Below are 57,671 nucleotides of genomic sequence, written 5' to 3' on the forward strand. Positions count from 1 at the left end.
TTCCCCGAGAGGGGACTGTAATCGGGATACATGGTACATTGTACTTTGTACCTGGTACAGCAAGATTAGGCGGCCTAGCGCAGGGGTCCCACCTCTTCCCATCCCGAACAGAGAAGTTAAGCCCTGCCGCGCCGATGGTACTGGGGTTACACCCGGGAGAGTAGGTCGCCGCCACATTATTAAGAAGCCTTTCAGGAAACTGAGAGGCTTTTGGCGTTTATGGGGAACAAGCGGGAGATTAGTGATGAGAAGCGAGGGACGAGAAGCGAGAAGCAGAAGAGATGAGTGTATTAAGTACAATGTACAAAGTACCAAATATGTATAATCTACGATCTCTCGTAGAGACAAGAGACAAGAGACAAGAAACAAGAGACAAGAGACAAGAGACAAGAGACAAGAAACAAGAGACAAGAAACAAGAGACAAGAAACAAGAGACAAGAGACAAGAGACAAGAGACAAGAACCATGTGATAAAGAATCAATTGTACTTCCCTAAATAACGTTGACCGCTTTGGTTCAACATTCATTAAGTATTTCAAGTAAACTTCATGAGCCTCATTTGATCTTTTTATATGGGCAATGTTTGCATTCATTTGCACAACAGTATCCCCTTCGTTTATGATATTGAGTTGTGAAAACCATTAACCCATCTTCATTTATATAATAGTCTCCTGATATCAATTCTAAGGGAGCAATTTGCTTCTTTTTTGATTTCATGCTTAATCCTCTGAGGCTTTTACTATATTTGTTATATACTGAAAAAGATCTTGAGACATTTTCAGTCATTCAAAATTACAATTATTATGATGGAAACAATCAATTCGAGTAAGCAGGCAATTGAATTAGAGGAAAAGTATGGTGCTCATAATTATCACCCTTTGCCTGTAGTGTTAAGTAAGGGGGAAGGAGTTTACCTATGGGATGTTGAAGGTAAAAGATATTTTGATTTTTTGTCTGCCTATTCAGCTGTGAATCAAGGGCATTGTCATCCGCGTATTAAGCAAGCGCTAATAGATCAGGCAAGTACTTTGACCTTGACTTCAAGGGCATTCTATAATGATGTTTTGGGGCCATTTGAGAAGTACATTACTGAGTACTTTGGTTTTGATATGGTATTGCCAATGAATACAGGTGCAGAAGGAGTGGAGACAGCATTGAAGATTGCGAGAAAGTGGGGATATGAGAAGAAAGGTGTGAGAGAAAATGAGGCAGTGATCATAGTGGCTGAGAATAATTTCCACGGTAGAACCACTACAGTTATTTCATTTTCTAACGATGAAAATGCCAGGAAAAACTTTGGACCATATACGCCAGGTTTTGAAAAAATCCCATACGATGATATTCCTGCATTGCAATCAGCCTTAGAAAATAAGCATGTGGTAGCATTTCTAGTAGAGCCTATTCAAGGAGAGGCAGGTGTATACACTCCAGATGATGACTATATCCGAAAAGCTGCTGAGGTATGTAAGAAAGAAAATGTACTCTTTATAGCAGATGAGATTCAAACTGGAATTGCAAGAACAGGGTCTCTTTTGGCTGTATGTGGACACTGTAGTTGTGAAGGTCATTGTGAGAAGCAGTCGTCATATACAAAACCCGATATGTTAATTTTAGGTAAGGCAATTTCAGGCGGATTTTATCCTGTTTCAGCTGTTTTAGCTGATAAGGAAGTTATGGGAGTAATAAAACCTGGTCAGCATGGGTCTACTTTTGGAGGAAATCCGCTTGGGGTAAAGGTAGCGATGACTGCACTGGAAGTAGTCAGGGATGAGAAATTAGCTTTGAATGCACGGAAGTTAGGTCATATTTTCAGAGAGAGAATGCAGAAGCTAGTGGATGAGTATAGTATTCTCAAACTGGTAAGAGGTAAGGGCTTATTGAATGCTGTTGTTGTAAATGATACCCAAGAAAGTTCCACTGCGTGGGATATGTGTGTGGCGTTGAAAGAAAACGGCTTACTTGCAAAACCTACTCATGGAAATATCATCAGGTTTGCTCCACCTCTTGTAATGACCGAAGATCAACTACATGAGTGCTGCGATATAATAGAAAAAGTAGTAAGGAGCTTTTCAAAATGATTCAATTGAGAAATTAAAATCCTGACAAGAGGGTATGTTGCTTTATTGTCTATTTCATGATCATGATTATTCTAAAAATCCAAAGGTTATCCTTTGGATTTTTTATCTTTGTACGTTCTCGAAACCAAACCTATTAATAGATGCAAAAAGCTGTAATTTTCGATATGGACGGAGTGATCTGCCATACGAATCCTTTTCATTCGATGGCATTCAAATCATTTTTTGCTAAGCGAGATATGTTCCCTACGGAGGAAGAGTTTTCTCAACACATGTATGGCAAAAGCAATTCTTATATCATGAGTCATTTTTTCGGAAGAAAGATCGATGGAGAGGAATTGCTTCAGCTAGAAGATGAGAAGGAAAGCTTGTTTAGAGAGATCTATGAAACATCAATCGATCCAATCGCTGGGTACTTAGATTTCTTAAATGGATTAAAGGCGAGAAATGTCACGACTGGAGTAGCGACCTCTGCTCCTATGGCTAATCTAAAATTGATTGGTGACAAATTAAATCTATTTAATAAAATGGAATCGGTTTTGGCCAGTGAACATGTGAAGAAACATAAGCCAGATCCCGAAGTATATTTGAAATCTGCACATAACTTGAAAGTAAAACCAAGTCAATGTGTGGTTTTTGAAGACTCATTTTCGGGTGTGACTGCAGCTATTAATGCAGGTATGAAAGTTGTAGGCGTCTTATCTTCTCATTCAAAAGAAGAGTTGCCAATATGTGATCTTTATATTGAAAATTATAAATCATTACATATAGATTCTGTTTTAAATCTGATCTAAGAATAAATTATAAAAAAAACATGGATATACGGAACTATGCCAATAACATTACAAAATTCCGATTTATCTAACTTCCGATATAAATTGATATTGGATACTTATGGATATTGACCATTAACAACCTGTTGAGCCAATGAATTGAAGTTGCTGGCAAAAAAGCGTATATTCAGATAAAAAAATCTTTTTTATTAATTAGCATTCACATTTTTGAGCGTGTCATGACAAATCATTAATCCAGAATGGAGATTCATTATGTATTAATGATTTGTCAACAAACGACAGGAAGAGTGAGATTGTATCGATAAGGCCTCTATGATTAATTGCCTGAATCTTTAAATTTCCACATGTAACACGTTTTAATCTATTCGCAAAAAGGCTAGTATCAGATATGTTTTATTTATCATGTTTTTCATAGATCTCTTGTGATTATTCTGAATCATGGGTAGATTGACTTAATAATTTTTTGCCTATTTATTAACATATGTCATTTACATAACATTTACGTAATATCAGTTTCGGGTATTATTGTTGTTTTTTAGTTTGTTTTCAAAGATTTACTAGACCGTAATATTAAATTGCTGTTTTTAAATATATAGGTATGTAACAATATTTTAATTTTATGGTCATTATAAAGAAATATTAGAGTATCACTTTTGTGTCGCTGTACAATTATTCCATTTATCAATTTTTCATTTGATGAACAAATTCGTAATTATGACCATCATCTTGATGGTCTTTTCAATGCATGGATTTTCCAACATTGACCATTATGACTCTATCTCTTCGGAAGAGCTTAAACCTATTATTAGAAAACCTTGGTACGAGTCAATTCAGCTGAGAGGCTATGCTCAAATGCGTTATAATGGTTTTTTAGAAACAAATCCCAATTTGCAATGTGCACAATGCGATAGGTCTTGGGGTGGTGATGCAGGGGGGTTCTTCTTCCGGAGGATCAGGATGATATTTTCTGGTCAGATTCATGAACGAGTGTTCATGTATATACAGCCAGATTTGGCATCAGGGGGAAACAACACCGCCCAAATCAGAGATGCATACTTTGATTTAGGCCTTGATGCAAAACAAGAGTTTAGAATTAGAATCGGTCAATCCAAAGTTCCATTTGGGTTTGAAAACCTACAATCTAGTCAAAATAGGCTTCCTTTGGATAGAAATGATGGATTGAATTCAGCAGTGCTCAATGAACGTGATTTAGGTGTTTTTTTTTATTACGCACCCTCTGAGGTAAGAAAACGTTTTAATTATTTGGTCAATTCTGGACTTAAAGGATCTGGAGATTATGGAATGTTTGGCTTTGGTCTTTACAACGGACAGACGGCTAATTTACCTGAACAAAACAGAAATTTTCATGTGGTAAGTAGGATGACATACCCTATCGAATTGGCCTCAGGTCAGATTATTGAAGCGTCGTTTCAGGGATATACGGGTAAATTTGTCATCAACAGGGAGATGAAGACAGATGCTGATCAGACAGAATTTGAAGAGTACCGCTTTGGTCCTACGATTGTCATTTACCCTCAGCCTTTTGGCTTGCAGGCAGAGTTTAACTGGGGAAGAGGTCCTGAGTATGATCCTAATTTAGATGATGTAGTAGATGCGCCTTTGAAAGGTGGATATGTGCTCGCTAATTATTTTCATCAATCGGGTAAACATTTATTTATCCCATTTACTCGCTATCATTATTATAATGGGGGAAAAAAGTTTGAATTTGATGCCACTAGGCATAGGGTACGAGAGTTGGAGATTGGTGTAGAATGGCAGCCACATAGAAACTTTGAGTTGGTCGCAATGTATACGATTTCGGATAGGACGTTTGAAAACTCCTTAAATCCAGTTAATAGGCAAAAGGGAAGTCTGCTCAGGCTTCAAGCTCAAGTTAATTTTTAAATTCCGCATAAAGAATATATCTTTAGTCTTAACTAAGCAAATATTCACATGAAAACACTCGTTAGCGTCCTATTATCTTTGGTCTTTATCCTTAATGCTACAGAAAATGTAAAGAAAAGTTTCAAGGAAGATTTCAATAAAGTGCTATCTAATTCAGCGGAGATTCCAGCCTTAGCTCCAGGAGAGGTTGCCGTGATCAATTTATGGGCTACTTGGTGCGGACCTTGTATCAAGGAAATCCCAGAGATGAATGAAATTGTGGAAGAGTATAATGGGAAGAACGTGAGGTTTTTAGCTTTTTCTGAGGAAAATAGAAGCGTTTACGAAACATTTCTTTCGAAAAGACCCGATTTTAAATTTAGCTATGAAATGAGTTTTGGGAATAAGGAAGCTGCAAGCATAATCAAAGCGCTAGATCAAAGTGAATATAAAGGTCGAGCGATACCAATACACGTTTTGGTTGATAAAGATGGGCAGGTTGTAGATACATTTATAGGAGCATCCCCAATGAATATTCAAAAAATTAAGAACTTCTTGAGTGAACATGCTTCTGCTGAATAGTGTTAACTTTGCATTGAAATAAGAAAAAAACATGCAAAGAAGACCAAGAAGGAATAGAAAGACGCAGGCTATCCGCAACATGGTAGAAGAGACACGTCTTTCTGTTAAAGACTTTATATTTCCCATGTTTCTCATTGATGGAGTCAATCAGAAAATACCCGTCGCTTCCATGCCTGGAATATACAGGTATTCATTAGACTTGATGCTTTATGAGATTGAAGAGTGTGTGAACTTAGGTATTATGGCCTTTGATATTTTTCCGGCTTACCCGGAAAATAAAAAGGATAAATATGCCAAAGAAAGCTACAATCCCGATACTTTTTACCTCAAGGCAATTTTTACCATCAAGCAAAAGTTTCCTGAAATCGCTCTTATGACTGATGTAGCGATGGATCCATACAGTTCAGATGGGCACGATGGATTGGTTGAGGAAGGTAAAATATTGAATGATGAAACTCTGGATATTTTAGGTAAAATGTCATTGGCTCAGGCTCAAGCTGGTGCAGACATATTAGGCCCTTCTGATATGATGGATGGTAGAGTTGGTTATATTCGGGAGGTATTGGATAGTAATGGGTATACAGATGTTTCCATTATGTCTTACACGGCGAAGTATGCGTCAGCTTTTTATGGACCGTTTAGAGATGCTTTGGACTCTGCCCCTAAGCATGGAGATAAGAAAACCTACCAGATGGATCCTGCCAATTATAATGAAGCCTTAATAGAAGCTGACTTGGACACTGAGGAAGGAGCTGATTTCTTGATGGTAAAACCTGCTTTGGCATATTTAGACGTGATCAGACTTCTCAGAGATAATTCGAATCTTCCCATAGCTGCTTATAATGTCAGCGGTGAATATGCTATGGTCAAAGCTTCAGCTGAAAGAGGCTGGATAGATGGAGAACGTGCCATGCTGGAGTCTTTACTCAGCATCAAAAGAGCAGGAGCCAATATTATCTTAAGTTATTTCGCCAAAGAATTCGCAATGCTAAATAGATAGGAGGGGAAAGCCCTCCATTTTTTGAAAACGTTAACACAAATAATTTACTAGTACCGTGGGTTTTTGACTAATTTTGATTTAATATGTTTTTGTGATATATTAATGTTTTAATAGTTTAGTCACAAAGAAGAGTCCTTCTTTCTCTTAAAATCTACAATATGAAAGTTGATAACGTTTTAGTTTTGCTTCTATTTTTACTTATTTCATGTTCAGAAACGAGGACCAGTTCGAAGCGTTTGTTTGGAACCAATGAGATACTCACTTTGGACATTGATGACTATACTCCGAATGCAAGTCTAGGTTTTATTGCCCATGAGGACTTATTGTTTAATCTGGTATGGGAAAGAAATGAACTCCAAATTTATGATGTAGAGCAGAAAAAGTTAGTCAAACGATTGAAATATGATATTGAGGGAGATAAGGGGGTAGGTCAGATATTTGGTTATCATGTTCATAATCTTGATAGCATTTTTTTGTTTGGTCAAGTTTCGCCAATTGTCTATTTGACCGATACAAGCGGTATCTTTAAGGACAGTTTTCAATATGAGATTCCAGAGGGATATACTTCAGCATTTATACATCCTCATTATTTTGTGTCTCCGCCAGTGATAGAAGGTGATGAAATGATAGTCAAGACACATATAAATGGTAGCTATCGAGAATTTACTAATGATGTTTTAAGTTCAAAGCATCTAGTCTATGCAATTAATTTGAACACTAGAAAGGTGAGGTTGATGGAGCACATGTATCCAGCTGATTATCTGATTGGAGGTTTAAAGCAATTTGAATCAAGTATGGCTTTCGGGAAGGATAAAGTTGTTTATTCTTTTTTTGGTGATCATAGATTGTTTTTTGCATCAACATTCGATGATAAGCTAATTGCAATAGAAGCTGCAAGTCAATATTTAGATCGGAGATTGAAGCTATTTCCTTTAAGTGGTAATCGACTTGAAACAATGCAATATATCAATGCTAGTTCTAGATATGACAATCTGATCCATGATTCTTTTAGAAACTTGTATTATCGGTTTGCGTACCCATCAATAGACTTGACTGATATAGATGATATTCTAAGGTTAAGAGTAGCGCCAGGACCATTCATTATTATGGTACTTGACGAAGAATTGAATGTATTGGGTGAGACCTATTTTGAAGCAGGGAAGTATTTGCCTAGCAATTTTTTTGTCCATAAGGATGGGTTGTATATATCCACCAATCATCCTGATAATCCAGAAAATGAAGAAGATAAATTCAAGTTTGAGTTACTGGAAATCAGAAATGAATTACCCAACTAGAAAGGTTTTGGCTAACAATCAGTTTAAACATATGGTGCTATGAAAATATATAGTATTCTAAGCATTCAATTGATCTTTACGTTATTTTTCTTAAACATGGATAGCAGTGATGACTTTAAAGACCTGCTGAATCAAAGTGTGAAAGACAATAAATATATTCTTCAGGTGAAGCCTCAAGAAGCAGTCGTTATAAATCTTTGGGCGACATGGTGCGGACCTTGTATTAGAGAAGTGAAAGATTTGAATGAGCTTGTAGAAGCTTATGAAGGTAGAAATGTGAGGTTTTTAGCCTTTTCAAAGGAGTCAGTTGATGATTACAAGACTTTTAGGAAAGGCAGACCTAATTTTAAATTTAAATATGAGCTGAGTTTTGGTGATGTGAATACAGTAAAACTGTTGCAACAGTTGGACAAAAATGATGGAGTTAGAGTCATTCCTATGCATATTTTGATAGATAAAGAAGGTCAGGTCATAGAGGTTTTGAGAGGTGCGTCTTGGACAAATCTCCAAAAGATCAAAAGCTTTCTGGAAACCCAAAGTGGGCAAATTAAAAAGTAAGGCTTATTGAATAGGAGTGTTCGGGAAGTTTAACTCCAAATCTCTCACATTTTTAAAACTTTACGGAATATTTTTGCGTGTGGCTTTTGGTTATTCGTGAAAAACTCCGATATTTGCAGACTCAATTAGAAAAACGCATTAAATATTACGATCATATATCATGGCAAAAGTTTGTGACATCACTGGTAAAAGACCTCAAGTAGGTAATAATGTATCGCATGCGAACAACAAGACCAAGCGTAGATTCTACCCTAACTTGCACAAAAAGTCTTTTTATGTGCCTGAGGAAGATGCTTGGATCACCTTGAAAGTTTGTTCGAAAGCTTTGAGAACCATCAATAAGAATGGTATCAGCGCAGTTTTGAAAAAAGCTCAAAACGAAGGTTACATTATCATTAAATAATTATTGACTCTCTATAAATAGTTCAAGAAGATGGCTAAGAAAGGTAACAGAGTACAAGTGATTTTGGAATGCACGGAGCATAAAACTTCGGGTATGCCAGGTACTTCAAGATATATCACTACCAAAAACCGTAAGAATACTACAGAGAGATTGGAATTGAAGAAGTTCAACCCTATCTTGAAGAAAGTAACGGTTCATAAAGAAATTAAATAATCAAAGGACTGATTGTCGCAAGGCAATATTAAACCCTCAAAGATATGGCTAAGAAAGTAGTAGCAACGCTAAAAAAAGAAGGTGGTGTAACTTACGCTAAGGTTATCAAGGCTGTAAAGTCTGAGAAAACTGGTGCTTACACCTTCAGAGAAGAGATGGTCCCTACCACTGCGGTACAGGATACATTGAAGAAATAATTGCCATTTGCATCGTAATGCAAATATAAAGTCCCTCTGAGTACGACTCAAGAGGGACTTTTTCATTATATTCGGGCTCAAATTGTAAATACTATGGGAATTTTCGGGTTCTTTTCAAAAGAAAAAAAAGAAAGCCTTGATCAAGGCCTACAAAAATCCAGTGAAAACATTTTTTCAAAACTAAGCAAAGCAGTCGTAGGGAAGTCTAAAGTTGATGAAGAAATTCTTGATGAACTTGAGGAGATTTTGATTACCTCTGATGTCGGTGTAGATACTACGATTAAGATTATTCGTAGAATAGAAGACCGAGTAGCTAAAGATAAGTATATCGGTGCAGATGAATTGGATACAATTTTGAGAGATGAAGTCATGGCTTTGCTCGAAGAAAACAAAAGTGCCGATCTGGGTGATTTTGACCTTCCCAAAGATAAAAAACCTTACGTTATCATGGTGGTAGGTGTAAATGGAGTAGGTAAAACCACTACCATCGGCAAGCTAGCGTATCAATTCAAACAAGCAGGAAAATCAGTGGTACTAGGTGCAGCGGATACTTTCAGAGCGGCTGCAGTTGATCAATTGATCTTATGGGGTGAGCGTGTGGATGTTCCAGTAATTAGCCACGGTATGAATACAGACCCAGCCTCAGTTGCTTTTGATACAGTAAAAAAAGCTGTAGAAATGAATGCTGATGTAGTGATCGTAGATACGGCAGGTCGACTACATACCAAAGTTAACCTTATGAACGAATTGACCAAAATCAAAAGAGTGATGCAGAAATTTATTGATGATGCTCCTCATGAAATTCTTTTGGTGCTAGATGGATCTACTGGTCAGAATGCTTTTATCCAAGCTAAGGAGTTTACCAAAGCTACTGATATATCAGCATTGGCCATTACTAAACTTGATGGCACAGCCAAGGGTGGTGTGGTCATCGGTATATCTGATCAATTTAAGATTCCTGTAAAGTATATTGGTGTTGGTGAAAAAATGATTGATCTGCAAGTCTTCAATAGAAAGGAATTTGTCAATTCTTTATTTAAAAAGAAATAATTTCAACATTTGTATTCGATAGATCCATTATAGATAGAATTCTTTAGGTTCTAACTCTTTGGAATTCGAAAAAAATTAGTTGTAAATAATGATTGTCTGCACGGTGATTTGTTTATTTTTATGCAGATAATCATTTCTTTTCTTAATTTTTTTCTAATCTTTCTAATCTTTGCATCAATGGAGGATGTGAATAATTCACAAAGACATACCATGGATGGGGATTGATTTTACTTAGACTATTTACTGATAATGTTTTCAAAGCTTCGGCAAGTGGTCTGCCATCATATGTTTCTTTGGCATAAGCGTCAGCCTCAAATTCATTTTTACGACTTATCATATTCATGAAAATTCCGATGATCATGGAAATAGGAGAGAAAAGCATGGTGAATCCTATGATGTTTAGATGTATAGAAATACCCTCACCTCCAAGGGCATTGCTAATGATGGAGCTGTTAATAAACTGAGCCAAAATGAAAAGAAGTAGACCAATCTGAAGTATACTTGAAATCATACTTTTAATAATATGTTTTTTCTTATAATGACCGATTTCATGAGCAAGTACTGCTACAAGTTCATCGGGAGTATGTTGATCAATAAGTGTGTCATAAAGTACTACTTTTTTTCGTTTACCTATGCCTGAAAAAAATGCATTTGCTTTTGAACTTCGTTTGCTGCCATCTATGACAAATAGGTTGTCTAGTGGGAAATCTACTTTTCTTGCGTATGCCATGATCTTTTCTCGCAATTCACTTTGAGGCAAAGGAGTCAATTTATTAAATAATGGAAGTATAAGCGAGGTGTAGAAAAGATTAATCAGTATCATAAATATGCCTGCGATCAACCAGAATTGCCACCAAAAATTCATCCCCATTTGATGTATTAACCATAATAATACTGCTAAAAGACCTCCACCTACCATGATAGAGAGTAAATAGCCTTTTATTTTATCTATAAAAAATGTGCTAGCTGAAGTTTTGTTGAAGCCAAACTTCTCTTCAATATGGAAAATCTGATAATAATCGAATGGAATGGATAAGATGTCAGATCCTATAAAAATGATTCCGAAGAAAATGATTGATTGAAGTATAGGTTGATTAATTATGCCTGAAAGCCAATTATCTAATGCACCAAAAATACCGAAGTAAATCAGCACTATTGTGATGCTTGTACTAACTAGACTTGTGAGAAGTCCAAATTTGAAATAGGATTTCTGGTAATAGTCACTTTCTTCTAATTTTTTTTTATCAATGTATTGTTCTAAAGTATCAGGGATTTTGGTTGTTTTTCTGTAAGTATTTAGGAAGCTTAATGTTTTATCAAATAAAAATCCGAAAATGACAATCCCTATCAAGAGATATTTCACTTGTATAGCATCCATTATGTTTAATGAGTATAATAATTAGAATTTAGGACAAGGTAAGATGGTGTCTCTGCTTCTTGGCTTACCTTGATTTCTGCTTGGTAATGTGTATGAAACACTCACCTCATGAGCACCACCTGACTGTATGCCCAAGTTTGAAACCGTGTAGTCAAAGCTATATCCCATGTTAATACCAGAAAGCAAGTTGACTCCTACCATAAGTACAACCGCATCACGGTTGCTTTGTTGTTCGACTGGCTTGTAAGGTAAACCTCTGTACCAAAGTCCAAAGATAATAGGTTCCATGTATATATAAGCTCCTGCATCCAATTGTTCAAACGGCCCCTGTCTTTTGTAATTGATAGTAGGGACAAAATATCTTTGCTTATACATATGGGTAAAATCGTTCCTATACCCTCCTGAACCTAGAGAGATTTTATAGCCTGTATGAAAAGAAATTTTCATAGGTAAATTACTAATTCCATTATCAATAAAGGATTGATTTGGCTGATTTACATGATGAACAGAGGCCCCCAGCCAGAATTTTTCTGTAAAGAATAGCCCTCCAAGGGATAGGGATAGTAAATTTACGGGCTCACCAAAGCCCGGTATATCATCGCCTGGCAAGGTTGGACCAAAAGGGTCTGAAGGGTTGATTTGATTGGCAAATATTAAGTTGTCATAAAATCCAATATCTCTTCTGATATAGCTAGCTTGAAATCCAGGTCTAAAGTATGCCCCTTGCCCAACTCTTAGCTCATAAGAATATAGCCCAGAAAGGGTGGTTGATCTCAACTGTGCAGCTCCTTCTACATCATTCATGACCAAAAAGCCTATTCCACTATTGTAATCATCAAGATAAGTATCAATGTATGCTGAGAATGTGGTGAATTGTGCATTCATGCCAGGCCACTGATTTCTATAGTTGGCACCGATACGTGTTGTCTGCTCTGCTCCAGTAAATGCCGGGTTTAAGTATAAGGGAGCTGCATAATATTGACTATATTGCGGGTCTTGAGCATGTAGCTTGCCCGAGACACAAAGTCCCAAAATTGTGAAAAAAAGAAAGCTTAGATAAGACCGTTTCAATTGTTTATTCGTTAATTAAGGGATTCATCACCACCTCTGAACGCATGACCTCATTCGTTGTTGTAGATAGCAGCTGTAAATTATGAAAAGCCTTTTAAATAATATTAAGTTTTTAAAGTTTTTTAGGGAAATAGGTCTGATTTTCTGTTTACTTCTTCCTTTTGCGTCTTTTTCTCAAGGCGTCAATAATAATGAATGGATATTTGGGTATTGTGGTGCTTCTGAATCGAACAATTACCTCTCCTTTGGAAGAGGAGGTGAGCCTATCGTCAGGACGCTTTCAGGAGCTATACTTGTTGGGGAAAATAATAACGCTGTTGCAGTGGATCCACTTTCTGGCAATATTATTTTTTATTCCAATGGTGAATTAATATATAACTATGATAATGCACCCATTCAAGGTGCACCAAATGGGATAAATGGTAACAGTAATAGCCGTCAGCAAGTAGCTATTGGTCTGCTCGATTATGAGCCTGATGGAGATAGATTGTTTTATACGTTTTATATTTCGTCAGCAGGTCAACTTCAATACGCTGTCATCGATATGAATGCGTCTGGTCAAGCAATCGCAAATCAACCACCTTTGGGAGAAGTGACTGTCTTCGATCAAGTAATTGGCCCAGCTTCTGGCGCTATTGCTGTAGTGAAATCTGCCCAATCCCCTTCTTATCTGATTAGTTTTTCTGGAGGTAGTTTGATTTCAAGAAGAATTGAGGATACTCAAGGGGATTTTACAAATACTGATGATATCAATATCTCTTTCACACCTAAGGCCATTATTTTCAATGAAGAGACTGGTCAGATGATCCTTATTCCAGAGGAAAATGAGGAAAATTTGATTGTTATTGATTTTGATACAAGTGGTGGGACATTTGGAGCAGTTAGTGCTATTTCTCAGTCGGCTGGAGTTGATCCAATCGAAGGGGTTTCATATAGCCCAGATGGAGCATTTATTTATTTTTCTAGAGGAGATCAATTATTTAGAATTCCTACTAGTGATTTGGATGCTGCGCCTACATTGATTCCAATAGAAAATGATGTTTTTAGGATTTATGATGTTAAGCTAGGCCCAGATGGCAGGCTTTATTATATTTACGAAGAGGTAGAGGGTGGGCCTCAGTTACTTGGGAGGGTAGATAATCCCAATGAAGAGGAATTGGAAGAGTTGGAAATAAATGAAGATCCTTTTAATGGAGTTGATTTTTGTGGAAGGGTATTCCCTCAGTTTGCCCCAAATGCTGATATAGATGCGCAAGTGAATTTTACTTGGCAGCCAGAGGAACCTTGCAGCAACAATCCTGTACAGCTTACAAGTAACATAACTCCTCAAAATTATAGGCCTATAAGTTTTGAATGGTCTTTTGATCCAGAATTAACTGATGAAGACGGTGAGCCTATTGATGTGGATTTCAATCAAGAGCATTTATTGCTGCCCGCAGAAGCTACTTCTGGAGAAAGTGTAACAGCAACCCTAGTAGTCACTTTTGCAGATGGGACGACTCGTGAGGTTACAAATACGATTACCCTTTCACCAAATGATCTTCAAGCTAACTTTACACCTCAAGATACGACCCTCTGTGAGCCATGCCTTGACTTGATGCCTTTGTTAGAGGCACAGCAAGGCGGTGGGCAAGATGGCGGTCAAGGACCAGGGGTTGGTGGACCAGGAGGTGGAGGTGGAGGCGAATTTGAGTATTTTTGGTCAAATAAGCGAGATGAAGGCTGGGGACCAGAAGCTGCGAATGAAGTGTGTGATCCTGGATTGTACTGGGTATTGGTTAGAGAGCAAGGCTCGACATGCTATGCTTATGCAACTATCCGCATTAGGATATGGGGCGAGGAAGATCAGAGCAATAATATTTGGTACTTTGGAGATGGGGCAGGTATGGATTTCAATCCAGATCCAGATGATCCAGATGGCCCTATGCCAAGGCCAGTTACTCACCCTCAAAATATTCCAGCAGGCACAACTACTATTTCGGATGAAACTGGGCAAGTATTATTTTACACTGATGGATCTACGGTGTGGGATCTCAATGGCAATGTCATGCAAAATGGCCAAGATATTGGAGGAAGTAATCAAGCGTCAGAGGGAGTTATTGCGATACCAATACCTCAAGAAGAGACAATGTTTTACTTATTTACTACTTCCACAGCTGCTGATGGTGGTAGCCAAGTGAAATATTCTCTTGTGGATATCAAGGCTGAGAACCCAACAGGTGTGGGAAATGTCGTTACTAAAGATAATTTTCTCTTTAGCCCTGCTACACAGCATTCAGCAGCTTTAACTGCTGGTGACAATACTTGGGTTTTATTTCATGAGTTAGGGAATAATACCTTCCGGGCATATCAAGTAGGGGCCTTGGGCATAGGTTCTCCTGTTTTTTCATCTGTAGGCTCTACTCATGGTTTCAACACTGGTGTGGGAAGTATGAAATTTAGCCCAGATGGGACTAAGATAGCAGTGACGATTCAGGATGGAGCATGTAGTAGGTTAGAGCTTTTTGATTTTGATCAAAGTAGCGGACAGCTTACAGAGTATGCCTTACTGGACTTGGGTTGTAATAATGATGCCATCTATGGCGTAGAATTTTCTAATGACAGTGATAGAGTTTATGTCTCTTATACCGGCAATGGTGGAAGAGTTGAAGAATTTATAATTCAATCGCCATCTTCGGAAGATGAAGGCGATGATTGTGGATCATGTCTCGAAAATGCCAATAGTAGTGCTGAAAGAGCTGCTTGTATTATAGATTCAAGAAACGATTTGGGAATCAATGGGCCTATAGGAGCCATACAGATGGGCCCCTTAGGTGATATTTATGTGGCGAGACCAGGCCAATCCTATCTAGGGACTATAAGGCCAGGGTCAAACTGTGCGTCGAGTATTGGTACGACTGAGGGATTTTTACTGGCTCCTGGAACTTCTTCTAATCTGGGCTTGCCTTCATTTGTTCAGCAGTCAGGGAGTAGTATTCCCGAACCCGCTATCAGTGGTCCAGATCAGTTGTGTTTGGATCCAGAAAATGGGGCTGAAGGACTTTTTGAAGGAGCGGGAGAACCAGATATAGACAGCTATTTTTGGACTGTAGTTCATGAGGATGGTGAAGTAGAGCAGGATAATTTCGGTGGGCCTGGAGAGGATTTTCAGAATTACACACATATTTTTCAAAGAGGAGGTTTGTATACTGTCACTTTGGTGGTAGATCGATGTACTGAAGAGGGATATTACAATGAGGAAAATAGTATTCAAGTGAGAGTAATTGCTCCTCCTCCAATTACACTAGAGAGCAATGTGATTTTGTGTGTCGGAAATCCTGTGACTTTGACAGCAATAGATGGATATGATCCTGTTGAGGGTTTATATGATTTCGATTGGAGGAATGCGGCTGGTTTTCAGATCGGCGACGAGAACTCAAACAGTATTATTGTAGAGGAAGAAAGTATCTATACCGTTACTGTATCCTTTAGAAGACCAGAAGGTATAGCTGATGAAGAAGAATTCGATTCCTGTTCTGCTGTAGGTTCCATCTTTGTAGGTCCTGCTTTTGAATTTGAGTTGACACAGTCTACAGATGAAGTTTGCTTTGATGGGACCACAGTCCTCTTTGCCCCAGATACCCCAATAGCAGGTGAGTGGTTTTATCAGAGAGCAGGTGATCCAGAGAGGGTTCCATTCCCGGTTGGACAAGCCTTTGAGTTAGAAGTTCAGCCATCATCAGATTTGCCATCTCCTGGTCAGTATGAGATTATTTTTGTGACAGAAGATCCAATAGTTGAGGGTTGTTTGATAGAGAAAATACTAGAATTGGAAGTGTTTCCTAGACCCGATTTCGAAATAGTACTTTTGATACCAGAGACGGAATGTGGTGTAGATGAGGGGAGTTTTGAGGTTACTGTTCTGGTAGATCTTTCTACCATAGAAATTGTAGAACTTGGTGTTTTATTTACCGATATTTCAGCAAATGAAGTATTGCCTGTGTTCGAAAATCTTCCTCCCGGTAATTATACAATTCGAGGCAGGACGCCCTTTGGTTGTCAATTCTCTCGAACCATCTCTATAATGAATACCAACCCCATAGAAGCCTTGGAAAATGTCACACTTTCATCTACTGATGAAACTTGTGGGGATAATGAAATTCTTCCTGGTACCATCACAATTACCTTAGAAAATGAGCCTACTGAAAATTTCAGCTATTCAATCACTCGTCAGGGTGATGGATTGAATCTAACTGGGGAAATCGAAGGGCAAGTTACAGTTATCACAGGTGTGCGTGGTGGTAGATATGAAGTACAAGTAGAAGATGAAAATGGCTGTGCTGTACCAGTAGGAGGAATTGTTGTAGAGCGCAGGTTGTTGGCAGACTTCTATATTCCTTCAAGCGTGATTGGATGTGAAGCCTTTGAGCTTACGGTATTCACACAACAGGATCTGATTTTTTCGGTAACTGATCCATCAGGTGTATCATTGTCTCCTGATAGCGAAGGAGTTTATTTGTTAACTGAATCTGGTGAATACACAGTATTAGGTGAAGACCCGACAGGAGAAATATGCTCAAGTGAACGAAGGGTCAATGTCATAATAAATGATGCTATCCTATTTGAATTGTCTGACCCTCAAGTCGATTGTAATACAGGGGTTGCCTACGAAGCATTGCTAGACGGAACAGATGCATCGGAAGTATTTTTCATTTGGAGAAATTTTGATGGAGCAGTAGTGGGCAGGGGGCAGATATTTTCACCAATAGCACCTGGTGAATATAGCTTAGATGTACAGCCAAGAATAGGAAGTAATTGCCCTACTCCTGTAATTTCATTCACAGTTGAGGATTTTGAGAATAGTCTAGAATATGAACTGGAAGTGTTGCCATTCTGCTCAGAGGATGTGTTTACTTTGATCACTCTCAATGGTGATTTTGAGAACATAAGCATCTCTTGGTATAGAATAATAGGTTCTGACAGGATGCAGCTCACAGAATTTGATGATCAATTGGAGATTACTGTCTTAGAGGATGGAGTGTATGAGGTGGAAATTCGTAACTCTTTTGATTGCATTATAGGAAGTGAGCAAATTTCCATTAGGCAATCAGATATAGAAGCTCCAGTATTGGAGCCTAGCTATACGATTTGTGAGTTGGAGAATATCTTGCAGGAAATTGTTGCAGGTCAGTACGAAAGCTATGCTTGGTACATAGAAGGTGAAGAAGGCCCACTTTCGGTTGAGCCTACTTTTACCCCAACTCAAGCGGGAAGCTATAGGCTTGTAGTATTTGATGAAATAGGGTGTGAAGAAGAGGTTACCTTCGAGGTTGTAGATGATTGTGATATCACCATTCGCTTTCCAAATGCGATGATTCCAAGCGATCCCAGCAAGCAGTTTGTGGTTTACACTAGCGATTTTGTAGATGAACTTGCTGTTTTTATTTACAATCGCTGGGGAGAGTTGATTTTCTATTGTGAGGAAACTAATCTACCAGGTGATACTACTACTGGATATTGTCCTTGGGATGGAAAAGTTAATGGAGTTTCGGTGCCGATTGGAACATATCCAGTAGTTGTGAGGTTTAGAAGTAATAATCAGAATGTCACAAAGACACTCAAAGATGCCATTTTAGTAATAGAATAGTTTAAAAATATGATCACATTGATTTCACCAGCAAAGACGCTGGATTTAAGCTCGTCGGATGTTTCAGTGTATACACAGCCGGATTTCCAGAAGGAGACTTTTGAACTCGTCTCAATCATGAAGAAAAAAACCTCTGATGAGATTCGCCAACTCATGGGGGTGAGTGAAAATATAGCAACGTTGAATGAAAAGCGCTACAAAGAGTTCAAAAAATCCTTTGATCCGGATAATGCAAAACAAGCAATTCTTGCATTTAAAGGGGATGTATATACCAAAATTGATGTCGATAATTATAGTGAAGCTGATTTTGAGTTCGCTCAGCAGCATTTGCGAATATTGTCTGGGCTCTATGGATTATTGAAGCCTATGGATTTGATTCAAGCCTATAGGCTTGAGATGGGGATCAAGCTTGAGAATAAAAAGGGGAAAAATTTGTATGAATTTTGGGGTACAAGAATAGCCAAAGCTATCAATGAGGTCGCTCAGTCTACACCTATAATAAATCTAGCTTCAATAGAGTATTTCAAAGCAGTGGATCAAAAGGTGCTTCAATCGAATGTGGTGACACCAACTTTTCAAGAATTCAAAAATGGTAAATATCAAGTGGTTGGATTTTTTGCGAAGCAAGCAAGAGGATTAATGACTGATTATATTATTAAAAATAGGATCAATGATCCTGAGGGTTTGAAAACCTTTAATGAAGCAGGATATGAGCTTCATGGAGATGGTTCAGAGTGGAGGTTTGTGAGGTAATAGCAAAAAAAGGGGCTAGCAAAATCACTAGCCCCCTTTTTAATCTATCACAAAAGCCTACTCGGCTTTTTCTTTCTTTTGTACCTTGATCTCCAGAGCTTCTCCTTCACCAGGATAATCTGCTAGAATCACATCACCTTCTGAAAGTTCTCCTTTTAGAATTTCTTCCGCTAGAGAGTCTTCAAGATATTTTTGTATTGCTCTGTTGAGAGGTCTTGCACCATATTGCTGATCATATCCTTTCTCCGCCAAGAAATCTTTTGCTTTGTCAGATAACTCTATATTGTAACCCAAATCAGTAATTCTGCTGAATAATTTACCTAGGCTGATGTCAATGATCTGATGGATATGTGATTTCTCAAGAGAATTGAATACAACTACATCATCGAGTCTATTGAGGAACTCTGGGCTGAAAGCTTTTTTCAAAGCACTTTGAATGGTAGATTTCATGATATCATCCAAGTTCTCTTGTTTTGCTTTGTTGGCAAAGCCAATTCCTGCACCAAAATCCTTTAGATCTCTAACGCCGATGTTGGAGGTCATGATAATTATCGTATTTCTGAAATCGACTCTTCTACCAAGTCCATCCGTAAGTATTCCGTCATCCAATACTTGTAGTAGGATATTGAATACATCAGGGTGAGCTTTTTCAATCTCATCAAGCAAAACTACTGAATACGGCTTTCGTCTTACCTTTTCTGTAAGCTGTCCACCTTCTTCATAGCCGACATATCCTGGAGGTGCTCCTACGAGCCTAGATACGGAGAATTTCTCCATATACTCGGACATGTCTATCCTTACCAAAGAATCCTCTTTATCAAATAGGTAAGTCGCTAACATTTTCGCCAATTCAGTTTTTCCAACACCAGTAGGGCCTAAGAATATGAAAGAACCAATCGGTTTTTTGGGATCTTTCAGGCCTACTCTAGTTCTTTGGATGGCTTTAGTCAGCTTTTTGATAGCATCGTCTTGCCCGATTACTTTGCCTTTGAGCTCATCAGTCATACTAAGAAGTTTAGCTCCCTCTTTTTGAGCGATTCTCTTAGCTGGAATGCCAGTCATCATAGCGATTACTTCTGCGACATTATCTTCTTCTACTTTGTATCGCTTAGACTTGCTTTCCTCTTCCCACTTCACTTTGGCATTTTCAAGTTGCTCGAGTAGTTTTTTCTCCTTATCTCTAAGTTGAGCTGCCTCTTCATATTTCTGACTTTTTACAACTCTGTTTTTTTCTATTTTGATTTGCTCTACTTCTTCTTCGAGTTTTAAGATTTCCTCTGGAACGTGGATATTGTTGATGTGAACTCTAGCACCAGCCTCATCTAAGATGTCTATGGCCTTGTCTGGTAAGAACCTGTCAGATATATATCTGTCAGAGAGTTTTACACAGGCTTCAATTGCTTCTGGAGAGTAGATTACATTGTGATGATCTTCGTATTTGTCCTTGATGTTGTTCAAGATTTGTACAGTCTCTTCTGGCGTGGTAGCATCTACCATTACCATCTGGAATCTCCTAGCAAGTGCACCATCTTTTTCTATATACTGTCTGTATTCGTCGAGTGTGGTAGCACCTATACATTGGATCTCTCCTCTGGCAAGAGCAGGCTTGAACATATTCGAAGCATCGAGTGAACCACTCGCTCCTCCGGCACCTACGATCGTGTGAAGCTCATCAATAAAGAGGATGACATTTGGTGATTTTTCCAACTCGTTCATGACTGCTTTCATCCGTTCTTCAAACTGACCTCTATATTTAGTGCCAGCTACAAGCGAAGCCAAGTCCAAAGTCACCACCCGTTTGTTGAAAAGTACTCTAGAAACTTTTTTCTGAACTATTCTTAAGGCAAGACCTTCAGCAATGGCAGTTTTACCAACACCTGGTTCACCTATGAGGATAGGGTTATTCTTTTTTCTCCTTGACAGAATTTGCGCTACCCTTTCGATCTCTTTTTCTCTACCTATGATTGGGTCTAGCTTATCTTCCTCGGCCATTTTGGTCAGATCTCTTCCAAAGTTGTCTAATACTGGCGTACGGGATTTCTCAGTACCTGGCTTAGATGCTCCTTGAGATCCGCTTCCCGAAGAACCAAACAACTTGCTGTTGTCTTCATCCGGATCATCGGCCTCTGCTCTTGATCTTGGATTGGAGTCAGTTTGAAACTCTAGCATCTCTTTGACTGCATCATAATTCGTGTCAAATTTCTGCAATATTTGAGTAGCGATATTATCTTCGTCTCTTAAGATAGATAAAAGCAGATGCTCCGTGCCTATCAAAGCGCTTTTGAAGATTTTGGCCTCCAAATAAGTGATTTTTAATACTTTTTCAGATTGTCTTGTCAATGGTATATTGGCAAGATTTTTCACGTTATGGGTTGCAGTACCTTTGACGGCACGCTCCACCGAATTCCGAAGTTCATCCAATGGAACTCCAAGTTTTTTCAGTATGGAAACAGCCACTCCTTCCCCCTCTCGAATCATCCCCAACAAGAGGTGCTCTGTACCAATGTAATCATGACCTAGACGCAAAGCTTCTTCGCGACTTAGGGAGATCACCTCTTTGACTCTGTTTGAAAATTTTGCTTCCATTTATATCCTTTCTAAATGATTTGAAATCTATTCTAATGATACCGAATTTGTTTTAAAAACACAATCCTTTCATATATTGTTCATTGTTTTTTTTGTGATTGGTTCAGAATGTTTGCGGTTTCTGGTCCCATACAAAACAATAAATCGATGATACTTAAATTTGGTACAAAGTCTAAGCCAAATAGCTGCTGGTAGGGTACTGGGCTATAGATGTTTCTACATTCAAACGATTTTTTGGTCTGGATTACGCCTCTGAAATCGTTAAATTCTTTTAAATCGTCTGAATAATCAAGTATTTGTAATTTTGTCTTGCTTTGAATCATTTTGAGACAAACTGTCAGTAGGGCGTGGTTGAAATCTGCTAATAAGTCCCATTTTTGATTGTACACTGGTTCGAAATAAGGAAAGTAGAATTCAAAATACGGTGCCTTTCCATAAGCACTTTGAATACCCCTCAGATGTACATTTTTCCATTTTTGACTATTATCTATCCTGATTTGACTTGATTTTACCTTTTTGTTTCCACCTATTACTGGTATACTCAAGGTTTCTACTTTGTTTGCAAGTCTAATTTGTGTTCTGTTTCTGTATGTCTGTTTTTGATAATCTTCTTCTATATCTAAATACACTATATCGTAGTCTTGAATCGCCACGAAGTATTCTAGCGCGGGAAGATGATATAATTCAGTGATTATTGCCATGTATTTCACATTTATGCAATTAAATAATAGCGTCAATATCTCCCAAACCTTCTCTGACTACTACAATTTCTTCACCGCTACAATCTACTATAGTAGAGCCTACATTGTTGCCATATCCACCATCAATGACTATGTCTACCAGGTTTTCATATTTTTCAAAGATCAATTCAGGATCTGTACTATACTCGATGACGTCGTCTTCATCTCGGATAGATGTGGTCAAAATAGGTTGACCTAATTCCTTTACCAACATACGAGGAATATTGTGGTCGGGGACTCTGATTCCTACTGTTTTTTTATTACTATTAAGAATTTTTGGGACTGAGGTATTTGCTTCCAAAATGAATGTAAATGGCCCTGGAAGTGCTTTTTTCATCATTTTGAAAACAGGTGTATTTAGTGCTCTTGTATACTCAGAGATGTTGCTCAAGTCATAACATATAAACGAGAAATTATGCTTCTTTGGTTTGATTCCTTTGATTTGACAGATACGCTCTACTGCTCGTTGGTTGTGGATGTCGCAACCCATTCCATATACTGTATCTGTGGGATAAATAATGACAGCACCGTTTTTGAGGGCATTGACAATGTAATCTATTTTTTTGATCTCGGGATTTTCTGGATATAATTTAATAAGTTCAGCAGGCATGGTTGGTTTAATTTAGATTTGAATATTCAACTGATTTGTTAGGATATTTCCTGAATCGATTTATGGTTCATTAATTGATTCAAGATGGGGATATCAGCTTCAGACCAGTCAAGGGTGTCCAATTCAGCTGGTCGTAACCATTGTGCTGATCTGTGCTCTTTAAGTGATAATTCCCCTTCAATATAGCGACAAATAAATGGAATTAGTTCAATTTTTAGATTTTCTCCAATCTGATGAGTATTCTTATTTAAAATTGTCAAGGTCTCAATTTTAAGATTCAACTCTTCAAGAATTTCACGTTTAATACATTCTTCCAAGCTTTCATGATTTTCTAATTTACCTCCTGGAAACTCCCATTTCAAAGGATTAGACATATATTCGCTTCTTTGAGCTACAAGAATTTTTTCTTGATGTATAATTATGGCACAAGTAACTTTGATGGTTCTGAACATGAAAATTAGAAATTGAAAAATTCGCTAAACAAAATTCCCTATTTTTGCGCTTTATCAAAGAGAATTTATAAAAAATATGTTTGAAGATAAAAAAACGAAGTACTACCTCATCGGAGTGATTACTTTCTCTGTATTGCTGACATCGTTGTCGTTTTATTTCTATCAGGCATTTTTTAGTCCCAATGCACTTTTGGAAAAGGATGAGCCGTATATGCTTCGGATACAAAGTCAGGCAAGTTTCAAGACAGTATCGGACAGCTTGTACAATGCTGAAGCAATTCATGATGTAATTACATTTAGTTTTGTTTCAAAGGTTTTGGGATATCAAGATCAAGTTAGGCCTGGACTTTATAAAATTGAACCAAGAATGAGTAATCTCAAAATAGTGAAGTTACTTAGGTCTGGTTCTCAAACACCAGTAAGACTAACTTTCAATAATATCAGGACGAAGGAGGATTTAGCAGAAAAGATCACTAAGAATTTGGAAATGGAGGAAAGTGATTTTATGAATTTGTTGATGGATTCTGTGAACATAAGAAAATTTGGGTTTGAAGCGGAGACGATTATGGCCATGTTTATCCCAAATACTTATGAGGTTTGGTGGAATACAAGTCCAGAAAATCTCTTTGATAAAATGCATAAGGAATACGAGAAGTTTTGGACCCCAGCAAGGGTACAAAAAGCGGAGTCACTTGGATTGAATCGCACTGAGGTGTCTACTTTAGCATCTATTGTGCAGGCAGAGACACAGAAATCTGATGAAAGAGCCAAAGTTGCAGGTGTTTATCTTAATAGGTTGAGAATTAACATGATGTTGCAGGCTGATCCGACGTTAGTATTTGCAACTGGTGATTTCAGTATCAAAAGAGTACTAAATATTCACAAAGAGTTAGATAGTCCTTATAATACCTATAAATATTTAGGGTTGCCTCCAGGGCCAATTAATTTACCGGAAATATCGGCCTTAGATGCTGTGTTGAATTATCAGGATCATGATTATCTTTATTTTTGTGCCAAAGATGATTTTTCTGGATATCATGCGTTTGCCACCAACCTGAATGACCACCTGGTCAATGCCAGAAAGTATCAGCAGGCACTAAACCATGCAAAAATCAACTAAAATGTTTGTTTCAGAAACACAAGTAAGGGTACGATACGCAGAGACAGATCAAATGGGATATGTGTATTATGGGAATTATGCCATGTATTTTGAAGTTGGCAGGGTAGAGGCACTCAGGGCCGTTGGCTTTTCTTATAAACAAATGGAGGCTAATGGTATAATGATGCCTGTCCTAGAGCAAGAGACTAAATACCTTAGACCAGGTAAATATGATGAGTTATTGACAATAAAAGTGAAGATTCCCTATTTGCCAAGCGCAAGGATCACTTTCGAATATGAGGTGTATAATGAAGAGATGGACTTGATTACAACAGGCAAAACTATTTTGACATTTCTGAAAACTGACACCCACAGGCCAAGTAGGCCGCCACAATATTTGTTGGATATTTTAAAACCATATTTTTAAATTTAGAACTTTTGGTAAAGAGCAGACTAAGATTATTATCATTTAGACTGATAAGAAAAGCAAAGAAGCTTAGGTCATTTCATTTTGGGAACCCAGACCAAAATTTATATGATGTAGGAAAAATATTTTTGGATCAGATTCGAAAAGATGAAATCATAGAAAGAGCAGGTTCGGTAGCGTTTAGTTTCACTATAGCGATGTTTCCACTCTTACTGTTTTTGTTAAATATGATACCCTATATTGGGCTGTTTTTCACGAATGTCACCACGCAGAATATTCTTTTGTTTATTGAAGAGATCATTCCTCCGAGCATTTATAGTGAAGCAGAAGCTACTTTTATGGACATAGTGAGCAAACCTCGTCAAAGCTTGTTGTCTTTGGGGTTTTTCTTGGCTTTGTTTCTTGCTACCAATGGAGTGATGTCTTTGATGAATGCTTTTAATGCAGTGTATCGGACAAGGGAGAATAGGAAGTTTTTTCAGACCAGACTGATCGCTGTAGGTATCATATTGGTTTTGGTATTGACTATCTGTGGAGCAGTTGTGATCATGATTTTTGGAAGTAGTTTGCTTTATAGTATTTCAGAATGGGAGATCGTGTCGAGCAATTTGTATTATTATCTTTTGGCATTTTTCAGGTTCTTTGTATTGCTTACCGTTTTTATGGTAGCCACTTCATTTATTTTCAGATTTGCACCCGCTGTTCATGACAAGTGGAGGTTTTTCTCCGCTGGATCAATTACCGCAGGTTTATTGATTACCCTTGGGTTTTATCTGTTTTCTTATTATTTGAATAATTTCGCAAATTATAATAGACTTTATGGTTCTATTGGGACGATGCTAGCTGTAATGCTATGGCTTTTTATTACATCCCTTATTATATTGGTATGCTTCGAAATAAATGTATCCTTAGATAAGGCCGCAAAAAGAAAATTGGTCACTCGAGCTTTGAAGAATAACTTGTAAGGAATAAGCCAAGGAGATCCGAGAATTGATGAGGCTATCTTTTTGGATTCCTTTATGTCATATTTGCAGAGAAATTTGTTCTTCAAAAATAGGTTAGCAGTCGTCCATGTTCATTTTGGCTATCTGACTTCCTCGATTTGCAGCTATCATCAAATCTTGACAAGCAGTCGGATTATTAAGGGCTTTTTTACACATTCCTCTTCTTGCCAAAGCATCTACATGATTAGGATTTTTTTTGAGTAGCTGGTTAAAGTCCTCCAGTGCCCATTCAAACTCCCCTGTAGCCATGTTGGCTATTCCTAAATTATATAGGGTTACCAAATTGTCTGGATCAAGCGCCAAGGACATGTTAAAAGATCCAGCTGCTCCAAATGTATCGCCTATGGCAGATCTAGCCATACCTTGATAAAAATATACACGTGGATCTTTAGGGTTTTTATCTTTTGCATAACCCAAAAACTCATCGGCGCTCTTGAAATTTTTATTTTGGAGCATGGTACGACCTAGTAAAAAGATCGTCTCAAAATCATCCCCGTCATATTTTGCAGCTTTTAGGAGATGATTTTCAGCCTGTCTGTAGTCTTCAAGTTTCCAATAGAGTTTTCCTATACCTGCATGTGCCTGACCGTATTCTGGATCAATACTTAGTATTCTTTTATAATCGTCATAAGCATCTGCATATTTTTCTAGCTCCTCATATGCTCTCGCTCGCAGATGGAGGGATTTGATATCGGTTACGTTCAAAAAGAGAGTTTTTGAAAATTCTGAAATAGCCTCTTCATATTCACCATTGCGGAAATGTAATTCGCCTTCAGAGAATGTTCCAAAACATGAGCTTAATCCTAAGCTAAAGATTATTAGAATTTTATATGTACCTCTCATATATTTAGTTTTTTCAAAACTAATAAAATAGATGGTTTTTAAAAAGAATTTTGCTCGATTTTAATTTCATGTAAATCCAATTGAGATTCGAAGCTCGTATTTGTCCATAATCAAACAGAATTGTATCATGTTAAAGCGGATTTTATTAGGGACCACATTAATTCTAGTCATTTTGGTGACTACTCTAGCTGTACACATTTATGCAGTCACAAGACCAAAGACTGGAGCTATATCACATTTGGCTTTGACTAGAATTGATTTTAATCAAAGCTTAGATTCACTTCAAGCTGGAAGTCTTTCAGAATTGGCTGAAAGCATAAATGGTGTGCAAGAAGTAAGAGTCAATAAATCTTCTGGACACGTGATTTGTATGTATATGCATAAAGAAGTATCTCCTAAAGAGATCGCTGATAAGCTACATTCAGCTACTTCTATGATGGCAAGCGTCTATCAACCTTCTGAAGAAACATTAGCGCAGAGTTGCCCTGCATTCAGTGAAGAATCACTGACCTACAGATTAGGTGCATTCTTCCAGAGGTCTTTTGAAAATAAAACTAAAACCAAACTTTAATGATTATGAAAAATGTGAAATACTGGTTAGCCAGTGCTCTGATTGGAACAATGATTGGGTTCTCTTCTTGTAATAGTGAGGATGAGCCTGATATGGTGGATGATTCTTTCTATGCTGTACAGCTTGGAGGAGAAACAAAGGTAGCTGATCCTCAAAATTCGGGTCAGATGATTGAGCAGGGATTCTTGAATTTGAGAACTGTAGTGACCAATACTGTTTTGACAATAGCAACAAACGAAGGTGGGAAGTATGATGATTTACAGCCTTATTTCAGTGTGTTGTTGACAGAGGTCGGAAATGGGACAACGACAGGTTTGAATACGCTAGTGATGGACTTTTCTGAGTTTTTGGCTGAAGCTACTGGAGCAAGAAACTTTACATATTCAGGATTGGATATGGAAGCTGCCCATGATCCAAATAGAAATCCCAGGATGACAGGAAGGGTAAACAATGCAGATTATGATCTGTTTATCCAAGCGGTAGTAGAGGGTGCAGCACAAGCTGGTATTACCTCTACAGAGGTACTAGGTCCTGTGGGACAATTGCTAGAGTCGGTAAGACAGCCAATTGTACAAAGGTAATATACAAAAAAACACAAAGCCTGCTTTATCGAAGCAGGCTTTGTGCTATTAAAGCACTCCTTTTGTGCTAGGGAGTTGATTTAAAGCGGAAAGGTCTCTCTTTACAGCCATTTTGATAGCTCTTGCCAGTGCTTTGAAAATAGCTTCTATCTTGTGATGTTCATTAGTGCCTTCAGCTTTTATGTTCAGGTTACATTTAGCGGTATCAGAGAAGGATTTGAAAAAATGATAAAACATCTCTGTAGGCATTTCTCCAATTTTTTCTCGCTTGAATTCAGCGTCCCATACCATCCAAGGCCTGCCTCCGAAATCAATCGCGCATTGTGCCAAGACATCATCCATAGGTAGTAAGAAGCCATACCTGTAAATTCCCTTTTTATCCCCAAGTGCCTTGAGGTAAGCTTCACCAAGAGCCAAAGCAGTATCTTCTATAGTATGATGCTCGTCTATATGCAAATCTCCCTTCACATGGATGTCTAGATCTGTACCTCCGTGTTTACCCAATTGCTCTAGCATGTGGTCAAAGAAATGCAATCCAGTACTGATATTACATTTCCCAGTACCGTCAAGATTTATTTTGATCTTGATAGAGGTTTCTGATGTAGTTCTCTCTACCGATGCTACTCTCTCTGGTAGTCTTAGGTATTCATATATTTCATCCCAAGATTTGGTGCTGAATGTAGCTTCTTCATAAGTTTCACCAATAAAAATAGATTTTGAGCCAAGATTTTTTGCGAGTTGCACGTCTGTTTTTCTATCCCCTATTACATAAGAGTTAGCTAGATCATATTCACCATTTTGGTATTGCGTAAGCATGGCAATACCTGGCTTGCGGGTAGGGAGATGCTCATGTTCGAAAGATCTATCTATATGAACTTGAGAAAAAACAATGCCTTCACCCTCTAGTGTTTTCATCATTTTGTCTTGAGCTGGCCAGAATGTATCTTCAGGAAAGGAAGAAGTGCCAAGTCCGTCTTGATTGGTGACCATGACAAGTTCAAAATCACATTCTTCAGTGATTTTTCTAAGGTTTGAAAGGGCACGAGGATAAAATTCAAGTTTTTCTAAGCTATCTACCTGAAAATCTATTGGAGGCTCGACGATGATCGTTCCATCTCGGTCGATAAAGAGTACTTTTTTCATGCTTGATATTGTTTTAATGCTAGAAGGAGGGCGTCGTTTTCGGATCTTGTACCTACAGATATCCTCAAGCAGTCTTCGCACAAGGTGACCTTAGAACGATCTCTAATGATGATGGTCTGCTCAATTAGATATTCGTAGATTTTTTTTGCTTCAGTGACTTTTATGAGGATGAAATTCGAGTGAGAAGGGAAAATTTTCTTTACGAAGGGAAGCTTTACAAGCTCATTTTCCAAGAATTCACGTTCTTTCAATATGTTAGTGACGATATCTTTGATGTCAGCAGCGTTGTCCAATGCTTCAAGTACTTTTTCTTGGGTAAGACCTGAAATGTTATAGGGTGGTTTTATCAAATTAAGAATTTTGATGATATCCACAGATGCGAAAGCCATCCCGATCCTTAATGATGCCAATCCCCAAGCCTTTGAAAATGTTTGCATTACCAGCAGGTTCGGGTAATTTTTCAGCTCTTCTATGAAACTAGGCTCATCGCTAAAGTCAATATAGGCTTCATCGACGACCACAATTCCTTCAAATTGAGTCAAAATTTGATATATGTCCCTACGGTTGAGCTTGTTACCACTTGGATTGTTGGGAGAGCAGATGAAAATAATTTTGGTGTTATCATTTACCTCTGAGATGATCTCTTGCGGTTTCAATTGATATGAATCAGAAAGATTTACACGCTTGATAGCGATATCATTGATACCTGCACTTACTTCATACATGCCATAGGTAGGAGGGAGGATGATAATATTATCAATTCCTGGTGAACAAAATGCACGCATCAAGAGGTCGATAGCTTCATCTGATCCATTTCCAAGGAAAATCTGATTGGCTGGTATTTGCTTTACTGTGGATAGTTTTTCTTTGATGTCATGTTGGTAGGGGTCTGGATATCGGTTGTGATTTCCCGTGGCCATAGATCCGAAAGGATTTTCATTGGCATCTAAGAATATTCCAGCTTTACCAGAATACTCATCTCTTGCTGATGAGTAAGGTTTGATGCTACTGATGTGAGGTCTAAGTAGCTTTTCTAAATTGAAAGCCATTATTGATTTTCTTTTAGGAAGTTTAGGCGTAATGTGACTGCGTTCTTGTGGGCTTCTAGTAGCTCATTTTCAGCCATGATTTCTATTGTAGGGCCAAGATTTTGGATGCCTTTTGCACTTATTTTTTGGTATGTGATCTTTTTTGTGAAGCTATCAAGAGATACACCACTATAGCTTTTGGCGTATCCATAAGTAGGGAGTGTATGATTGGTCCCAGATGCATAATCTCCAGCAGATTCTGGGGTGAAATTGCCTATGAAAACTGATCCGGCATTGATGATTCTATTCACTACTTCTTCTTCATCATGCTCTTCTACACAGATGATCAAGTGTTCAGGAGCATAGGCGTTGATAAGATCAATGGCTTTGTCTTGATTGGGCATGATGAAAGCTACTGAGTTGTCAAGTGCTTTTTTTGCAATTTCTTTTCGACTCAAATTTTCTACCTGAATTTCGACTTCCTTAATTATTTTTTGTGCGACTTTTTCTGAGCTAGCGACCAAGATGACTTGTGAATCCACCCCGTGCTCTGCTTGTGATAGTAAATCTGCAGCAACAAATGCCGGGATAGCTGACTGGTCAGCGTATACAAGAACTTCCGAAGGTCCAGCTGGCATATCTATGGAAACTCCTTTTTTCACAGCAAGCTGCTTTGCGGCTGTCACATATTGATTGCCTGGTCCAAATATCTTGTCAACTGCGGGGACAGTTTCCGTGCCATATGTCATGGCAGCAATCGCTTGTGCGCCTCCTACTTTGATGATTTTATCTATTCCTATCAGGTCTGCTGTAAAAAGTATTGCAGGGTGAATATTACCTTCTTTGTTGGGAGGTGTGCATAGTACGATTTCTTCGCAGCCAGCAAGATTTGCGGGGACACCTAGCATCAAGACTGTTGAGAAAAGTGGTGCAGTACCACCTGGAATATACAATCCCACCTTTTGAATAGCAACAGATTTTCTCATACACGTGACGCCATCCATGGTTTCCATGGAGATGTCAGGTGAGCGTTGAGCATTGTGAAACTTTTCTATATTCTCTTTAGCCAAAATGATCGCACTTTTGAGTTCCTTTGATACGAGTAATTTGGCTGCTGCTATTTCTTCTCTTGAGACTAAAAGCTCTTTGATAGCCACGTGATCATATTCAAGAGCAAATTTTTTTAGTGCTTTATCTCCTTGTCTTTTTACTTTTCGAAGGATAGGCTTTACAATTTTCTCTATGTCTTTGGTTTTCTGGACTGGTCTAGCGAGCGCAGATTTCCAATCAGCCTTTATCGGATTGATTAATATTTTCATGCTTCCTATCGATCAGGTTTGTTTTAAAGATTCTCATTGAGTTTTATAACACCATTTTTTCTATTGGTACTACTAGGATGCCTTCTGCACCAGCTGAGCGCAATTCTTCGATGTTTTCCCAGAATTGATCCTCACTAAGTACAGAGTGTACAGATGACCAGCCTTCCTGTGCTAGAGGTAGGATGGTGGGACTCCTCATGCCAGGAATCAATGAGATGATTTTATCTAAAGACTCATTTGGAGCGTTTAGAAGGATATATTTATTGCTTTTTCCAGTCTGTACGGCATTCATTCTGAAAAGCAACTTGTCTACTATGGAGACCTTATCTTGTGTTAGGTTTTTGTTAGCTATCAGTACTGCCTCAGACTTGAATATTTCTTCTACTTCTTTGAGCCCATTCATCATCAAGGTGGATCCAGAGCTCACAATATCACAAATACCCTCTGCTAATCCAATGCTAGGTGCTATTTCTACTGATCCTGAGATTTCGTGGATTGCAGCGTTTATTTTTTTTGAGGTGAGATAGTCTCCCAATATTTTTGGGTATGAAGTTGCGATGTTTTTACCTTCAAAATACCCAATGCCTGGGTAAGACTCGCTTTTTGGGATTGCAAGTGATAGACGACATTTAGAAAAACCGAGTTTTTTTAGGACATTGACATCTTTGTCTTTTTCTACCAGCTCATTTTCTCCGACAATACCTAAATCAGCTACCCCGTCGGCCACATAGCCTGGAATATCATCATCTCTTAAGAAAAGGAATTCAATTGGAAAGTTTGTGGAGGTTGATTTGAGCTTACCTGTACCATTATAAAATTTGATTCCACATTCTTTGATTAGGCTTAGTGAATCATCACTCAATCTTCCGCTTTTTTGGACGGCTATTCGGATAATATTTTCCATTAGTATATAATATACGTTTTTGTATTTCAATAAGAATTTTTGATTTGGTAATATAGCTGAATAAATGTGTCATGCAGCCTACCCTGGGCGATATGTAAATAATGTTCCTCCTTAAGAGGAATGGTGGAAATGATGAACAGTCACAGCTTGCGCTGTATTTGAAAAAGACCTGATATGTAAGAAGTTTCTGCTCATTGATGAATACAAAGTTAAGGATGCAAATTAAACTTGCAAACCAGTCTAAATGTTTTTCAGAGTTTTTGGGATAAACAGAATTAAATCCATCTAAATGGCTAGAAAAACAAAGTAAGCCATCCACACAGTGTGCCAATAATAGCACCTACTAGCAATTCTTCTTGACTATGTCTACCTAAAAACCACCTAGACCAGCCTATCAAAAAAACGAATATCAAGAAACTACCTCCAAAAAGCCAAGATAAGCTCAAGATTTTTGCAAGGATAAATGCAGCAATGGCGATATGCAAAGAAGCTTTTAAGTTTTCATTGACGATTGCCATGATGAAAAGCATCAAAGTAAAAAAGAAAGTCGTAACTAAAACTACTTTTGGAAGGTCGAGAATATAGAAAGTAGCAAAACAAGCTACAAAGAGCAAAATGCTAAAGGGGTAAAAACCTTTTCTTTGCTCTTTGTCAGACACATCGAAGTTGGAGTAATGTCCTTTTCTTAATTTGATCCAGTTATGCACCGTGATGGGTATGGTGATCAAGCAGATAACTATAGCAGATATTATCAAAGCAGTCAAAGGATCAAGTTCATGACTGGAAATCAAGATTACATATAAAGTTCCTAGTATAAGTGGATGTCCTATAGTGGAAATGAAAAAGGCAATCTTTTTTAATATTTTATCCATTACTTATGGGAAGGTTCAGGAAATGGTAGTGAAATGCTGGCAATGCTCAAATATAAGCTCTTTGATCTTCTGCATAAGAGCCTTTTCAAAAGTTTTTTCAAAGAACCAATCCAAAGAATGCCTCAAGTGCGTAAATAAACATCAAACGAGTTACCTTTTACAATAGAAGGTAAAAAGGTTTAGTTTGTGGTTCAATTTTTCAGTAAAAAGGTGGTCAGCTTTGATCACCTTTTTCTCCCACACTTTTGATTTTGGTCCAAATGGCTTTAGTCATCATTCGATAGGCGAGATCAGAAGGGTGAATTCCATCTTTGGCAAAAAAGTCTGGGTGGGATTCAAAAGAAAAATTGACAATATGCAGGTTAGGGTGATGTGATTCCAATAGTTTCAATTGCCTTATCAAAAGGTAACGTTGAAAACGGAGGAAATGTCTCATTAATTTTGGAATGGCGGGAAATTGATGGACTGGTGGGATGGTGCAGGCATAAATCTCATCTGTGTCTAAGCCGCTTAAAAATGTATTGATTTCAGACAAAAATACTTTTGGGTCAGTAAAAGCAAAACTATCATTTGCACCTATCAACAAAATGGTTTTATTGAATTTTTGAGGGAGTTTTGACTGGTTTTTTTGTTTGAATTTGGTAAGGTAAGCCGCTTTTAAACCTACCTTACCTATATTATATAAATTGTATATAGATGGAAACATTATACGAATGTTGCCAAACATGGTGTTATCTTCCGAACTTGCCCCAACACCTGCCACCGTTGACTCTCCTATGATAAGTATATTGGCATTGGTCGCTACAGGATTATGTGCTTGAAACTCACTCCATGGTTTGAGTTTTGGGATCGAGTTGATTAACTTTTTGCCTTTGATGACTAGATAGGGTAAAATTGGAACCATGCATATCAACTCTAAATAATAAAGTAACCTAGTCGACAAAGGAGTCTTGATCATGCCAAATTTAATTTAAGTTTCAACCTCCTGATTTCTTGGCTTTGTAGCCAGCTTCGATCAAGATGGTCAATACTTTATCTCTATGGTCGCCTTGAATCAATATTTCTCCATCTTTAGCACTTCCACCTACACCACATTTATTCTTGAGTAACTTCCCCAGTTCTTTAAGGTCTTCTTCTGTACCTTGGAATCCATCGACAAGTGTTACTTGCTTTCCACCTCTGGCTTTTTTATCAAGCATTACTTTAAGGTTTTGCTGAGCAGGTGGAAGGGTAGCTAGGTTATGATCGATTCCGAGGTCAAATTCAAAATCATCACTCGTAGAGTATACTACACCATCTCTTTTCTTCCAGTCGTTATTTCTCTTTTTTGTCATCTCATTACTTTACTTTGAATGTCCAAACAGGGCGCTTGGCATGATTCACAACGTCTTCGGCTATGCTTCCACTTAGAAGGTGTAAAAAGCCTGTACGCCCATGAGTAGCCATGGCTATCATATCAGCATTAATATCTTCTGCATAATCTCTGATCCCTTCTTCCTCGGACCCACTATTATATATGGCAAAATGGGCGTTTTCAAATTGATGATCTTCTATAAATGCTTCCATGCTTTTAGTTGAAACTCTACTATTTTCGAAAAGACTTGGCGTATTGATTTTCACAAAATAAAGCTCAGCATTCAATGTGTTCTGCAAAGTTTTTAATTTATTGACAAGCTTAATCGAATTATCTTTGAAATCACTGGCAAAAACTATCTTCTTAATTTCGTCAGTTGTGATACGGTCTTTGATCGTGATTACAGGGCATTTTGCATTTCTGACTACCTTTTCTGTATTGCTTCCTATCAGTAGTTCTTCTATTCCACTACTCCCTTTGGAGCCCATTACGATGAGGTTTGCATCAAAATCAACCACCTCTTTGGTGATGCCTGCATAGGGATTTCCAAAAATTAGTTTAGTTGAGAACTTATATCCTTCTGCGTTTGTCTTTGCTTCTATGTCGGCTAATTGTTGCTTGCGTTTTTCGACCAATTCTAATACATAAATTTGGTCGATTTCAGGCCCAGCATCTATTGTACCCATAGTATTCATGGATGTCATTGTAGGTGTTTCCAAGACATGGAGTAGTTTCAAGTGAGCAGCTTTCTTTTTGGCAAGCCCTTTGGCAAATTCAAATGCGTTTGCAGCTTGTTCTGAAAAATCAAAAGGTACGAGAATAGTTTTCATGGTGATTGTTTTGGTTTAAGCACTGGAATTTACAAAAATTATGCAATTCTCGAGAATTCCCTGCTGGTTTAATTAAAAAAATACCAACCAACACCAAAGCTTATCGTCCAAATCAAAGTTGAAATAGCCATTTTTTTCAAAAAGGGGTCTATACTTTGTGCGTCTTTGCCTCGTGCTACTCCGAGTCCAATTTTTAGCATCATAGGTAAAGTAATCAAAGGGAGTAAAGCCCACGAAGCATTATTTATCATAGCATAGCAGATGATGAGTAGATTGCCTCCTATGATCAAAAACCAATTGTAGGCAACTGCTGAATCTTTACCTATCCGCACAGGGATCGATTTTTTTCCTGCTATCGTGTCAGACTCTATGTCTCGTATATTGTTGATGTTCAGTACTGCTGTGCTGAAAAGCCCAAGAGAAATAGCTGGTATGAAATTGATCCAGTCAAAACTCAAGGTATGTAAAAAATAAGTACCCGATACACCTAATAATCCAAAAAAAATAAACACAGAAATATCACCAAGGCCTGCATAACCGTAGGGTTTTTTTCCAGATGTATAGGTGATAGCTGCTATAATGGCTGCTATTCCCAGTCCCAAAAATATTATGAATAGCTTCCAATCATCAAGACTAAAATAAAGTAAGGTAAGCCCGCTTGCTAAGGAAAGTAGAGCAAGCAAAATCATTGCTTTTTTCATTTCAGGTAGACTAATGATACCTGATTGGACAGCCCTTATGGGACCTTGCCTAGATTGGCTATCGGCCCCATGTATGCTATCTCCGTAATCATTTGCTAAGTTGGACAGAACTTGTAGGAAAATGGTCGTCAGGGCAGCAAGTAGGAATACCACCAGTCTAAAATGCGATTGGATCGCAGCCAGAAATGATCCCATCAAAATGCTTGATAATGCCAAAGGTAAAGTTCTAAGCCTTATTGCATGCATCCAAGCTTGTCTTTTACTCCCGAGAGTAGTTTCCACTATAACTTTCTTTTACTTAAATGATTCAAGTCTGAATTTCAGACTTACTAATTAGCTATTGATCAAATTTATGATTTCGTCATCCATTGGATTTACTGAGGATCCAAAGAATTTTTTCAATTCACCGTTTTCGTCAATTAAGTATTTGCAAAAATTCCAAGTAGGCTCCTTGTCATTCCAGCCGTTGAGATCCTTATCAGATAACCATCTGTATAGTGGGTGTTTGTCCGCACCTTTTACAGAAACTTTGTCAAACATCTGAAAAGTAACCCCAAAGTTTGCGCTACAGAATTGCTTTATGTCTTCATTGGTGCCAGGCTCTTGCCCACCAAAATTATTGGCAGGGAAACCTAAGATCGTTACTTTATCACCATACTCCTCGTGCAGTTTTTGAAGATCTGCGTATTGCGGTGTATAGCCACATTTGGAAGCGACATTGACTAACAGTAATTTCTGCCCTTTGAATTGGCTGAAATCTACTGGGTTTCCGTCTATGTCATTGATTTTGAAGTCGTAGATAGATTTTTCCATGAGCATTTGGTCTAGGGAGACTGCTGTTTTTTGATCAGCTTTTTGAACGCTTGAAGTACAAGCAAATGCAATAAGAATGGTGAAGGCTAATAGTTTTTTCATAAGAATAAATTTGATCATTCAATAGTTGGTACAAGTTATAGAAAATTCTCAGCAATCAATCTCGACAATTGAACTTTGACTTACATTCTATCAGGTACACTTATTCCCAATAACTTCATACCAGATTTGATTGTTTTGGCTGTAAGTGAAGAAAGGGCGACTCTGAAAGCCAAGACTTCTTGATCAGCCTCGTTGAATATGGAGCACTCCGCATAGAATCTATTATACTCTTTGGCCACTTCGAACAAATACTGAGCTATCGTAGCTGGTGAAAAATCTTCAGCTGCTTGTTTTATTTTTTTCTCATAATCATTTAATGTGATGATGAGATCTCTTTCTACAGCTTCCAACTTACTTAAGTTTTCAAAACCTTTTTGATAATCTACACCTATCTGATCTGCCTTTCTCAAAATTGAAGCTATTCGAGCATGCGAATATTGAATAAATGGCCCTGTGTTTCCTTGGAACTCTATGGATTCTTTTGGATTGAAAAGCATGCGCTTTTTAGGGTCTACTTTAAGCAGGAAGTACTTAAGAGCTCCCATGCCTAGAATTTCATATAGGTTTTTAGCTTCTTCTTCCGAGAATCCTTCAATTTTACCCAATTCCTTGGTGTGTGTTTCAGCTGTGTCGATCATTTCCTGCATGAGATCGTCAGCATCCACTACAGTACCTTCCCTTGATTTCATTTTCCCAGTAGGAAGATCCACCATGCCATATGAAAGGTGATAAAGCCCATCTCCGTATGGTCTACCCAGTTTTTTCATGATCTTGAAAAGTACATCGAAGTGATAGTCTTGCTCATTGCCGACTACATAGATCGATTTGTCAAATCCGAAATCATTGAATTTCAGGTCGCAAGTCCCCATGTCTTGTGTGATGTAGACAGATGTGCCATCACCTCTGAGTACCAACTTTTCGTCCAGCCCTTCTGCACTTAGATCTACCCAGGTAGAGTTGTTGTCTTTTTTGAAGAAAACTCCCTTCTCTAAACCTTCTTCTACGATATCTTTCCCTAATAAATAAGTATCTGATTCGTAATAGAATTTATCGAAGTCTACTCCCATTTTGGTATATGTCGCATCAAAGCCTTCGTACACCCACTCATTCATTTGCTTCCAAAGGGAGACTATTTCAGCATCGTTTGCCTCCCATTTTCTTAGCATTTCCTGAGCTTCTAGTAATAAAGGGGCGTTTTTTTTGGCTTCTTCTTCAGACTGACCCTCTCCAATGAGTTGTGAGATTTGCTTTTTATATTCTTTGTCAAATATGACATAATATTTGCCCGCTAAGTGGTCGCCCTTCAATCCAGATGAAGTAGGTGTTTCTCCTTTTCCATAGTGTAAATAGGCCACCATAGATTTGCAGATATGTATACCTCTATCATTGACAAGGTTCGCTTTGATGACTTTATAGCCATTTGCCTTTAATATTTCTGCCACTGAATAGCCAAGGAAATTGTTTCTCAAATGTCCGAGGTGTAATGGTTTGTTGGTGTTTGGAGAAGAATATTCTACCAGAACTTTTTGACCATTGGTAGGGAGCTGACCAAGATTCGTGTTCGTGTATAATTCACGAAAAATATCAATCCAAGAATTTTCATTAACCGATAGGTTTAGAAAACCTTTGACCACATTGAAAGCGGTGATGAGTTCACTTTTGGATATTAAATATTCACCAAGTTTGGTGCCGGCAGCCTCAGGTGCCATTTTAGTTACCTTGAGATAAGGGAACATGACAAAAGTAAAGCTACCCTCAAATTCTTTTCTGGTAGGCTGTAAGGCTAGCTCTTCCAAGGACACCTCGTGGTCAAAGATTTCTTTGAATCCTTTCTGTATCAATGGAATAATCTGTGATTCTAAACTCATTTGTACTAGGTCTTGTGTCAGATTGATTTTATATGCTTATGGGACAAAGATAATGAAAGCTTTTTGGAATCATTGCTGCAAAATGATTCTGCTTTTTAGTAGTTGTCCACGAGAGATTTGGTCGTTGCCTCTAGGACTTCAAAAGCATTTTCTGCCATTAGATTTTCCGTATCGAGGGTGGGATTGACTTCTACGATCTCCCAGCAACATACGCGCTTATCCCGTATGAGTGCTACGTTGAGCGCTATAGCTTCTTCTACTGTAAGACCATCCGGTACTGGTGTCCCTGTGCCCACAGAAATCGAGCTATCCATGCTATCCACATCAAATGAAATGTATATTTGGTCACATGCACGAAGCACTTCAAGTGCCTCATTAGCAATTGATTCTACTCCTTTTTCTCTTACCTCTTTGGTAGTGAAGTTTCTGATACCATGCTTTTCGATGATATGATCTTCGGGTTCTTCTGTATCTCTTACTGAGATGAAAACAATGTCTTCCGGAGCTATCTTGGGCGTATCACCACCTATGCTTTTGATTTTGTTCCAATATTGAATAGTATCTGAGCTAGGCTCATTGACTTGACATTCCAAGTTGTCTGTGTGAATGCACATAGCAAGTGGCATCCCGTGCATATTTCCTGAAGGCGTAGTGTAGGGCGTGTGTAAGTCAGCATGAGCATCTATCCATATCACCCCCAATCGTTTTTCAGGATTTGCTGCTTTGATTCCCATGATAGTGCCTGCTGCTGTAGAATGATCCCCAGCAAGTACGATTGGGAATTTTTTCTCCAAGCGAAGGGATTCGATGGTGCTGTATACATTTTTCAATACTTGGTACACTCCCTCAATGTATTTAGCATTCGGATGGTTGTTACCTTTCCATAAAAAATTATTTGCATCTGGCACATTGATCGGGTCAAACCTTGTGAAAAAATTGGATTTTTTATCCAAACTAGCAATCTTAAGTGCATCAATCCCTAAACTTGCTCCCCTAGTTCCTGCGGCAATTTCCGAGCGAACTTCTACTAACTTGATTTTTCTCATAATTATTATTGGAATAATTGGGTCTATCTTCTTTGCGCTTGTGATTAGCGAGGCAAAAGTAGTCATTCCCCCTCAATTTTCAAGATTTATAGCTAAGTTGAAAATAAAAGCTTTTGCAAGTCAGTTTAAAGCAATTGATGTTTTCGAGGCAGGGAAAATGATTGTTGCATATCAGATTGAATTAGATCTTCTTTATCGCAATTGGCTCGTTAAGTTTATTGATTATTAGATCAAAAATTGTTTTAAGTTCTTCATACTTCGAGGGCATTATAATTTTATTGTTAATTGCAAAAAGAATATTTAAGGTGAGTATTTTATCATTTTGCTCACTTTTGTAAGAAAATGACACCTCCTTTTCTTGCATGCTGACATTAAGATTGTCAGGTTTATGATCAAAAGCATAGCCTTCTGGGAGTTGTAGGACTATTGAATATCGGTCCGCAAATAAGTGGTTAAAATCAATTGGGAATGCCCTGTGTTCTTGTTGAAATGGATTGTTTTCAAATTTTTTGAATTGCAAAGGTGTAACAAAGGTTATTGTTGACATTGTATCGAAAACCTCTAAAAGCGTGAATTTTAAATCAATTATAAATTTTTCCTCGTCTGAAATGTGGGAAAAGGAATTTATTTCACCTTCATTGTTTTTAGCTAATGCGGATTTGATGGCGTCTTCATCGCCTTCATAATAATGATCAAATTGAAGCGCCTCATAATCAGACATGCGGATGTTTTGATCAAATATATAAGCATTTTTATCTATAGATATTTTGGAAAGTAAATTGATTCCAGATTTATGTTTTAAGTTTATTTCAGTCAAATGGCTTTTTTTATGATCAAGCAAGAATCCTTCATTTACATGGTTGTCAAGGCTTAGGTATCCAATTTTTAGATTTGGATCTGAAGCATCTAAGAATATTGACTCATTATTGATGATTACCTTTATTATTAGCTGATTGAACTGAGAAATAAATGGGTACTTAACCAAATTACTTCTCCCATTTCCTTTGCTGCTGATTAGTACTGGATATGCCTCTATATCTTTACTTTGTAGTATGCTCAATAATAGTAAATTGATGTCAGCTTTTGATCCTGACCCAGAATTGATTAAGTCCTTTTGGGTTTTACTAGGTAGTATTCCATTCTTTGAGGTTGCTACAAAGTTGTTTTGGACATAGGTGTAGATACTTTTGAGATCATCTAAAACAGCTCCTGGGATTACGGCTTGACCTTTTTTTGTTTTTAGGTATGTGTTAAAATTAGAGGTCGATCGGATTTCATCACCTGCTTTTTCCCATGTGTGAAGCACATTGACAAGCTTTTGAGTACGTGCTCCATAACCTGGATTGCTTAAAGTTTGATAGTTTGAAAGCTGGAACTCAATTTTTTCTACATAATCCACCGCATTACTTAGAAAGGGTTCAGGTTTGATAGAGTGGAGATCATTAAGTTCCCAGTAGTAATAGCCATTGCTGGTAGGTTTTGGACTTAACTGTGTAAGTTTTGCACCTTGAGTCAGCATGTTGTAATTCATCCCTTCTGGGATACCAATAGTATATCTTGAATATAGTGTTGGTGATGTGGACTGAAAGCACCAGCCATCTATGAATGTCAGGTATTTATCAGTTTTTTCATAAGTATATTCAATAATTGAGCCTTCTTTGGCATTTGGGAAGGCCATTCTTATTTCTTTATACCCATTGGGTAAGTTAGCTTCGAAGATTTCGTTTTTACCTAGCTTGTAGACTACCTCTTTACCATTTTCAAAATTCACGAGTTGAGCTTTGTCTATTTTAATTGATTCTATGGCATCGTCTCCATGGTAAAATCTTAAAATGACATTTGCCTTGTCTTTTCCTTCTTCTTTGAGAATCTTCTTTCGGAGATGGTGATAAGTTTGTAGGCTATTATTAGCAAAGCTGCTAATACCTACATGAAAAAGTATCACTTCATTAGCATCAGGTTCATAGTAGCAGTTTACTAACTCAATTTCTTCTAGATCATATTTGCCAAACTTAAAAGCTTGTTGAGAAAACCCCGAAGCATTAACGAAGCATGAGATACCTATGATTAAGGTGATTCGAATGTTAAGAAGTAGATTCATTTTGAGCGTAAAATTATGTCTCAAAACTAATTGATTTTTAGTGAATTAAAAGCAATTTTTGGAGGTAGTGAAAAATAAAAATAGTTTGATTTTACTTTCTTGTGTAAGAGCTTGTTTTATAGATCAGAATTCTCCAGTAGCCCTTCCCATTCTCAATTTCTAAATATTGATGGCTATGCCGTAGCTAACGCTAGGTTAGGATTTAGAGGAGATAATGGGTTTTCACTTTTCCTATGGTCTAGAAACTTAACCAATACTAATTACTTCGAAATCTTGTTGCCTGGCGCAGGGAATGCAGGACATTATGCAGCAGTGCTTGGTGATCCAAGAACGATGGGGCTTACATTGAAATTTAATGTCAAATAGTTTTTCTATAATTCATATAAATTCAATAGGAATTATTATGTTTGTAGGATTAAGACTTAACTTCTAATATTTGTAATTAAATAGTAATGGACAAAATCATCTTGAAAGTAAAAGCAGAGCCACTATGGGCACTGTTTTTCCTGATAAGTTTTTTGCTGATCATATTGATTAGTTTCAAATCCTTCGCAGGAATTATGACATTAGAGGGTTTGGATTGGGAGATGTTTTTTTGGTTTTTGCTAGTTGGTTTTGTGGCGCAAACCATTGATGGTGCTTTAGGAATGGCTTACGGAGTGACATCCAATTCCATGCTATTGGGTATTGGTATTCCGCCTGCTATGGCAAGTGCTTGGGTACATTTTGCTCAAGTGTTCACGAGTTTGGCCTCTGGTTTTTCTCATTGGAGATTAGGTAATGTGAATTGGAGTTTGGCCAAGAGACTAATCATTCCTGGGGTGCTGGGAGCTGTGATAGGTGCATTTTTCCTTAGCAACATCGACAGCAAAGTAATTAAGCCTGTGATTGCTTTGTATTTGTTGGTTATGGGTATAGTTATTTTGAAAAAAGTATTTAGGAAAAAAGAAAAAACTTTCGATGCCAAAGAGAAGAGCATTTCTTATCTCGCTGGAGTAGGAGGATTTGCTGATGCCATAGGTGGAGGTGGCTGGGGACCTATTGTCAATTCTACTTTGTTAGGTAAAGGTCAGACACCGCGGTATGCTATTGGTACAGGGAATTTTGTAGAGATTTTTGTTTCTTTAGGAAGTGCTGTTACTTTTCTTTTTTTTATCAAAGAGTTAAGTTTAGCACCTGTGTTGGGTTTGATAGTAGGCGGTGTGATAGCTTCTCCCTTTGCTGCTATCATTTGTAAAAAGATGAATGCCAAAATTCTCATGTTTATCGTAGGTTTACTGATTGTTTTCTTAAGTATTAGGACCTTCTATTTGACAATATTTTGATCATATTTTATGGCAAAAATTAAATTTCCGTAAATTGGCATGTAAACTATACCCCGCATGCTGTCCAAAAGAGCCAAATACGCCATCAAAACGATTTTATTTTTATTTGAAAACAAGGACATTGTACCTGTTTCTGCTAAGTATATTTCAGAAAAGGAGAACATTCCCTACAAATTTCTGGAGAACATATTGAGGGATTTGAGGACTCATCAAGTTGTCAAGAGTACTCGTGGTCCTGTAGGTGGCTATTCCCTTGCCAAGGATCCAAATGACATCACCGTGACCCAACTTATGAGAATCATCGACGGACCAGTTGCATTGATCCCCTGTGTGTCAGAAAAATTTTATGAAGCTTGTGGGGAATGTGAGGATGAAGAGACTTGTAGAATCCGTAAACTTTTCTTTGAACTCCGCTCCGAAATGGTAGGCGTATTGAACAAATCTATTGTAGAGCTTTCAAATTTATAACACTGAAAAACAGGTTTATATATTATGAATGCTTCATTACCCTACAAAAATTATAGGGAAATTAGGAATATATGAATTATAGCCTTACATTTGAAGAGTCAAAGCAAATCAGCTACGATGAAAGTTTAATCAAAATAAAGCGTACCATGTCAAACACAGCGAGCATTTCAACTGAAATCCAAAAAGCAGGAGCTTTTGCATTTCAAAATATCAGTAGAGCAAGAAGATCCGAATCAACAGCAGTAAGCGTGATCGGTATGCTTGAGATGTGTGGTATGCTAGACGTGGTAGAATCATCTAGTTTTGATTTTCCAAACTTTCCTGAAGCCAAAAAGCAATTTCATGTGGTTTATTTTACAATAAATGAATCGTTTAGTTCTTTGAGAGGACTTTTTAGAGGTCTGACTAGCTTAGGTAAGCCAGGAGAAGTGATATTAGAAAACGATGCAAGTAAGGGTTTATTTACACTTAAGTATTATCAAAGCAATGAGAGAAAAGTGAAATCTTACTTGGCTACATTGATCGAGACTGTAGAAAATGAATTAAGATTCAAACAGATTCTGAATCAGATCATAGAAAATCAAAGAAAAATTAAGGCTGAGCAAAGTTTATTACTCCAAAAACTCTTTGCATAAACTGTTCAATGGCATCATATTAGCATTATAGGGGAAAGTCCAAATGGATTTTCCCCTTTTTCATTATGATTTACGGAGAATATCTACAAATTTTGTGACAGACAAATTAAGCAACAACTTTATCCAAAGGCATGAACAAATACATAGATCTTATTCAGCAGACTTTTGATTTCCCTACCAAAGAGTTTGCCGTCGAAAACAACCAACTTACTTTCAATGGGGTGAATTTGATGGAAATCATTGAGACCTATGGGACACCGTTGAAGCTTAGCTACTTGCCAAAGATTTCTGAAAACATTCAGAATGCGAAAACTTACTTTGGAAATGCTATCGAAAAACATGATTATAAAGGTCAGTATACCTATTGTTACTGTACCAAATCATCTCATTTTAGTTTTGTGCTGGATGAAGCCTTGAAAAATGATATCCATATAGAGACCTCTTCTACCTTTGATATTCCTTTGGTAAGGAGTCTATATGAACAAGGAAAGATCAACAAGCAAACATATATCGTCTGCAATGGATTCAAGCGAGAGCTGTACAAGCAGTACATTACTGAACTGCTCAATGACGGCTTTGTGAATTGCGTGCCAGTGCTTGATAATCTTTCCGAGATAGATTATTACCTAGAGCATGTAAAGGTACCTTTCCAAGTTGGTATCAGGATAGCCGCAGATGAAGAGCCAAAGTTTGGATTCTATACCTCAAGACTTGGGGTGAGATACAATGATATCATCAAGCTCTATGAGGAAAAGATCAAAGACAATCCAAATGTGAGCTTGAAAATGCTACACTTTTTCATCAATTCTGGTATAAGGGATACTGCCTATTATTGGTCAGAGTTGACAAGATTTATTCAGAAATATGTAGATCTGAAAAAAGTAGCACCTAGCCTTGATACCATGGATATAGGAGGCGGATGGCCGATCAAGACCAATGTGTTCTTTGACTATGACTATCAGTATATGGCTGAGCAGATCATCAAAAACATCAAATGGATGTGTGCCAAAAACAATACCGTAGAGCCAAATATTTTTACAGAGTTTGGAAGCTATACAGTAGGAGAGAGTGGTGCGGTATTGTATTCGATTCTCGATGAAAAGCTTCAGAATGACAAGGAGCTGTGGTACATGATAGATGGAAGCTTTATCACCCAGCTACCAGATAGTTGGGGATTGAATCAAAAGTACATCATGCTAGCGGTGAACAATTGGGATGAGGAATATCATAACATCAACCTTGGAGGCTTGACCTGCGACAGTATGGACTACTACAACTCCGAAGCGCATCAATTCAATATCTATCTCCCAAAGCCAGATAATGGCAAGAAACAGTACCTTGGCTTCTTTCATACAGGGGCATATCAAGAGTCACTTGGAGGATATGGAGGGATTCAGCATTGCCTGATACCTGCCCCAAAGCACGTGATAGTAGATAGAGACACAGATGGAAGCATCAAGCATTGGTTATTTGCTCCAGAGCAGACTAGTGACAGTATGCTGAAGACACTGGGCTATAGGTAATTTGCAATAAATTCTTTAAAATTTAGAATCAAAAAAACAGGTGATTCATTTAGGATCACCTGTTTTTTTGATTAGATGTTTTATGAATTTTTGATGATTTGGAATATTATTTTGTTTTTAGAGTTATTTTTTCATTTTTTTTAGGAGAAATTATCAGGAAATGGTTGAAATTTTTGCCATTTTGGTCTAAATTTTGGAGTTTTGTTGTTTGAAAATATTCTAAAAGATTTAATAAATCACCAATCTGTAATTTCAGAGTATGAGAAATTTCCAAGTAGCATTTTATTCATTAATATCAGTAATACTCATTTTTCCATCTTTATTAATTGCCCAAGAAGCATATGAGGGAGAGTATAGATTTAATAACCTAGAAGGTTATGCAACTTTTCAATTGGTAGAAGGACAGGAAGGATCTATGTTGAAACAAGGTGAGTTTCGATTTGAAAGGAAGGAGAAGGATGCCACAGATAACATGAGATTTTTGAAAACCATCATAGCTGGGTTTTATGAAGCAGATAAAAAATCAGGCCTTTGGGACTATTTAGATGAAAGCCATATGGTGGAAGTCAATGACGTGGTGGACTTTTCGATTGATTCTGAATTGACGAGTAATCAAATTAGATTAAAGGCTAATTACTTAAATGGCGTTCCTAATGGAAGCTGGAAGTTTGTAGAAAATGAATTTAGTGGTGGAAGCCTCAGAAAAAAGGCAGAAGCAGAGGAGTTTAAATTCAACAATGGAGATATTCAAGGCAAATTTCAATTTAAATCTTTTGTAGGAAATAGGACTCATTTCATCAGAGGAGAATTAAATCAAGACGGTGTGATGCATGGTGAATGGACGCTTGTGTATCGTCAAGAAGAGAGGTTGATAAGTGAAGTTAGAAATTATGAAAATGGATTTCTTTTGGGATTGGTTAAGCGAGATTTGAATGATGATGAAATTATCGAAGAAATGGTTTATTATGAGACAATTGCTAAGCTAAATCAAGTGAATGAAGGAAATAAAATAGGCTTTAGAGTAGCTGATCAAAAATTCGGAATCTTCTTCAATGATGGTTTTTTGTCGGATGCAGACCAGTATCAAGTTCAAAAGTCAGGGAATGAGTTCCTGACTAATTTTCTGGTAAAATTTTTGCAGTTTGACCCAGCTTATGTGAATCAAGATGGAGTCCTTATAGATTATCCAATTCATACAAGGAAATTTGTCTTTGAATTAACTAGGTCACAACAGAAGCTCGTTGAGGAGTTGCCAGGCAAATTTGACGAGCTACAAAAAACAGTGAGTCAATACAAAGACAGAAATGTTTTAAGATTGAATAGACAGCGTTCTGATTCTTTATCAGCCGTTTATTCATTTTTTGAATTTCAAGATATTAAGCTAACTCAGGCGAAAGAATTATTTGACTTGATAAGATCGAAAGAGATTCAATACTACGATCTTGCAGAGATAGCAAATATAGGGTTAAACTTTGTGACAGAAGAAGATAAGATTAATTACACCTTCCAAGATCAAGAAAAACAATTAGTTCTTAAATATGAAATAGGTGACTTTGAAAATGATTTTTTAGTGTCTTTGGAGAGTTATCTAAATCAAATGAAAGATAAAACTAGGGAGTTTAGGATTTATGCTGATGCTCAGCTTAGTAGAATTCAAGAAGATTCTGATTTAGTTTCTCTAGAAGAACAGATACAAGAAAGAAAGATAAAGGTAGATACCTTATATTATGATCTTGATGATTTGGATAGTTTTTCACGATCACTAATTTCTAATGTGAGAGAGAACATTGTAGAGTCGCAGTTCAGTAGAATCAATGAACGATATGCTCAAGCTGAAAAATTCTCGGTAAAAAGAGATGAGGCTGAAAGGATGTTAGATTTATTAGAAGAGTTGGAAATGCAATTTGAAACTATTAAAAATATCTCTAGTAATTGGCAGATTCTTGATGAGTTTTATATGGAAGAGACTTTCAATCCATTTTTCAATGAGAGATACGAAATTAGATTCAAAGAAAGGCTATTTGAAAGTGGTGAAAGGCTATACAATCACTATTTAAAGAGTTTAAGAGAAGAGACAAATTATACAGAGATTAAAGATTGGACGAGTAAAATTGAGAATTTGATTCGTAGGATGTCAGAATTAAGAAATGAAGACACAAGAAGCTTGGAAAGAAGGCTCAACAGAAGATCTTCTATTGAAAGAATTGAATCTGATTTAGGGTTGTAAGATGAAAAATAGGAGTATGTTGAGTAAAGTGTTTAGGTTATCAATACCGTTAGTTATCATTTTGTTGTCAAAAGTAAGTATTGTAAGTGGTCAAGGTATAACTATACCAGACGAAAAAATCGGATTACCAGCCACTACAGAAAATTGGAATGGCCTATATCTGAAACTTCGATTTTCAGATAAGTGGTGGTGGTACCAAGAGAATCACTACCGAAGAAGATCAAGTGTGGACAATAGATTAGATTTCGTTGGTAGAATGAGTCAGCTTTATAATAGGTTTGGGATGACTTATATGTTCACGGAGTATTTTGAAGTAACCTTTGGCCCTACATTAGTTTGGAATTTTGCACCTGAAAGAGGTAATCCCGAATATGTTGATTCCGTGTTAGAGCCAAGGTTTTGGCACCAATGGTTATTGACACAATCGGTAGGATCGGTGAAAGTTTTGCACCAGTTCAGATTTGAGCACAGATTCAAGAGAAATAATGATTTGGGGGCTGAGTTTAATTATACAGATAGGTGGAGGTACAAGATAACAGCATATGTGCCACTTAACAAACCCAGAATGGAGAATAAAACTTTCTTCATAGCACCTTCCAATGAGTTCTTCTTCGAAACAGGAAAGCAGGTTTGGAATATTTTTGAAGAAAACAGGGTGTATACTGCGATCGGTTATACTTACAATAACTATATGTTTTTTGGAGGACACATGTGGACATATGGACCTACTGCCACTCCAGGAACATATAGAAATAGGCATATCATCAGGTTAAATGTGATGTATACTTTTGACTTTAGAGGAAAGAGAAAGCCACTTACCAGAGATTTTGCATTTTAAAAGGACGATTAATGAAGCGAATAATAATATTAGTTTTACTCTGTATTGTAGTCAATACAGCCTCTGCACAATACAAAAATCAATATAGAGCTATTCATGCTTATGAAATGGCTTATGATAAGCCATTCTTTGGGCTTAATTTTACGGGAGAGTTTTTTCCAGCAAATTATTTCTCTGTAGTTCCTTCATTCACATTTTTTACTCCTGCTACTGGTAACGCACGAGCGTTTGATATCAATGCCAGATATTATCTGACAGAAAAAGAAAAGCAATGGTATGTCACAGCAGGTTATGGATTTTATAGAAGAGTTTTTGAGTTTAATCCCATGGGACGATTTGATTTTAGCTCGCTAAATCTTGGAGCTGGTGGTATGCTTAGATTGACAGATGAATTAGGGGTGAATCCAGAAGTGAGATTTCAAGCCTTTGGTAGAAATAGTATGGTCTTTAAGCTAGGAATAGTTTACTTTATCAATTAACCTTCATATGGATGAGAAAAGATCACAAGAGAGTATCGATCAAAGATATAGCGCAGGCACTAGGAGTGTCTATCACTACTGTGTCGTTTGTGATCAACGGAAAAGCTCGAAACAAAGTAAGTGAAGAACTTATAAAGAAGGTAGAAGCCTATATTGAAAAAGTAGGCTATATCCCCAATGTCGCAGCTCAAAGCCTGAGGACTGGTAAATCCAATACGATAGTATTTATGGCGGAGGATATTTCCGATCCTTTTTTTGCCAAAATCGCTAAAAGAATGGAGTCTTTCGCTTTTGAGCATGGTTACAAAATCGTCTTTTGTAGTACAGAAAACAATAAAGATAGGGCTATTGCTCACTTGACATTCTTCAAAGATAAAGGCATTGATGCCTATATCATTACTCCCCCGGAGCATTTTGAAGAAGAAGCAAAATCCATAATGGAGCAGGGTAAAGTGACGGTGTTCTTTGACCGAAGATACAATAGCTTTGATCACCATTATGTAGTGTTGGATAACTATCGAAGTATAAGAGATGCTGTTCGATTTATGCAACAGAAAGGATACAGTAGGATTGGTTTTGTAGGGCTTGAGTCAGACCTTTCCACCATGAAGGAAAGGGAAAATGGCTACCTAGATCAAGTAGAAACTGCTTTTGTTTTAAAAATTGACTTTAAAGAAATCACGTCCCAAGTCACAATAGAAAGGCTTGAGCAATTTTTAATTTATGATAGACAGTTTGATATTGTGGTATTTGCATCCAATAGCTTGGCCATTGCTGGCCTGAGGGTTATGCAAAAGCATAAAGTCAATATTCCAGATTCTCTTGGTGTACTTACCTTTGATGATAGGGAGCTTTTTGAATTGTACAATCCGCCGATATCCGTAATTTCTCAACCGGTGGGATTATTAGCAGAGGAATTGATTACAACTACGATCAAGCTCCTTAGTGATGCCGATCAGCAGCACGGATTTATTCAAAAATCGCTTCCAGGCAAATTGATTGCTAGATACTCTACTTGATATTGCTCCAAGCGGTATAGTTATCAGTAGATAGAAATATTTTATCCCTGTTTTTACAAATCATGAAAAAGAGTTTGTTATATATGCTTTTAAATGTATTTTTGGATCAAGTAAAACGTTTTAGCTTTGCTTTTATGTTATTTTATTGCGGATAGCGATATAAAAATTGATAAAATACTACAAAATATGCAAAATCTTTGGGGGATAGACCTAGGAGGAACAAAAATAGAGGGCGTGATAGTAAACACCTCTTCAGGAATAGAGGAATTGTTGAGGCTTAGAGTACCTACAGAAGCGCATCTAGGCTATGAACATATTTTATCTCAAGTGAAGAAACTTGTAGAAATGATGATTCAACAATCTGGCGAAACTCCTAAGATGGTGGGAATAGCCAGTCCAGGGACATACATTCCTACCAAAAAAATAATGAAAAATTGTAACGCGACGGTAATCAACGGGCGTGACCTGAAGACAGATTTGGAAGGAATTCTTGGTTTTCCTATTGCACTTGCAAATGATGCCAACTGCTTTGCATTGGCAGAAGCTAGGCTTGGAGTTGGAAAAATGCAATATCCAGAAGCCAAAGTTATCTTTGGAGTGATATTAGGAACTGGAGTGGGTGGAGGTCTAGTGGTCAATGGTCAGATTATCAACGGAAAACATGGCATAGGAGGAGAGTGGGGGCATAATTACCTTTATCCTGGAGAAGGGAATCTCTGCTATTGCGGCAAGCAAGGCTGCAATGAGCAAATCATTTCAGGACCAGCTCTGGAGCGATACTATGAAAGCCTGACAGTTGTCAAGCGTCCTTTGAAAGAAATCTATGAGAGATCAAAGGATGGTGATGCAGCTGCTAAACAGACAATGACACGGCTAATCGAAGGTTTTCAGAAAGCATTTAGCATAGTCATCAATGTCGTAGATCCTGATTTGATAGTGCTTGGAGGCGGCGTGAGTCATATAGACTTGCTATATAATGACCATTCATTACTCAAGGAAATGGTTTTCAACCATGAGTTTGAGACACCTCTAGTCAAAGCAGCCTTGGGTGATAGTGCTGGGGTATTTGGTGCTGCGTTGCTTTTGGAAGGGTGTGAAAGAGAATTTTGTCTTTGAATGAAATTACTTGTATTTTGCAATCTTGCAAATTTATTATCTATGAAAACTACTTTACCCAAAATTATCCATCTGATTTTAGTAGTGTTTTGTTTGTCTTGCCAACAACAAAAGCACCAAGAAGTGGCTAATGATTACTATCAAGAGCCATACAGACCTCAATTTCACTTTAGTCCAGAGGCAAACTGGATGAATGATCCCAATGGGATGGTTTATTATGAAGGAGAGTATCACCTTTTCTATCAATATCACCCAGAGGGAAACACTTGGGGTCCCATGCATTGGGGACACGCAATTTCTCAAGATTTGGTACATTGGGAACATCTTCCGATAGCGTTATATCCAGATAAGTTCGGAACCATTTTTTCTGGATCAGCTGTGGCTGATTTGAAGAATACTTCCGGATTAGGAACGGAAGAAAATCCACCTTTGATCGCAATTTTCACCTATCATGATGCAGAAGCTGAAAAAGCAGGTGCTATAGATTTTCAGACTCAAGGCATTGCTTATAGTCTTGACAAAGGGAGGACTTGGGAGAAATATGAAAATAACCCTGTTCTAAAGAATCCTGGAATCAAGGATTTCAGAGATCCCAAAGTAATGTGGTATGAAGATAATGATGGCAAAGGAAAGTGGATCATGAGCTTGGCTGTCAAAGACAGGATATCATTTTACAGTTCCGAGAATTTGATCGATTGGGAATATGAATCTGATTTTCAGCCTTTATGGGCTGCTTATGGTGGTGTTTGGGAATGTCCTGATTTGTTTAAAGTAAAAAGTCCTGACGGTATAGATAAATGGGTGCTTTTCGTAAGCATCAATCCAGGAGGTCCAAATGGTGGTTCGGCTACACAGTACTTTGTGGGGGATTTTGACGGTATGGAGTTTACAACGACGGAAGAAGAAGTAAAGTGGCTAGATTATGGGGCGGACAATTATGCAGGTGTGACATGGTCTAATGTTCCAAAGGAAGACGGACGTGTGTTGTTTATAGGATGGATGAGCAATTGGGATTATGCAAATGTAGTCCCAACAGAAGTCTGGAGGTCTGCCAAAACTATACCTAGATCACTTGAATTGTTCGAAATAGCAGGTAGATCCTACCTAGCATCAAAGCCTGTGAAAGAATTAGATAAGCTAAAAGGGAATACTCTTGATCTCCAAGGCAATGAAATTGAACTTGAACATGAGCTTCTTGAGATGGCATTGGTCATAGAAGAGGCTGATTTTGAATTTGAACTCTCTAATGAGGCTGGGGAATCAGTCACATTGAAAAGGATTGATGATAAAATTTACTTTGATCGCAGCAACTCAGGAAAAACAGATTTTGAAGTTGCCTTCAAGAAGCTACATACTGCTCCAGATTTAGGAATAAATTTCAAAGAATTGAGGGTGTTTTTAGATAAAGCTTCCATTGAATTCTTCTTCAATGAGGGTGAGTTGGTCCTTACAGAAATCATTTTCCCTACACAACCTTATAGCAAGCTGAAAACAAAAGGCTTTGGTGATTCAAAAAAGGTTCATCAGCTTAAATCAATTTGGTAAATTACTTTGCTTTAGATATAGTGGATGGTGGTAAGATGATTTTCGCCAATATTAAACGGTGAATTGAAATATTACATTATCTTCGCATTCATAGCAAAAGTTTCTATTTGGGATAGTTAAATCAATTTAGCAAGCTTTATGATGATGTTTTAATTTAAAAATGAACCTATGATCTAAAGCGCACATAAGCTGATGTTCTGGACGTATAAACAATGCCCAGCGGAGGTTTAGGTGTGCTTTAGCTTGAAATAACCTACAATTTACCCTATGCAAAATAAACATTACGTTCTCTTCTTATCCATTACAGCTGCGCTTGGTGGTTTTCTTTTTGGTTTTGACACAGCTGTAATCTCTGGAGCAGAAAGAGATATTCAAGCCCTTTGGCAGCTATCTGATCTTAAGCATGGCTTGGCGGTAGCGGTCGCTTTGTATGGGACTGTACTAGGCGCACTTTTTGGAGGTATACCTGCGGATAGATGGGGAAGAAAGACCTCACTTTTGTGGATAGGTCTCTTTTACTTTGTGTCGGCTCTAGGTTCAGCCTTAGCTGCAGATGTGAATAGCTTTATGCTGTTTAGGTTTTTGGGTGGTTTGGGAGTAGGTGCGTCATCTGTAGTGGCACCAATGTATATCTCCGAAATAGCTCCAGCCGCACGAAGAGGGCAATTGGTTGCCCTATACCAGTTCAATATAGTGTTTGGGATATTGATGGCCTATTTTTCCAATTACTTGATAGGAACAGCAAATCTTAATGAAGCTTGGCGTTGGATGATGGGTGTAGAGGCTATACCAGCTTTGATATATACTGTTTTGATATTTAAAGTACCCAAAAGTCCGAGGTGGCTTATCGCAAAAAGGCGTGATTTTGAAGGAGCGCGAGAGATTTTGACCAAGACTGACCCAGAAGGCGTGGATGAAGCTATAGCTTTGGCAATAGAAGAAAGTAAAATAATCAAAGGGAAAGCAAGTGTTGGGATGCTTTTCAATAGTAAGTTTAGAAAAATCAGTATCATGGCAGTTCTCATGGCTTTTTTCAATCAGGTGTCTGGGATCAATGCCATTATATATTTTGCTCCTAGGGTCTTTGAATCTGCAGGAATTGCGAGTGAGACAGCCTTAATGTCCACGATTGGTATTGGTGTGATCAATTTAGTGACGACGATGCTTGGCTTATATTTGATTGATAAGTTTGGCAGGAAGTTACTGATGTATATTGGTTCGATAGGGTATATAGTTTCACTTTCCTTAATGGCTTATAGCTACTTCGGAGGAGCCATAGATAGTAGTTTGTTACCATATTTTGTGTTTGTGTTTATCGCTTCTCATGCGATAGGTCAAGGATCTGTGATTTGGGTGTTTATTTCAGAGATATTTCCAAATGAGCTCAGGGCATTTGGACAATCTATGGGTTCATTTACTCATTGGATTCTGGCGGCATTGATTGCAAATATTTTTCCTTTAATCGCCAATCAGTATGGTGCTGGGAATATTTTTGCTTTTTTTGCAGTGATGATGGTGCTACAGTTACTTTGGGTAGCTTGGAAAATGCCAGAAACGAAGGGTAGATCATTGGAAGAATTACAAAGAGAATTATTAGGAAAAAATGGCTAAGAAGATTATTTGTTTTGGAGAGATGCTATGGGACTGTTTCCCAGATGAAGAAGTTGCAGGTGGAGCACCCATGAATGTAGCCTTGAACCTTCAGCAGTTGGGGCTTGATGTAGGGATGATTTCTCGATTAGGTTCAGATGAATACGGGGATAGGATGAGAGCTTTTTTGCAGTCTTACAATTTTTCTATGGATTTGGTACAGACTGATGAATCCAATCCGACAGGGCTAGTCAAAGTCGATAATACTGAAAAGGAACACATCAAATATGAAATCGTAGAACCATCTGCATGGGATTTTATCTCACTTACTGAAGAGAATCAACAAGCTGTAGCCAATGCTGACGCTTTGATTTTTGGGAGTTTGGCAGTAAGAAATGATGTTTCTTGGGAGACCCTGTATCATTTGGTTCATCAGCCTTTACTTACTGTTTTTGACATCAATTTTAGAGCGCCATTTATCGATTTTTACAAAATCGATAGTTTGTTAGGGTATACTGATGTATTGAAGATCAATGAAGATGAGTTAGCCATTTTGCTAGATTTTTTCGAATTGAAGGCTAGTGCCGAAAACCGAGAAAAAGTCCTCTGCGAATACTTGGAGGAGGAATATCCCATTTCATGCATCTGTATCACACAGGGCAGTAAAGGCGCAATGATGTATCAAGATGGGAAGTTTTACAAACATGAAGGTTATAAAGTAGCGGTAAAAGACACCGTAGGCGCAGGAGACGCTTTTTTGGCTGGTTTTGTGAAAAATTATCTCCAAGGAAAGAGGCCATCAGAAATTTTGGATTTTGCTACCAAAATAGGGGCTTATGTAGCAAGTCAAAAAGGAGGTACACATAAATATACCATGGAAGACATTGAGGGTATAGGATCAATACGTTAAACCTTCAAATACCCTGTCAAGGTTCAATTCAAAACCTATTAAAACGGATGAAGTTACCTGGTGTCCTTTTGTGAAAAGTTTAGAAGGAACATATTTGTCATCGATTAACGTATAAATGAATACTGTTTGCTCCGCAGGATGAATGATCCAGTACTCCTTGACGCCACTTTCTTCATAGATATTGTATTTATTGATTAGCTCTGTTTGATTGTTGCCTTGAGACAAGATTTCTATGATCAAATCTGGTGCACCTATACAGCCCATTTCGTCTAGTTTTTCCCAATCGCAAACCACACAAATATCTGGTTGAACTACAGTATCAATTTCTTCATTTTTTTGAGATCGAGTTGTGAGCCGCACATCAAAAGGAGCGATGAATGTTTTGCATTTTTTTCCTTCTAAAAAATCAGCCAATAAACGGGCAACTTTAAAAGATACCTCCTGATGAATTCTTCTTGGAGCAGCAGCTTGTCTGAATATTTTTCCCTTAATTAATTCTACAGCACCTTCCAAATCCCATGTTAAATAATCCGCATAGGAATATGAACCATATGTTGAAGATGGTTCATCAACAATGTTAGCATCTTTTTTATCATTTTTCATATGTTCAATTTACAAAAAATGTATCAAAACCAATAAGGTTGTTTTGATGGGGTTTTTGTTAAGTGGTTAGAAGTCAGGTCAAATTGCGTTAATAGTCTTTTAGCTTGATGAGCTTTTGCTTGAATCGCTGAATCGGAAGGAAGTTTTGTTCTAAGCTCGGCGCAAAAGGAATAGGAGAGTCCAGGCTTCCTTCGCGCATCACTGGTGCGTCTAAATACTCAAAACAGTGCTCTGATATCCATGCACATATTTCCCCTCCTATTCCACCTGTCAAGCAATCTTCTTGTAAGAAAATAACTTTGCCAGTTTTCATCACAGTGTCTCTTACAGCACCTTTGTCCCAAGGAAGCAGTGTTCTCAAATCCAAAATATCAGCATCTATTTGAAGCTCTTCAATAGCAGACTTTGCCCAATGCACACCCATCCCGTAGGTTATGATGGATAATGTATCACCTGTTTGTGTTAAACAAGCTTTCCCAACCGCTACAGTATAATAATCGTCAGGTATTTGCTCGCTGATAGATCTATAAAGTGCTTTGTGTTCAAAGAAAAGAAAAGGGTTGGGATCCTCTATGGCTGCGTTAAGAAGCCCTTTGGCATCATGAGGGTTTGAAGGGTAGACGATTTTGAGTCCTGGAGTGTGAAAAAACCAAGCTTCATTGGATTGAGAGTGAAATGGGCCAGCAGCTACACCTGCCCCTGTTGGCATCCGAATCACGACATCGGCGTGCTGACCCCAGCGATAATGAATCTTAGCTAGATTGTTCACAATTTGATTGAAGCCAACTGAAACAAAATCTGCAAACTGCATTTCTACCATTGCTTTGTAACCTTTGATTGATAGACCCAGGCCTGTTCCAATGATTGCGCTCTCACAAAGGGGGGTATTTCGAACCCTTTCTGCACCATATTTTGCCTTGAATCCTTCTGTGATTTTGAAGGCTCCGCCATACTCAGCAATATCTTGCCCCATAAGGATTAGCTTTGGGAATATGTCCATAGACTGGCTTAAGCTGTCCGAAATAGCGTCTATAAATCTTCTTTCGGTAGATCTATCCGAACGAGGTTGAACCACCTTTTGTATAAAAGGTGAATAGACATCTTGGAGTTCTTCGGTGGTATTTGGGATGATTTTCTCCTCTGAAAAGGCGACATCTAAGGCCTTGTTTATTTCTGCCTTTAGCTCACTTGAAATTATTGCCTTTTCCTTTTCATTCAGAATTCCTGATTCAATAAGGTAATTTTCATAGTTATCTACAGGATCTTTGAGTGCCCATGTTTTCATCAGTTCTTTAGGGACATACTTGGTGCCAGAAGCTTCTTCATGACCACGCATTCTGAATGTAATCGCTTCTACAAGTACGGGCCTAGGGTTTTGACGAATATCATCTGCCAGTGCCTTTATACAGTCATAAACTTCAAGCACATTGTTTCCATCAATTCTAATGGTCTCCATGCCATATCCTGGGCCTTTTTCTGTGAAATAGCGAAATGCAAACTGCTCCTCACTTGGCGTGCTT

The 57,671-nt window shown here is 37.8% G+C and carries 55 protein-coding genes and 1 rRNA gene (1 of these 56 running past the window's edge); 33 read left to right on the forward strand and 23 right to left on the reverse strand.

Translation table 11 applies throughout. The features are described 5' to 3' along the window. Window positions 1-65 precede the first annotated feature (65 nt). Together rrf and MM214_RS01655 are read left to right on the forward strand one after the other, a co-directional pair. A 5S ribosomal RNA gene (gene rrf, locus MM214_RS01650) occupies window positions 66-177 on the forward strand. A gap of 140 nt (window positions 178-317) precedes the next feature. Beyond that, a complete protein-coding gene (locus MM214_RS01655; RefSeq protein WP_241291255.1) occupies window positions 318-500 on the forward strand; it encodes a hypothetical protein in 183 nt (60 codons plus the stop codon). 55 nt (window positions 501-555) lie between these two features. Here the strand turns inward: MM214_RS01655 and MM214_RS19005 are convergent, their stop codons facing one another. Continuing rightward, window positions 556-786, reverse strand: coding sequence for a DUF5522 domain-containing protein (locus MM214_RS19005; RefSeq protein ID WP_317208389.1), 231 nt, complete (start codon window positions 784-786; stop codon window positions 556-558). Window positions 787-803: 17 nt separating this feature from the next. On the opposite strand from MM214_RS19005, the gene rocD reads away from it, so the two are divergent. The 11 genes from rocD (at window position 804) to ftsY (ending at window position 10,051) form a co-directional block, all read left to right on the forward strand. Then, the gene (gene rocD / locus MM214_RS01665) at window positions 804-2,078 is read left to right on the forward strand and encodes an ornithine--oxo-acid transaminase (RefSeq protein ID WP_290294038.1); all 1,275 of its coding nucleotides are present in this window, start codon (window positions 804-806) and stop codon (window positions 2,076-2,078) included. Between the two features lie 140 nt (window positions 2,079-2,218). Further along, the gene (locus MM214_RS01670; RefSeq protein WP_241291257.1) at window positions 2,219-2,869 is read left to right on the forward strand and encodes an HAD family hydrolase; all 651 of its coding nucleotides are present in this window, start codon (window positions 2,219-2,221) and stop codon (window positions 2,867-2,869) included. A gap of 696 nt (window positions 2,870-3,565) precedes the next feature. Then, the gene (locus tag MM214_RS01675) at window positions 3,566-4,774 is read left to right on the forward strand and encodes a porin (RefSeq protein ID WP_241291258.1); all 1,209 of its coding nucleotides are present in this window, start codon (window positions 3,566-3,568) and stop codon (window positions 4,772-4,774) included. A gap of 48 nt (window positions 4,775-4,822) precedes the next feature. Beyond that, window positions 4,823-5,335, forward strand: coding sequence for a TlpA family protein disulfide reductase (locus MM214_RS01680; protein ID WP_241291268.1), 513 nt, complete (start codon window positions 4,823-4,825; stop codon window positions 5,333-5,335). 31 nt (window positions 5,336-5,366) lie between these two features. Beyond that, complete coding sequence (gene hemB / locus MM214_RS01685; RefSeq protein WP_241291270.1) at window positions 5,367-6,335, forward strand: porphobilinogen synthase; 969 nt, start codon at window positions 5,367-5,369, stop codon at window positions 6,333-6,335. 158 nt (window positions 6,336-6,493) lie between these two features. Continuing rightward, window positions 6,494-7,630, forward strand: a complete 1,137-nt coding sequence (locus MM214_RS01690) for a DUF4221 family protein (RefSeq protein ID WP_241291272.1) — start codon at window positions 6,494-6,496, stop codon at window positions 7,628-7,630. 39 nt (window positions 7,631-7,669) lie between these two features. Continuing rightward, a complete protein-coding gene (locus MM214_RS01695) occupies window positions 7,670-8,188 on the forward strand; it encodes a TlpA family protein disulfide reductase (protein ID WP_241291273.1) in 519 nt (172 codons plus the stop codon). 160 nt (window positions 8,189-8,348) lie between these two features. Continuing rightward, a complete protein-coding gene (rpmB, locus tag MM214_RS01700) occupies window positions 8,349-8,591 on the forward strand; it encodes a 50S ribosomal protein L28 (protein WP_241291275.1) in 243 nt (80 codons plus the stop codon). A 30-nt stretch (window positions 8,592-8,621) separates the two neighbouring features. Continuing rightward, complete coding sequence (gene rpmG / locus MM214_RS01705; protein ID WP_014020702.1) at window positions 8,622-8,804, forward strand: 50S ribosomal protein L33; 183 nt, start codon at window positions 8,622-8,624, stop codon at window positions 8,802-8,804. A gap of 44 nt (window positions 8,805-8,848) precedes the next feature. Continuing rightward, window positions 8,849-9,001, forward strand: coding sequence for a DUF4295 domain-containing protein (locus MM214_RS01710; protein WP_241291277.1), 153 nt, complete (start codon window positions 8,849-8,851; stop codon window positions 8,999-9,001). A 93-nt stretch (window positions 9,002-9,094) separates the two neighbouring features. Further along, window positions 9,095-10,051, forward strand: a complete 957-nt coding sequence (gene ftsY / locus MM214_RS01715) for a signal recognition particle-docking protein FtsY (protein WP_241291279.1) — start codon at window positions 9,095-9,097, stop codon at window positions 10,049-10,051. A gap of 142 nt (window positions 10,052-10,193) precedes the next feature. Here ftsY and MM214_RS01720 read toward each other — a convergent pair whose 3' ends face one another. Both MM214_RS01720 and MM214_RS01725 read right to left on the reverse strand, forming a co-directional pair. After that, window positions 10,194-11,429 (reverse strand): M48 family metallopeptidase, encoded by a 1,236-nt coding sequence (locus tag MM214_RS01720; RefSeq protein ID WP_241291281.1) that lies wholly within the window; start codon window positions 11,427-11,429, stop codon window positions 10,194-10,196. 21 nt (window positions 11,430-11,450) lie between these two features. Next, window positions 11,451-12,500, reverse strand: coding sequence for a PorP/SprF family type IX secretion system membrane protein (locus tag MM214_RS01725; protein ID WP_241291282.1), 1,050 nt, complete (start codon window positions 12,498-12,500; stop codon window positions 11,451-11,453). 82 nt (window positions 12,501-12,582) lie between these two features. On the opposite strand from MM214_RS01725, the gene MM214_RS01730 reads away from it, so the two are divergent. Next, the gene (locus MM214_RS01730) at window positions 12,583-18,126 is read left to right on the forward strand and encodes a gliding motility-associated C-terminal domain-containing protein (protein ID WP_241291284.1); all 5,544 of its coding nucleotides are present in this window, start codon (window positions 12,583-12,585) and stop codon (window positions 18,124-18,126) included. Between the two features lie 9 nt (window positions 18,127-18,135). Beyond that, window positions 18,136-18,879, forward strand: a complete 744-nt coding sequence (gene yaaA / locus MM214_RS01735) for a peroxide stress protein YaaA (protein ID WP_241291286.1) — start codon at window positions 18,136-18,138, stop codon at window positions 18,877-18,879. 57 nt (window positions 18,880-18,936) lie between these two features. On the opposite strand, the gene MM214_RS01740 is transcribed toward yaaA, so the two are convergent. The 4 genes from MM214_RS01740 to MM214_RS01755 all read right to left on the reverse strand — a co-directional run bounded on the left by MM214_RS01740 (window position 18,937) and on the right by MM214_RS01755 (window position 23,267). Then, entirely contained in the window at window positions 18,937-21,465 is a 2,529-nt protein-coding gene (locus tag MM214_RS01740; protein WP_241291288.1) for an ATP-dependent Clp protease ATP-binding subunit, read from the reverse strand. Between the two features lie 80 nt (window positions 21,466-21,545). Then, window positions 21,546-22,166: a WbqC family protein gene (locus MM214_RS01745; protein ID WP_241291290.1), complete on the reverse strand. Its 621-nt coding sequence runs from the start codon at window positions 22,164-22,166 to the stop codon at window positions 21,546-21,548. Between the two features lie 19 nt (window positions 22,167-22,185). Further along, entirely contained in the window at window positions 22,186-22,815 is a 630-nt protein-coding gene (locus MM214_RS01750; RefSeq protein WP_241291292.1) for an L-threonylcarbamoyladenylate synthase, read from the reverse strand. A gap of 38 nt (window positions 22,816-22,853) precedes the next feature. After that, a complete protein-coding gene (locus MM214_RS01755; protein ID WP_241291294.1) occupies window positions 22,854-23,267 on the reverse strand; it encodes a (deoxy)nucleoside triphosphate pyrophosphohydrolase in 414 nt (137 codons plus the stop codon). 76 nt (window positions 23,268-23,343) lie between these two features. Here MM214_RS01755 and mltG point away from each other — a divergent pair, with 76 nt between their 5' ends. Genes mltG through MM214_RS01770 form a run of 3 tightly spaced genes read left to right on the forward strand, consistent with a single transcriptional unit; the run spans window position 23,344 to window position 25,758 of the window. After that, complete coding sequence (gene mltG / locus MM214_RS01760; protein ID WP_241291296.1) at window positions 23,344-24,387, forward strand: endolytic transglycosylase MltG; 1,044 nt, start codon at window positions 23,344-23,346, stop codon at window positions 24,385-24,387. Window position 24,388: 1 nt separating this feature from the next. Continuing rightward, window positions 24,389-24,793: an acyl-CoA thioesterase gene (locus MM214_RS01765; protein ID WP_241292002.1), complete on the forward strand. Its 405-nt coding sequence runs from the start codon at window positions 24,389-24,391 to the stop codon at window positions 24,791-24,793. Window positions 24,794-24,804: 11 nt separating this feature from the next. Next, window positions 24,805-25,758 carry a YihY/virulence factor BrkB family protein gene (locus tag MM214_RS01770; RefSeq protein ID WP_241291297.1) on the forward strand — a complete coding sequence of 318 codons (954 nt, stop codon included), beginning with the start codon at window positions 24,805-24,807 and terminating at the stop codon, window positions 25,756-25,758. A gap of 93 nt (window positions 25,759-25,851) precedes the next feature. Here MM214_RS01770 and MM214_RS01775 read toward each other — a convergent pair whose 3' ends face one another. After that, a complete protein-coding gene (locus MM214_RS01775) occupies window positions 25,852-26,640 on the reverse strand; it encodes a tetratricopeptide repeat protein (RefSeq protein WP_241291299.1) in 789 nt (262 codons plus the stop codon). A gap of 127 nt (window positions 26,641-26,767) precedes the next feature. Here MM214_RS01775 and MM214_RS01780 point away from each other — a divergent pair, with 127 nt between their 5' ends. Then, the gene (locus MM214_RS01780) at window positions 26,768-27,211 is read left to right on the forward strand and encodes a heavy-metal-associated domain-containing protein (protein ID WP_241291301.1); all 444 of its coding nucleotides are present in this window, start codon (window positions 26,768-26,770) and stop codon (window positions 27,209-27,211) included. Between the two features lie 5 nt (window positions 27,212-27,216). Beyond that, window positions 27,217-27,792, forward strand: a complete 576-nt coding sequence (locus MM214_RS01785) for a globin family protein (protein ID WP_241291303.1) — start codon at window positions 27,217-27,219, stop codon at window positions 27,790-27,792. A gap of 48 nt (window positions 27,793-27,840) precedes the next feature. Here MM214_RS01785 and hisB read toward each other — a convergent pair whose 3' ends face one another. The 13 genes from hisB to MM214_RS01850 all read right to left on the reverse strand — a co-directional run bounded on the left by hisB (window position 27,841) and on the right by MM214_RS01850 (window position 41,897). Further along, window positions 27,841-28,935 (reverse strand): bifunctional histidinol-phosphatase/imidazoleglycerol-phosphate dehydratase HisB, encoded by a 1,095-nt coding sequence (gene hisB / locus MM214_RS01790; protein ID WP_241291304.1) that lies wholly within the window; start codon window positions 28,933-28,935, stop codon window positions 27,841-27,843. Beyond that, a complete protein-coding gene (hisC, locus tag MM214_RS01795; RefSeq protein ID WP_241291306.1) occupies window positions 28,932-29,984 on the reverse strand; it encodes a histidinol-phosphate transaminase in 1,053 nt (350 codons plus the stop codon). The genes hisB and hisC overlap by 4 nt, the downstream gene beginning before the upstream one ends. After that, the gene (gene hisD / locus MM214_RS01800) at window positions 29,984-31,282 is read right to left on the reverse strand and encodes a histidinol dehydrogenase (RefSeq protein ID WP_241291308.1); all 1,299 of its coding nucleotides are present in this window, start codon (window positions 31,280-31,282) and stop codon (window positions 29,984-29,986) included. Before hisD ends, hisC begins: the two co-directional genes overlap by 1 nt. A 43-nt stretch (window positions 31,283-31,325) precedes the next feature. After that, entirely contained in the window at window positions 31,326-32,186 is an 861-nt protein-coding gene (gene hisG / locus MM214_RS01805; RefSeq protein WP_241291309.1) for an ATP phosphoribosyltransferase, read from the reverse strand. A gap of 293 nt (window positions 32,187-32,479) precedes the next feature. Continuing rightward, window positions 32,480-33,058 (reverse strand): phosphatase PAP2 family protein, encoded by a 579-nt coding sequence (locus MM214_RS01810; RefSeq protein ID WP_241291311.1) that lies wholly within the window; start codon window positions 33,056-33,058, stop codon window positions 32,480-32,482. 214 nt (window positions 33,059-33,272) lie between these two features. After that, window positions 33,273-34,016 (reverse strand): SGNH/GDSL hydrolase family protein, encoded by a 744-nt coding sequence (locus MM214_RS01815; protein WP_241291313.1) that lies wholly within the window; start codon window positions 34,014-34,016, stop codon window positions 33,273-33,275. Between the two features lie 19 nt (window positions 34,017-34,035). Next, window positions 34,036-34,392 carry a translation initiation factor gene (locus tag MM214_RS01820; RefSeq protein ID WP_241291314.1) on the reverse strand — a complete coding sequence of 119 codons (357 nt, stop codon included), beginning with the start codon at window positions 34,390-34,392 and terminating at the stop codon, window positions 34,036-34,038. A 4-nt stretch (window positions 34,393-34,396) separates the two neighbouring features. Then, the gene (locus tag MM214_RS01825) at window positions 34,397-35,242 is read right to left on the reverse strand and encodes a universal stress protein (protein WP_241291316.1); all 846 of its coding nucleotides are present in this window, start codon (window positions 35,240-35,242) and stop codon (window positions 34,397-34,399) included. A 68-nt stretch (window positions 35,243-35,310) separates the two neighbouring features. Further along, window positions 35,311-36,225, reverse strand: coding sequence for a 1,4-dihydroxy-2-naphthoate polyprenyltransferase (locus MM214_RS01830; protein WP_241291318.1), 915 nt, complete (start codon window positions 36,223-36,225; stop codon window positions 35,311-35,313). A 51-nt stretch (window positions 36,226-36,276) separates the two neighbouring features. Continuing rightward, entirely contained in the window at window positions 36,277-36,858 is a 582-nt protein-coding gene (locus tag MM214_RS01835; RefSeq protein WP_241291320.1) for a glutathione peroxidase, read from the reverse strand. Window positions 36,859-36,938: 80 nt separating this feature from the next. Further along, window positions 36,939-38,726, reverse strand: coding sequence for an arginine--tRNA ligase (argS, locus tag MM214_RS01840; RefSeq protein WP_241291323.1), 1,788 nt, complete (start codon window positions 38,724-38,726; stop codon window positions 36,939-36,941). Window positions 38,727-38,821: 95 nt separating this feature from the next. Beyond that, window positions 38,822-39,772, reverse strand: a complete 951-nt coding sequence (locus tag MM214_RS01845; protein WP_241291325.1) for an arginase — start codon at window positions 39,770-39,772, stop codon at window positions 38,822-38,824. A 181-nt stretch (window positions 39,773-39,953) separates the two neighbouring features. Further along, a complete protein-coding gene (locus MM214_RS01850; protein ID WP_241291327.1) occupies window positions 39,954-41,897 on the reverse strand; it encodes a DUF3857 domain-containing protein in 1,944 nt (647 codons plus the stop codon). Window positions 41,898-41,984: 87 nt separating this feature from the next. On the opposite strand from MM214_RS01850, the gene MM214_RS01855 reads away from it, so the two are divergent. The 13 genes from MM214_RS01855 to MM214_RS01915 all read left to right on the forward strand — a co-directional run bounded on the left by MM214_RS01855 (window position 41,985) and on the right by MM214_RS01915 (window position 55,548). Further along, complete coding sequence (locus MM214_RS01855; RefSeq protein ID WP_317208391.1) at window positions 41,985-42,239, forward strand: hypothetical protein; 255 nt, start codon at window positions 41,985-41,987, stop codon at window positions 42,237-42,239. An 86-nt stretch (window positions 42,240-42,325) separates the two neighbouring features. Beyond that, a complete protein-coding gene (locus MM214_RS01860) occupies window positions 42,326-43,198 on the forward strand; it encodes a sulfite exporter TauE/SafE family protein (protein WP_241291329.1) in 873 nt (290 codons plus the stop codon). A 57-nt stretch (window positions 43,199-43,255) separates the two neighbouring features. Then, window positions 43,256-43,666, forward strand: coding sequence for an RrF2 family transcriptional regulator (locus MM214_RS01865; RefSeq protein ID WP_241291331.1), 411 nt, complete (start codon window positions 43,256-43,258; stop codon window positions 43,664-43,666). Window positions 43,667-43,737: 71 nt separating this feature from the next. Then, window positions 43,738-44,301 carry a hypothetical protein gene (locus MM214_RS01870; protein WP_241291333.1) on the forward strand — a complete coding sequence of 188 codons (564 nt, stop codon included), beginning with the start codon at window positions 43,738-43,740 and terminating at the stop codon, window positions 44,299-44,301. 131 nt (window positions 44,302-44,432) lie between these two features. After that, a complete protein-coding gene (locus tag MM214_RS01875; protein ID WP_241291335.1) occupies window positions 44,433-45,824 on the forward strand; it encodes an arginine decarboxylase in 1,392 nt (463 codons plus the stop codon). A 259-nt stretch (window positions 45,825-46,083) separates the two neighbouring features. Then, window positions 46,084-48,051 (forward strand): hypothetical protein, encoded by a 1,968-nt coding sequence (locus MM214_RS01880; protein WP_241291337.1) that lies wholly within the window; start codon window positions 46,084-46,086, stop codon window positions 48,049-48,051. A 16-nt stretch (window positions 48,052-48,067) separates the two neighbouring features. Beyond that, window positions 48,068-48,889, forward strand: coding sequence for a DUF2490 domain-containing protein (locus tag MM214_RS01885; protein WP_376856797.1), 822 nt, complete (start codon window positions 48,068-48,070; stop codon window positions 48,887-48,889). A gap of 11 nt (window positions 48,890-48,900) precedes the next feature. Continuing rightward, window positions 48,901-49,368: a hypothetical protein gene (locus MM214_RS01890; RefSeq protein WP_241291341.1), complete on the forward strand. Its 468-nt coding sequence runs from the start codon at window positions 48,901-48,903 to the stop codon at window positions 49,366-49,368. 11 nt (window positions 49,369-49,379) lie between these two features. Further along, a complete protein-coding gene (locus MM214_RS01895) occupies window positions 49,380-50,387 on the forward strand; it encodes a LacI family DNA-binding transcriptional regulator (RefSeq protein ID WP_241291343.1) in 1,008 nt (335 codons plus the stop codon). A 186-nt stretch (window positions 50,388-50,573) separates the two neighbouring features. Next, the gene (locus MM214_RS01900) at window positions 50,574-51,503 is read left to right on the forward strand and encodes an ROK family protein (protein WP_241291345.1); all 930 of its coding nucleotides are present in this window, start codon (window positions 50,574-50,576) and stop codon (window positions 51,501-51,503) included. A 42-nt stretch (window positions 51,504-51,545) separates the two neighbouring features. Then, window positions 51,546-53,048 carry a glycoside hydrolase family 32 protein gene (locus MM214_RS01905; RefSeq protein WP_241291347.1) on the forward strand — a complete coding sequence of 501 codons (1,503 nt, stop codon included), beginning with the start codon at window positions 51,546-51,548 and terminating at the stop codon, window positions 53,046-53,048. Between the two features lie 267 nt (window positions 53,049-53,315). Then, entirely contained in the window at window positions 53,316-54,659 is a 1,344-nt protein-coding gene (locus MM214_RS01910; protein ID WP_241291349.1) for a sugar porter family MFS transporter, read from the forward strand. Next, on the forward strand, window positions 54,652-55,548 hold the full coding sequence (locus MM214_RS01915; RefSeq protein ID WP_241291351.1) for a carbohydrate kinase family protein: 897 nt from the start codon (window positions 54,652-54,654) through the stop codon (window positions 55,546-55,548). The genes MM214_RS01910 and MM214_RS01915 overlap by 8 nt, the downstream gene beginning before the upstream one ends. Here the strand turns inward: MM214_RS01915 and MM214_RS01920 are convergent. Together MM214_RS01920 and MM214_RS01925 are read right to left on the reverse strand one after the other, a co-directional pair. Next, entirely contained in the window at window positions 55,537-56,151 is a 615-nt protein-coding gene (locus tag MM214_RS01920; RefSeq protein WP_241291353.1) for a Uma2 family endonuclease, read from the reverse strand. The genes MM214_RS01915 and MM214_RS01920 overlap by 12 nt on opposite strands. Window positions 56,152-56,239: 88 nt before the next feature. Beyond that, window positions 56,240-57,671, reverse strand: partial view of an alpha-ketoacid dehydrogenase subunit alpha/beta gene (locus MM214_RS01925; RefSeq protein WP_241291355.1) — the 3' portion only. Its footprint extends 575 nt past the window's final position; 1,432 of the gene's 2,007 nt are visible here — the last part of the coding sequence; the start codon falls outside the window, past its right edge — the gene reads right to left on this strand; the stop codon is at window positions 56,240-56,242.

Source organism: Belliella kenyensis, assembly GCF_022549675.1.
Lineage (GTDB): Bacteria > Bacteroidota > Bacteroidia > Cytophagales > Cyclobacteriaceae > Belliella > Belliella kenyensis.

Excerpts from the sequence above, each read along its gene's own strand:
- MM214_RS01695 (WP_241291273.1), top strand. The coding sequence starts at position 7,670 with ATGAAAATATATAGTATTCTAAGCATTCAATTGATCTTTACGTTATTT.
- yaaA (WP_241291286.1), top strand. The coding sequence starts at position 18,136 with ATGATCACATTGATTTCACCAGCAAAGACGCTGGATTTAAGCTCGTCG.
- MM214_RS01870 (WP_241291333.1), top strand. The coding sequence starts at position 43,738 with ATGAATTATAGCCTTACATTTGAAGAGTCAAAGCAAATCAGCTACGAT.
- MM214_RS01820 (WP_241291314.1), bottom strand. The coding sequence starts at position 34,392 with ATGACAAAAAAGAGAAATAACGACTGGAAGAAAAGAGATGGTGTAGTA.
- ftsY (WP_241291279.1), top strand. The coding sequence starts at position 9,095 with ATGGGAATTTTCGGGTTCTTTTCAAAAGAAAAAAAAGAAAGCCTTGAT.
- MM214_RS01765 (WP_241292002.1), top strand. The coding sequence starts at position 24,389 with ATGTTTGTTTCAGAAACACAAGTAAGGGTACGATACGCAGAGACAGAT.
- MM214_RS01755 (WP_241291294.1), bottom strand. The coding sequence starts at position 23,267 with ATGTTCAGAACCATCAAAGTTACTTGTGCCATAATTATACATCAAGAA.
- MM214_RS01780 (WP_241291301.1), top strand. The coding sequence starts at position 26,768 with ATGTTAAAGCGGATTTTATTAGGGACCACATTAATTCTAGTCATTTTG.
- MM214_RS01895 (WP_241291343.1), top strand. The coding sequence starts at position 49,380 with ATGAGAAAAGATCACAAGAGAGTATCGATCAAAGATATAGCGCAGGCA.
- MM214_RS01875 (WP_241291335.1), top strand. The coding sequence starts at position 44,433 with ATGAACAAATACATAGATCTTATTCAGCAGACTTTTGATTTCCCTACC.
- hisC (WP_241291306.1), bottom strand. The coding sequence starts at position 29,984 with ATGGCTTTCAATTTAGAAAAGCTACTTAGACCTCACATCAGTAGCATC.
- MM214_RS01710 (WP_241291277.1), top strand. The coding sequence starts at position 8,849 with ATGGCTAAGAAAGTAGTAGCAACGCTAAAAAAAGAAGGTGGTGTAACT.
- MM214_RS01750 (WP_241291292.1), bottom strand. The coding sequence starts at position 22,815 with ATGCCTGCTGAACTTATTAAATTATATCCAGAAAATCCCGAGATCAAA.
- MM214_RS01885 (WP_376856797.1), top strand. The coding sequence starts at position 48,068 with ATGTTGAGTAAAGTGTTTAGGTTATCAATACCGTTAGTTATCATTTTG.
- MM214_RS01920 (WP_241291353.1), bottom strand. The coding sequence starts at position 56,151 with ATGAAAAATGATAAAAAAGATGCTAACATTGTTGATGAACCATCTTCA.
- MM214_RS01810 (WP_241291311.1), bottom strand. The coding sequence starts at position 33,058 with ATGGATAAAATATTAAAAAAGATTGCCTTTTTCATTTCCACTATAGGA.
- MM214_RS01775 (WP_241291299.1), bottom strand. The coding sequence starts at position 26,640 with ATGAGAGGTACATATAAAATTCTAATAATCTTTAGCTTAGGATTAAGC.
- MM214_RS01825 (WP_241291316.1), bottom strand. The coding sequence starts at position 35,242 with ATGAAAACTATTCTCGTACCTTTTGATTTTTCAGAACAAGCTGCAAAC.
- MM214_RS01860 (WP_241291329.1), top strand. The coding sequence starts at position 42,326 with ATGGACAAAATCATCTTGAAAGTAAAAGCAGAGCCACTATGGGCACTG.
- MM214_RS01670 (WP_241291257.1), top strand. The coding sequence starts at position 2,219 with ATGCAAAAAGCTGTAATTTTCGATATGGACGGAGTGATCTGCCATACG.
- hisB (WP_241291304.1), bottom strand. The coding sequence starts at position 28,935 with ATGAAAAAAGTACTCTTTATCGACCGAGATGGAACGATCATCGTCGAG.
- rpmB (WP_241291275.1), top strand. The coding sequence starts at position 8,349 with ATGGCAAAAGTTTGTGACATCACTGGTAAAAGACCTCAAGTAGGTAAT.
- MM214_RS01730 (WP_241291284.1), top strand. The coding sequence starts at position 12,583 with ATGAAAAGCCTTTTAAATAATATTAAGTTTTTAAAGTTTTTTAGGGAA.
- rpmG (WP_014020702.1), top strand. The coding sequence starts at position 8,622 with ATGGCTAAGAAAGGTAACAGAGTACAAGTGATTTTGGAATGCACGGAG.
- MM214_RS01785 (WP_241291303.1), top strand. The coding sequence starts at position 27,217 with ATGAAAAATGTGAAATACTGGTTAGCCAGTGCTCTGATTGGAACAATG.
- MM214_RS01690 (WP_241291272.1), top strand. The coding sequence starts at position 6,494 with ATGAAAGTTGATAACGTTTTAGTTTTGCTTCTATTTTTACTTATTTCA.
- hisG (WP_241291309.1), bottom strand. The coding sequence starts at position 32,186 with ATGGAAAATATTATCCGAATAGCCGTCCAAAAAAGCGGAAGATTGAGT.
- MM214_RS01890 (WP_241291341.1), top strand. The coding sequence starts at position 48,901 with ATGAAGCGAATAATAATATTAGTTTTACTCTGTATTGTAGTCAATACA.
- MM214_RS01745 (WP_241291290.1), bottom strand. The coding sequence starts at position 22,166 with ATGGCAATAATCACTGAATTATATCATCTTCCCGCGCTAGAATACTTC.
- MM214_RS01680 (WP_241291268.1), top strand. The coding sequence starts at position 4,823 with ATGAAAACACTCGTTAGCGTCCTATTATCTTTGGTCTTTATCCTTAAT.
- MM214_RS01880 (WP_241291337.1), top strand. The coding sequence starts at position 46,084 with ATGAGAAATTTCCAAGTAGCATTTTATTCATTAATATCAGTAATACTC.
- MM214_RS01740 (WP_241291288.1), bottom strand. The coding sequence starts at position 21,465 with ATGGAAGCAAAATTTTCAAACAGAGTCAAAGAGGTGATCTCCCTAAGT.
- MM214_RS01815 (WP_241291313.1), bottom strand. The coding sequence starts at position 34,016 with ATGATCAAGACTCCTTTGTCGACTAGGTTACTTTATTATTTAGAGTTG.
- MM214_RS01720 (WP_241291281.1), bottom strand. The coding sequence starts at position 11,429 with ATGGATGCTATACAAGTGAAATATCTCTTGATAGGGATTGTCATTTTC.
- MM214_RS01655 (WP_241291255.1), top strand. The coding sequence starts at position 318 with ATGTATAATCTACGATCTCTCGTAGAGACAAGAGACAAGAGACAAGAA.
- rocD (WP_290294038.1), top strand. The coding sequence starts at position 804 with ATGATGGAAACAATCAATTCGAGTAAGCAGGCAATTGAATTAGAGGAA.
- mltG (WP_241291296.1), top strand. The coding sequence starts at position 23,344 with ATGTTTGAAGATAAAAAAACGAAGTACTACCTCATCGGAGTGATTACT.
- argS (WP_241291323.1), bottom strand. The coding sequence starts at position 38,726 with ATGAGTTTAGAATCACAGATTATTCCATTGATACAGAAAGGATTCAAA.
- MM214_RS01865 (WP_241291331.1), top strand. The coding sequence starts at position 43,256 with ATGCTGTCCAAAAGAGCCAAATACGCCATCAAAACGATTTTATTTTTA.
- MM214_RS01905 (WP_241291347.1), top strand. The coding sequence starts at position 51,546 with ATGAAAACTACTTTACCCAAAATTATCCATCTGATTTTAGTAGTGTTT.
- MM214_RS19005 (WP_317208389.1), bottom strand. The coding sequence starts at position 786 with ATGACTGAAAATGTCTCAAGATCTTTTTCAGTATATAACAAATATAGT.
- hemB (WP_241291270.1), top strand. The coding sequence starts at position 5,367 with ATGCAAAGAAGACCAAGAAGGAATAGAAAGACGCAGGCTATCCGCAAC.
- MM214_RS01835 (WP_241291320.1), bottom strand. The coding sequence starts at position 36,858 with ATGAAAAAACTATTAGCCTTCACCATTCTTATTGCATTTGCTTGTACT.
- MM214_RS01675 (WP_241291258.1), top strand. The coding sequence starts at position 3,566 with ATGAACAAATTCGTAATTATGACCATCATCTTGATGGTCTTTTCAATG.
- MM214_RS01915 (WP_241291351.1), top strand. The coding sequence starts at position 54,652 with ATGGCTAAGAAGATTATTTGTTTTGGAGAGATGCTATGGGACTGTTTC.
- MM214_RS01900 (WP_241291345.1), top strand. The coding sequence starts at position 50,574 with ATGCAAAATCTTTGGGGGATAGACCTAGGAGGAACAAAAATAGAGGGC.
- MM214_RS01910 (WP_241291349.1), top strand. The coding sequence starts at position 53,316 with ATGCAAAATAAACATTACGTTCTCTTCTTATCCATTACAGCTGCGCTT.
- MM214_RS01845 (WP_241291325.1), bottom strand. The coding sequence starts at position 39,772 with ATGAGAAAAATCAAGTTAGTAGAAGTTCGCTCGGAAATTGCCGCAGGA.
- hisD (WP_241291308.1), bottom strand. The coding sequence starts at position 31,282 with ATGAAAATATTAATCAATCCGATAAAGGCTGATTGGAAATCTGCGCTC.